A 56607-nucleotide genomic window follows, 5' to 3' on the forward strand; every position below is an offset into this window, starting at 1 on the left:
TTCGCCAACCAGACGCTCGCGCAGATCGAACTGTTCGTGCGCGGCGAGCAGTACGAGAACAAGGTCTACGTGCTGCCCAAGCATCTCGACGAGAAGGTCGCGCGCCTGCACCTGGCCCGCATCGGTGCCAACCTGACGGTGCTGACGGCCGAGCAGGCCTCGTACATCGGCGTGTCGCAGGACGGTCCGTTCAAGCCGAACCACTACCGTTACTGATCCCGCGCCCCGGCCTCGCGCCGGGCACGGGCGTAGCGCGCCGCGCACCCTCGCGGTTTCGGGGCCGGCGCGCCGCGCATCGCGCCGGCCGCATGCGCGGCCCGACCGGGTCGCGTCGAGCGGCCCGGTTTTTTTGCATTAGGAGCCCTTCACATGACCGTCATCCTGACCTGGATCATCAATGCCCTCGCGCTGCTGATCATCACCTACCTGGTGCCCTCGATCCACATCAAGAGCTTCGGGACGGCGCTCATCATCGCGGTGGTGCTCGGCCTGATCAACACCATCATCCGGCCGGTGCTGATCCTGCTGACCCTGCCGGTGACGATCGTCACGCTCGGCCTGTTCATCCTGGTGGTCAACGCGCTCTGCTTCTGGTTCGCGTCCTCGCTGCTCAAGGGTTTCGAGGTATCGGGATTCTGGTCGGCGTTCTTCGGGTCGATCCTGTACAGCATCGTGTCGTGGCTCCTGTCCGCCCTGATCTTCGGCCAGCGCAACCTGGGCTGACGGGGATCCCTCCCGAATCATGAAACCGATCGAACTCTCCCTGGAATTCTTCCCGCCGAAGACGGCGGAGGGCGCCGACAAGCTGCGTGCCACGCGCGCGCAACTGTTGCCGCTCAAGCCGAAGTTCGTCTCCGTGACCTTCGGCGCCGGCGGCTCGACGCAGCAAGGCACGCTCGACACCGTGCTCGACATGCAGAAGGACGGCCTGTCGGCCGCCCCGCACCTGTCGTGCATCGGCTCGTCGAAGGACAACCTGCGCGCGATCCTGGACCAGTACCGCTCGCACGGCATCCGCCAGATCGTGGCGCTGCGCGGCGACCTGCCCTCGGGCATGGGCGAGGTCGGCGAGCTGCGCTACGCCTGCGACCTGGTGCGTTTCATCCGCGCCGAGCACGGCGACTGGTTCCACCTGGAAGTGGCCGCCTACCCGGAATACCATCCGCAGTCGCGTTCGCCGAAGCAGGACCTCCAGCACTTCGCCGACAAGGTGAAGGCCGGCGCGAACTCGGCGATCACGCAGTACTTCTTCAACGCGGACGCGTATTTCCGTTTCGTCGACGATGCCGCGCGGCTCGGCGTCGAGGTGCCGATCGTGCCCGGCATCATGCCGATCACGAACTACTCGCAGCTGATGCGCTTCTCCGAGATGTGCGGGGCCGAAGTGCCGCGCTGGATCGCGCGCCGGCTGGAGAGCTTCGGCGACGATCGCGAATCGATCCGCGCCTTCGGCGCCGACGTGATCACCGCGATGTGCGACCGGCTGATCAAGCAGGGCGTGCCGGGGCTGCATTTCTACACGCTCAACCTGGCCACGCCCACGCGCGTGGTCTGCGAACGGCTCGGGCTGTCGGGCTGAACGCGGGCGGCGGGCGGCGGGCGGCTCGTTGCCCGGGCTGCCGGCAAACGAAAAACGGACCGTTTCCGGTCCGTTTTTTTTCGTCCGCGCCCCGTCGAAGCATGACGGGAGGCAGGGCTGCCCGCTTACAGGTTCTCGGCGAGGAACTGCAGGGTGCGGCCGTGCGCGAGCGCGGCGGCGCGCTGGTCGTAGGAGGCGCGCACGTTGCAGTTGAAGCCGTGGTCGGCCTCGGGGTAGAGATGCACGGCGGCGTTCGGGCGGCCCGCGAAGGCGGCCTTCACCTGCTCGACGTGCTCGGGCGTGATGCCGTGATCGAGCCCGGCATAGTGGAACAGGATCGGCTGGGTGATGTGGTTGGCCACGTCCAGGTGGTTCTGGATGCCGCCGCCGTAATAGGCCACCGCCACGTCGAATGCGCCGGAGGCGGCCGCCAGGTAGGCGAGCCGGCCGCCGAAGCAGTAGCCGATCCCGGCCACCTTGCCCTCGACCTCGGGACGCGCGCGCAGCGCGGCGGCCGCCGCGGCGATGTCGGCCGCGGCCTGGTGCACGTCGGTCTTCTGCAGCAGTTCGATGCCCTTGTCACGGTCGGCGCCTTCATAACCGAGCTCGACACGCGGCTGGGTGCGCCAGAACACGTCCGGCGCGAGCGCCACGTAGCCGTCGGCCGCGTACTGGTCGGCGACCGAGCGGATATGGCCGTTCACGCCGAAGATCTCCTGAATGATGACCACGGCCGGGCCCTTGCCGCCCTTGGGCAGTGCGAGGTAGCCGCCAAATGATTCCTGGCCGGCGGGGATGTCGATCCATTGCGAACTCATGCTGTTCTCCAGATGGCGGGCGCGCGCGACAATGGCGCGGCCACGGTGAAAAGGGCGGCGTCAGTGTGCCATCGTTCGCGCTTCGCTGCAGTGCGTCAGGCGCTTGTAGGTTTGGGCGCGATGCGGCCGCGCCGCGCGGGCATCCTGCTCTCACTTTTCCGGATAGCAGCGATCACGAGGTTTCATTATCCGGCGCGTTCCGGCTTCGCTAGAGTCGAAGTCGAACCCATCGATCCCGCGCGCCTCGCGTGCCCCGGCCGCGCCTTCCCCGGAGCCCCGCCATGTCCCCTGCCTCGCCGTCCGCCGTTTCCTTCGCCGAACGTTTCGGCCTGCGCCTGCCGCTGGTGCAGGCGCCGATGCTGGGCGCGAGCCCCGCCGCGATGGTGGCCGCGGTCTCGAACGCCGGCGCGCTCGGCAGCCTCGGCGGCGCCGGCCTCGCGCCCGAGCGGCTCGCCGCCGAGATCGAGACGATCCGCGCGGCCACTGCGCGCGCCTTCGCGGTGAACCTGTTCGTGCTCGACGAGGCGCGTCCCGACGAGGCCACGGTGCGTCGCGCGCTGGCGGCGATCGATCCGTTGCGCGCGCGCTTCGGCCTGGCTCCCGGCGCGCCGCTGGCGCGCTACGCGCCCGATGCCGAGGCCCAACTCGAGGTGCTGGTCGCCGCGCGCGTGCCGATCGCGAGCTTCACCTTCGGCGTGTTGGGCGCGGCCCAGGTGCAGCGCCTGCACGCGGCCGGCTGCTACGTGATCGGCACGGCCACCCACGTGGCCGAGGGCATCGCCTGGCGCGATGCCGGCGCCGACGCGATCTGCGCGCAGGGTGCGGAGGCGGGCGGCCATCGCGGTACCTTCATCGGTCGCGCCGAGGACGCGCTGATCGGCACCATGGCGCTGGTGCCGCAGTTGATCGACGCGACCGGGCTGCCGGTGCTGGCCGCGGGCGGCATCATGGACGGACGCGGCATCGCCGCGGCGATCGCCCTGGGCGCGCAGGCCGCTCAACTGGGCACGGCCTTCCTGGCCTGCGCGGAAAGCGGGATCTCGCAGCCGTGGCGCGAGCAGCTGGCCAGTGCCGGCGACACCGCGACGGTCGTCACCGACGCGATCTCGGGCCGTCATGCGCGCGGCATCCGCAATGCGATGATTTCGACGCTGTCCGCGCAGGCGGAAACGATTGCGCCGTATCCGGTGCAGAACGCGCTGACCCAGGAATTGCGGCAGGCGGCCGGCCGCGCGGGCGATGCGGATTACCTGTCGCTGTGGTCGGGCCAGGGCGGCCCGCTGGGTCGGCGGCGCGGCCAGGGCCTGCCCGCGGCGGCGCTGGTCGAGGTGCTCGACGACGAATGGCGCGAAGCGCTCGCGCGCTTAGCGAAGCTGCCTTGAGCCCCGCCAGCATCATTGCGCGGGCTGGCCCGGTGCTGCGCGGCAGTGAATTGTTTTCGGCCGAAGTCATTGATCCACAACATCATCCGGCCATTAATCCCGTGAATAAAACAACCCTTCGTCATCCAGAATGAATTAGCGGAAACCCTTACCCACCAAGGGTTTCCGTAATCCCATACAGGCTGTCGCATGGCCGCGACATCGGTAGTGCTCCCACTATTCCAAAAAGATCCCACAAATTAATTTGATCACCTACACTTGCGCGCAAGTACGACGAGACGCCCGCTACAAGCGGATGCCTCGGGTGCTTGCAGCCACGTGCATGACAGATGCGGCCGGCGAAACTCCAGTGGTGGAAGACACCGGGGATGGAGCGGGGAACCGGCGATGGCATTTTTTGGATCGAAACTGGAGACTTCCATGAATATCAAGATGCAAAAGCTGTTGCCGATCAGCGCGGCGGTGATGGTGTTTGCGGCGTTCGCGACGAACGCATCGGCCGACCAGGTCGTGAAGATCGGCCACGTCGCGCCGTTGACGGGCGGTATCGCCCACCTCGGCAAGGACAATGAAAACGGTGCCCGTCTCGCGGTCGAGGAAATCAACGCGAAGGGCCTGACGATCGGCGGCCAGAAGATCACGCTCCAGCTCGATGCCCAGGACGACGCGGCCGACCCGCGTACCGCCACCCAGGTTGCCCAGAAGCTGGTCGACGACAAGGTCGTCGCCGTGGTGGGCCACCTGAACTCGGGTACCACGATCCCGGCCTCGAAGATCTACAGCGATGCCGGCATCGTCCAGATCTCGCCGTCGGCCACCAACCCGGCCTACACGCAGCAAGGCTTCAAGACCGCCTACCGCGTGGTCGCGACCGATGCGCAGCAAGGCCCGGCACTGGCCAACTACGCGCAGTCGAAGGGCTTCAAGTCGGTGGCGGTGGTCGACGATTCGACCGCTTATGGCCAGGGCCTGGCCAACGAGTTCGAGAAGAAGGCCAAGGCGCTCGGCCTGAAGGTGCTCTCGCACGACGCGACCAACGACAAGGCGGTCGACTTCCGCGCGATCCTGACCAAGATCAAGGGCGAAAACCCGGACGCGATCATGTACGGCGGCATGGACGCCACCGGCGGCCCGTTCGCCAAGCAGGCCAAGCAGCTCGGCCTGCGCGCCAAGGTGCTGGCCGGCGACGGCGTGTGTACCGAGCAGCTGTCGGACCTGGCGGGCGATGCCTCGTCGAACGTGATCTGCTCGCAGGCCGGCGCGGCCCTCGAGAAGATGCCGGGCGGCTCGGAATTCCAGGCCAAGTACCAGAAGCGTTTCGGCCAGCCGATCCAGATCTACTCGCCGTTCACCTATGACGCCGTGTACATCATCGTCGATGCGATGAAGCGCGCGAACTCGGTCGATCCGGCCAAGATCCTGGCGCAAATGCCGAGCACCGACTACAAGGGCGTGATCGGCGAGACCGTGTTCGATTCGAAGGGTGACCTGAAGCACGGCGTGATCTCGCTGTACGACTACAAGGGCGGCAAGAAGACCTTCCTTGACCAGGTTCAGATGTAAGCTGCGGCCGCAGAGGGGGTAAAGGGCGCCCGTCGAGAGACGGGCGCCTTTTCTTTTGGCGCCGCCGCCAGGGCGGCCCGGAACGGTTCAGACCTTCAGCCGCAGCATCACCTTGGGCGCCGCGACGGCGACGATCGCCGCGCACAGCGCGACGATGCCGAGCCCGACCGGCAGCCCCGCGGCCTGCGCGACCGCGCCGATCACCACCGGCCCGAACATCAGCCCGAAGTAGGCGAGGCCCGCCACGTGCGCGAGGCCCTCGGCCGGCGAGATGCCGGCCACCCGCGCGGCCGCCGCGAACAGCAGCGGCATCATGTTGGCCAGGCCCAGGCCCATCATCGTGAAGCCGACCAGGGCCGGCACCGGCTCGGGCAGCAGCAGCGCGCCGAGCATCCCCACGCAGGCGAAGCTGGCGCTGGCGAACACCAGTTGCGGCGCGCCGAAGCGGGCGCGCACGAAGTCGCCGGCGAAGCGGCCGGCGGCCATGCCGCCCGAGAAGGCCGCGTAGGCGGCGCTCGCGAAGGCCGGCGAGGCGGCCACCACGTCGCGCATGTAGACGGTGGCCCAGTCGTACATCGCGCCTTCGGCGATCAGCGAGACCAGCGCGATCGCGCCGAGCATCCACAGCGTCGGCGAGCGCCAGCGGTTGCCCGAGCGGCCGTGCCCGGACTCGGCGTGCGGCACATGCGGCAGCACGGCCGGGCAGGCGATCGCCAGGATCACCGCGCACAGCAGCGAGGCCAGCGCGAGGTGCAGGCTCGGCGCCATGCCGGCCGACAGCGCGATGCCGCCGAGCGCGGCGCCGGCCAGGCCGCCGATGCTGAACATGCCGTGCAGCATCGAGATGATCGGCCGGCCGAAGGCGATCTCGACCGCGCTGGCCTCGGCGTTCATCGCCACGTCGAGGGTGGCCATGCTGAAGCCGAACAGCATCAGCACCACGATCAGCAGCGCGTAGCTCGGTGCCACCAGGATCAGCGCGCCGAACACCGACATGCCGATGCCGCCGGCCAGGCAGGCGGTGCGCGTGCCGACCCGGGCGATCCATTTCGCATTGGTGGTCATCGCCACGATCGAGCCGATCGCCACCGCCAGCAGGGCCAGCGAGAGCAGGGCCGGGCTCAGCGCGAAGCGGTCGCGCACGGTGGGCACGTGCACGCCCCAGGACGCATACATCATGCCGGCGATGAAGAACAGGGCCATGGTCGCCAGGCGCGCGCGCCGGCGATCGCCCGAAGACAGGTCGCGGTGGGCGGCGGGCAGCGGCGGCAACTGGGGGGAATGGTCGGACACGGTGAGCTCGGCAACGCGCGGCGCGGCGGGACGAACCCGCCGCTCGCGCGGATCGGTTTGGAATCGGAGGCGCGCGGCGCCCGCGGCCGGCGGGCCTGGGCGACAATGCGCGCAAGCGCCCGATTCTAACGGAGCGTCGTGCCCGGCGCTCTCGGCCGGGCGTCCCCCGGAGCCAGGAAGGAGCCTGCCTTGCACATCCCTGCCGAATTGCCGATTCACCTGCTGCACCGCCGGCAGGTCGCCACGCTGGCGACGCATGCGCGCGAGCCGGCCGGTTTTCCCTATCCGAGCGCGGTGCCGTACGCGACCGATGCGCGGCACCGGCCGGTGATCCTGGTCAGCGCGCTGGCCGAGCACACGCGCAATCTCGATGCCGATCCGCGCGCGGGTTTCCTGGTCGCCGACGAGGCGCCGCCGGTGGCGACCGCGCCGCTCGCGCCGGCCGATACTTCGGCGCACGAGGCGACGAACGACGTGGCGGCACCGGCCGCGGCGGTGCTCGAGGCGCAGCGCATGACCCTGCTCGGCCGCTTCACGGCGGCCGGGGATGATGCCCATCTCGCCGCCCGCTACCAGCGTTACCACCCCGATGCGGCCCGGTATCTCGCGCTCGGCGATTTCAGCCTGCGCGTGCTCGAGATCGAACGCCTGCGCTTCATCGGCGGTTTCGGCCGCATGGGCTGGGTCGAGTCGGCGGAGCTCGATGCGCTGCCGCCACTGTCCTTCGAGGAGGAACAGGCGCTGTGGGCGTCATATCCCGGTGGCAATCACGAGGCGATTGGCCTGCTCGGCGTCGATCGTTTCGGCGCGGATTGGCGAATCGCGGGACAGTTGCGACGGACGAATTTCGGCGAAGCGGCGCATGACTTCACGGCGCTGGAGTCGGCCTTGCGCGAGATTTCGACGAATTTCGGGCTGCGTCGATAGACAATGCGATCGGCTTTCCGATATCGTCGATCGAATACTTGCACTTTTTCGGTGCATTAGGATTTGTCCGAAATCGGGTCGAAGTTGTCGCAGGATGAAAACTTTCAAATGTCCGGGATGCCGGCCGTTGCGCATCCTGAGAGCATGAATATATGAACAAATTGTGCCTAATCGATTGCGTCAATCATTTAAGCGGTAATTGAATTGCCGTTCAAGCTTCAGATTCCTTGATGATTAATCACAATCCGGAACATTTATTTGCGTTGCGGACGATTCCCCAGATTGTTTTTTGTGCTAATCTCTGCCTCCATAATCCGAGGCATCGTTACGTGAAAATGGTTCAGCCGGCACAGACCGGTTCCGTTTAGTCAGAGAAAAGGGAATATATGTCTTCTTACAAGGACCTTCTCGCACAGCGGGAAAAGCTGGAGAAGCAAATCGAGGAAGCCAAGGCGAGTGAATATGCCGCGGTCCTCAACGACGTGAAACAGAAGATCTCCGATTACGGCTTCTCGCTGGCCGAACTCGGTCTGAAGGGTGCCAAGGCGGCCAAGGCCGGCCGTGCCCGCGCCGGTGTCGCCGCGAAGTACCGCGATCCGGAATCGGGCGCGACGTGGTCGGGTCGCGGCAAGCCGCCGCGCTGGATTGCCGGCAAGAATCGCGAGCAATTCGCGATCTGAATCCCGAAGGCGGCTTAAACCCGAGCCGTCTCCCGGAAAAATGAAGGCCATTCATCTCGTCGGCGAGATGGGTGGCCTTTTGTTTAGTTATCTAGACAACCGGGGCCGTATCGCGCCGAGCCTAATCGGTCTCGTTGCCGCCATGGTCGCCCGGCCTCATCCATAAGCACCTGATTTGCCGTGTTTTTTCAGGCATCGCCAAGGGGCCGGCCGGCTGCCTTGATAGAATCTCAGAATTGCGGCTTCCAGCGGTAATCCATGTCCACATTTACCGTCGACGTTCCCGATCACGAAAAACATGCCGTGGCGCGCAAGACCACGGGTGTGAGCATTGCACTGAATGTGGTGCTGGCCACATTACAGATGGCTATCGGCTCTATTGCGCATTCGCAGGCATTGATTGCCGATGGCGTCCATTCCTTATCCGATCTGGTTTCCGATTTCATCGTATTGATTGCCAATCGGCATAGTGGCGCGCAGCCGGATACCGATCACAATTACGGCCATAGCCGATACGAAACGGTCGCTTCGCTGCTGCTCGGCGCGATCCTGATCACGGTCGGGATCGGCATGTTGTGGCGCGCCGGCGACCGGCTGGTCGACCTCGACGCGATCCCGGCGGTGCACGCGATCGCGCTGCCGGTGGCGGTGCTGGTGGTGATCTCGAAGGAGGCGCTGTTCCGCTACATGCTGCGCGAGGCGCGCCGCGTGCGCTCGGCCCTGCTGGTGGCGAACGCCTGGCATGCGCGCTCCGACGCGGCTTCCTCGCTGGTGGTGGCGATCGGCATCGTCGGCAGCCTGGTGGGGATCAAGCTGCTGGATCCGATCGCGGCCGCGATCGTCGGCTTCATGGTCGCGCGCATGGGCTGGAGTTTCGGCTGGAACGCCCTGCAGGACCTGTCCGATCGCGCGCTCGACGCGCGCGCGGCCGACGAAATCCGCGCGCGGCTGGCCGCCACGCCCGGCGTGCGCGAGGTGCACGAGCTGCGCACCCGCAAGATGGGCGATGCCGCGGTGGTCGACGCGCACATCCTGGTCGATCCGATGATCTCGGTCTCGGAAGGGCACTTCATCGCGGAAACGGCGCGCGCCCGCGTGCTCGAGGACCCGCGCGTGGTGGATGCGCTGATCCATGTCGATCCCGAGCACGACGCGCTCTGGCGCCGTTGCGCGCTGGCGCTGCCGCCGCGCGACGAGATCGTGGCCAGGCTCGACGCGGCGCTGGCCGAACTCGGCCTGCGCGCGGCGGCCGTGCGGCTGCACTACCTGAGCGGCGGGCTCGAGGTCGATATCACGCTGGCCGCGCCGGGATCGGCGCCGGGGCAGGCGGTCGATGCGGCCGCGTTGCGGGAGCGGCTGGGGGTGAAGCGCGTCGGTATCGAGTGGGCGGCGCCCGGCGAAGCGGCAGAGTCGGGCGGGGCGACCGGGATGGAGCGGCCGCCGGCGGCGTGAGCGCCGTGAAAGCGGCGCCGGCGCCGATGGCCGCCGCCGGTCGCCTCACAGCGGCAGTTGCGTGTCGAACTTGATTTCGCGCAGCACCACGCTGGTCCTCACTTGCGAGACAGCCGGGATCTTGAAGATCCGCTCGTGCAGGAACACGTCATAGGCCTTGATGTCGGGCGCCACGATCTTGAGGATGTAGTCGGCCTCGCCGGTGGTGCTGTAGCACTCGGTCACCTCGGGGCAGGTCGCGATCTCGCGCTCGAACTGCTCGACGCCGCCCTCGTTGTGGCGCGTCAGGTGCACGTGGGCCAGCGCGCAGACGTGCAGGCCGAGCTTCTCGCGATCGAGCAGCGCGGTGTAGCGCTGGATCACGCCCGATTGCTCCATGTCCTTGATGCGCCGCCAGCAGGGCGTGCTCGACAGGCCGACCTGGTCGGAGATCTCCTGCACCGAGCGGCGCGCGTCGAGCTGCAGCAGGCGCAGGATCTTTTGCGAGAAGGAATCGAGTATCACCGGCATCTCCGGGAGGGCGGCTGGAACGCCCACATGTTAGAGGTGCGGAAAAAGTCCTGCAATGATGCCGGCTAAATGAGGCGGATTCGCTAGGCGTGGCAGGCGGCGCGGGAATTTTCTGCTGTCTCGTGCCGCGCGACCTGACCGGCGCGTCAGCTTGCTCCTGCCGCAGCGGCGTCGCCGGACGCCGCTGCGCGGCCGCCTGCCGCCTCGAAGGCGGCTTGCCGCTGGCGCAGCTCGGCCAGCATGTTGCAGAACAGCGCGCCCTGCTCGATCGCGTCGTCGAGCGCGACATGCGTGTGCGGATGATCGTCGAACCAGTGCTTCGGGAAGCGCGGCTTGATCGCCTTGCGGTAGGGCAGGCCGGTCAGCGCGAAGGCCAGCGTCTTGATGTCGAGCGCGGACCACGAGAACGGGCAGCGTCCCGCGAAACGCATCATGTACCAGAACATGAAGGTGAAATCGAAGCCGGCCGGCATCGCCACGAACACCGGCTTGCCGGGCAGCGCCTCGACCCAGTCCACGTAGGCCACCAGCGCCGCCTCGGGCGCCTGCAGGTCCTGGCGGCAGGCCGCCCAGGCCTCGGGCTGGGTCTTCCACCAGGCTTCCTGCACCGGGTGCGCGGCCGCGCCGGGCAGCGTCTCCAGGTTGGCCGAGAAGGTCGCGATCAGTTGCTTGTCCTCGGTATAGGCGGCCGAGGCGAAGCTGAGCATCGAGTGCGGGCCGGGGATCGGGCCGTCGGCCTCGACGTCGGTGCTGACGTAGATCTCGCCGCTCATCCGAACCTCCGGTCCGCCACGAAGGGATTGCTCTCGCGCTCGTCGCCGAAGGTCGACACCGGGCCGTGGCCCGGCACGAAGGTGACGTCGTCGCCGAGCGGCCAGAGTTTCTCGCGGATCGAGCGCAGCAGGTCCTCGTGGTTGCCGCGCGGGAAGTCGGTGCGGCCGATCGAGCCCGCGAACAGCACATCGCCGACGATCGCCAGCCGGTGCTCGCGGCTGAAGAACACCACGTGGCCCGGCGTGTGGCCCGGGCAGTGATAGACCTCCAACGTTTCCTCGCCGACCGTGACGGTGTCGCCGTCGCCGAGCCAGCGCGCCGGCTCGAAGGCCTCGGCCGTGCCGCCGAAGCCGAAGCGCTGGCTCTGCGCCGGCAACTGGTCGATCCAGAAGCGTTCCTCCTCGTGCGGCCCCTCGATCGGCACGCCGTAGTGCTCGGCCAAGGCCTTGGCGCCGGCGCAGTGGTCGAGGTGGCCGTGCGTGATCAGCACCTTCTCGACCTTGGCCTGCTGCCGCTCGACCTCGCCGCGGATCAGCTCGAGATCGCCGCCCGGATCGACGACGGCGGCGCGCCCCGTCTGTTCGCAGACGATCAGCGAACAATTCTGCTGGAACGGGGTGACGGGTATCAGCGTGACTTTCATGGCGGCGGGGAGGCGGCTCGGCTGGGAGTAAAGGCTCGATTGTACTGGCTCGTCCGCCCGCGCGTGCCTCGGGGCGAGCCGGCCGGACGGCCGCCGCGCGGGGCCGCCGCCACGCCCGCCGGGCGCCCCGCAGCGACCGTACCCGAGATTGCATCATAGGGAGAATCAATCAAGGGGACAGGCCGTTTTGCGAGACACCATTTTCATTTCTGTATAATGCGGCCCATTGTGCGTGGTTCCACCACGCGTTCTAGCAGGCGCAAAGGCACCGCAAAAGCGGGCCGACACGCCGTCAATGCACTAGCCGCCGGCCTACCGGCGGCGCATCCAGTGCCGATTCATCGGTACTCACGTCTTGTCCGGCCGGGCGCCACGCGCACCCGCCGCGGCCATGCTGTCGCATGCCGGATGAGGCCTATGTCGCCGTTCCTGCGTCCCGCCGATCGGCAGGGCGCGCGAACCGGTCAGCCGGTTCGATGGCGACATTTGGGGTCTGGTCAGGCTGCCGGGGACAGGTTGCGCCAGACGTGAAAGCTAATCAGGACGGTCGCGGCAAGTACGACAGCCGCACCAGTGCAAGCCATCTGCTCGCAAAGAGCGGATGCGTGCGCGCATATCCGTCCGGGCCGCATTTTCAGCAACCGCGGCCCGCACCCATAGGCGACACGTCGATGAAATTTCGATTGCCGAGGCAACTCGGCCCAGTAGTGATGATGGCCGCGCTCACCGGATGCGCGATGCCGCCCAATGCCGCCAACGACCAGGCGGCCAACCAGTCCGATCCGGCCAGGGACGCGCTGCGCACGTCCGCCGCGAACGCCGCCGACGATGGCGATGGCAAGCAGTTCGACTCGGCGCTGGCGACCATGCCGACCACCGACTCGCAGGACGCCAAGCGCGCCTCGCTGGCCGATGCGAAGCCGATCGACGCGGCCGACGTGTCCGATTTCCGCCAGAGCGGCAAGGCCTCGTGGTACGGCCGCGCCTTCCATGGCCGGCGTACCGCCAACGGCGAACGCTTCGACATGAACGAGCTGACCGCCGCGCATCGCACCCTGCCGCTGTCGTCCTACGTGAAGGTGATCAACCAGAGCAACGGCAAGTCGGTGGTGGTGAAGATCAACGACCGCGGCCCGTTCAAGCGCGGCCGCGTGCTCGATCTCTCGTATGCGGCGGCCAAGATCATCGGCCTGGTCCATGCGGGCACCGGCAGCGTCAAGATCGTCGGGCTGTCGCCCGAGCAGGCGAAGGTCGCGCGCGACGAGATGGTCGCCTCGGCTTCGCAGACGCACTGAGCTTCATTGGCGCGGCATCCGGCTGGCCAGCCGGACCAACCGCCGTGCGGCGACACGAGCGGCGTGACGGGTTCACGCCGCTTGCGGCTTTCCGGGCGGCGTCGCCAGCGGCCGGCCGCCGGCCCCGCCGCATCAGTCTCCTTCCGCCTCTTCCTTCAGTTCGAGCGCGCGCGCATACAGCGTGTTGCGCGACGCGCCCGTCAGCGCCGCGGCCAGCTTCGCCGCCCCCTTCACCGGCACCTCCGACAGCAGCAGCCTGAGCAGCGCATCGTGCGCGGCCGGATCGTCCTCGCCTTGCGGCGCGCTCGCGCCTTCCACCACGATCGCGAACTCGCCGCGCTGGCGGTTGCTGTCGCCGGCCAGCCAGGCCGGCCCTTCGGCCAGGGTGCCGACGAACACGTCCTCGTGTAATTTCGTCAGTTCGCGGCCGATCAGCAGGCGCCGCTCGCCGCCGAAGGCCTGGGCGAGCGCCTCGACGGTCTCGACGATGCGATGCGGCGCCTCGTAGAACACCAGCGCGTAGGGATGGGCCTTGAGCGGCTCGAGCGCGGCGGCGCGCTGCTTGGGCTTGGGCGGCAGGAAGCCCGCGAAGGTGAAGGGGCCGGCCCAGTCGCCGGCGATGCTCACGGCGGTGGCGGCCGCGTTCGCGCCGGGCAGCGGCACCACCGGCAGCGCGGCGGCGCGCACCGCGTCCACCAGCTTGGCGCCGGGGTCCGAGATGCCGGGCGTGCCCGCGTCGGAAACATAGGCGATCCGCTCGCCGGCCAGCAGCAGCTCGACGATGCGCCCCGCCGCCTCGCGCTCGTTGTGCTCGTGCACGGCCAACAGCGGCTTGGAGATGCCGTAGCGCGACAGCAGCTGGCCGGTGTTGCGCGTGTCCTCGGCGGCGATGCGGTCGGCCAGCGCGAGCACGTGCAGCGCGCGCAGCGTGATGTCGGCCGCGTTGCCGATCGGCGTCGCGACCACGTAGAGCGTGCCGGCGGGATAGTGCTGCGATTGCGCGAGATCGGGGAGGACAGTCATGACGGAGAGGGCGCGACGGCGCGCGGCGGGCGGAACAAGGCCCGCATTGTGCCATGCGGGTGACACGGCCTCGCGCGGCGCGGCGGGCGATGACGCTGGTGAAGCGGTGCGCGAAGGGGCCGCCGATGGCGAGGCCGACAACTTTTCGGCGCGGGGCGGGTCGAAACGCGTCGGCGAGCGCTTCGAGCAGCAGGCGCGGCGCTTCCTGGAGCGGCAGGGGCTGGCCTTCGTGGCGGCCAACCTGGTGGTGCGCGGCGGCGAACTCGACCTGCTGATGCGCGAGCGCGACGGCAGCCTGGTGTTCGTCGAGGTGCGCGCGCGCCGGCAGGCGCGTCACGGCGGCGCGCTGGCGAGCATCGGCCTGCACAAGCGGCGCCGCCTGGTGCAGGCCGCGCGCCTGGTGTGGGCGCGCTTCGGCGGCCATTGCGCGTGCCGCTTCGACGTGATCGCCTTCGAGGCCGGGCGGCTGGTCTGGCTGCGCGACGCGTTCCGCGCCGACGACATCTAGCGCGTGCCGCGGGCGCGCTTGTTGTGTCGAGATGTAAGGGACCCGGCGGTGATGGCCGCGGAGTACGGTAAACTCGCCGCACCCACGCTACCGCGCGGCGCTCGATGCGCGTTTCACGCCAGGCTCCGCTCCGGGTTTCAACTCGATAGGAATCGATGTCAGTCGAACGTATTCAGCAACATATCCGCGACAACGCCACGCTTGCGCTCGAGGTGCTCGACGCGCTGTCGTTGCCGATCGCGGCCGCCGTCGACGCGATGTTCATGGCGCTCGCGAACGGCAACAAGATTCTCGCCTGCGGCGACGGCCCCTCGGCCGCCACGGCCGAACGGCTCGCCAATGCGCTGGTCGGCGGTTTCGAGCGCGAGCGGCCGAGCCTGCCGGGCCTCGCGCTGGCCACCGACGCGAGCCGTGCCGGCCCGCTGGCGGGCGGCGAGGCGGCCGACCAGATCTTCGCGCAGCAACTGCGCGCGCTCGGCCAGACCGGCGACGTGCTGGTGGTGATCGATCCCGCCGGCGACACGCCGCGCGCGCTGGCCGCGGCCGCCGAGGCACGCGAGCGCGAGATCACCGTGATCGCGCTGACAGGCAAGGGCGGCGAGCTGGCCGCCGCGCTGTCCGATACCGATATCCATATCGGCGTGCCGTCCGACCGGGCGTTGCGCATCCAGGAAGTCCATCTGCTGACCATCCATTGCCTCTGCGACGGCATCGACGCGATGCTGCTGGGCGAGGACTGATTCCAAGGAGAGCTTGTCGATGACACCGAGCCGCGTCGGACAGACGCTTGTGAGAACCACCCTGATGATCGCCTTGTCGGCCGGCCTGGCCGCCAGCCTGCAGGGCTGCGTGCTGGCCTTCGCCGGTGCGGCCGCCGGCGGCGGCGCGCTGATCGCCACCGATCGCCGCACGCTGGGCGCGCAGACCGAGGATCGCGAGATCCAGATCAAGGCGGCCTCGCAGATCAAGAGCGGCCTGCCGGACGAGGCGCACGTCAACGTGACGGTGTTCAACCGGCGCGTGCTGCTGACCGGCGAGGTGCCGAACGACGCCTCGAAGCAGCGTGCCGAGGAGATCGTGCGCGCCATCAACAACGTCAACGCGATCGTCAACGAACTGGCGATCCAGCCGGCCGCCACGCTGTCCGACCGCACCAACGATTCCTATCTCGAAGGCCGCGTGAAGACCGCGCTGATCGCCGAGAAGGGTATTTCGGCGAACGACTTCAAGGTGGTCTGCGAGCGCGGCAACGTCTATCTGCTGGGCCTGGTGACGGTCGACGAGGGCAGCCGCGGCGCCGATGTCGCGAGCCGCGTGCCGGGCGTGGTGCAGGTGGTGAAGGTGTTCCAGTACATCAAGCCGGCCGACGCGCCGGGTCTGTCCAACGCCAGCGTGCCTGCGAGCGACGCCGGCGTGTCGCAGCCGGCGCCGGCCGTCGACGTCGGCCCGACGGTGGGCGCGGTGCCCGATTCGAGCGTGACCGCCACGCCGCTGCAGTCGCCGGCGCCGGTTTCGGCCTCGCCGAACGTGCATCCGGGCAATCCGAAGGCGGGGTCGCAATGAGCGGTGGTGTTACGATCCGCCGCGCCGCGGCCTTCGCCGCGACGGCGATGCTGCTGGGCGCGGGCCTGGCGGCGGCGCCTGCCGCGCGCGCGGCCGACGACGGCCTGCGCGTGGCGCGCGCCAACGCCTGCATGGGCTGCCATGCGGTCGACCGCAAGTTGGTGGGCCCCTCGTTCAAGGACGTGGCCGCGCGCTACAAGAACGATCCGGGCGCGGCCGCCAAGCTCGAGAAGAAGGTCCGCGACGGCGGTTCGGGCGTGTGGGGCGTGATTCCGATGCCGGCCCATCCCGGCATGAGCGACGCCGACGTGAAGGCCGTCGTCAAATGGGTGCTGGCCGGCTCGCCGTCCTGAACGGCGGGCGGCGAGGGGTGAACAAATCCCCTCGACAGACCGCCCGAGTCGCCCGCGAAAAACTTTTTGGGGGGCGGCTTGCCATCCTCGTCGCGGCTTGTGTATGATCGACGGATGTTGGGGGGGTAGCTCAGCTGGGAGAGCGTCGCGTTCGCAATGCGAAGGTCGGGAGTTCGATCCTCCTCCTCTCCACCAACGAATCACCAGAAAGCCGGCCTTGTTGAGACAGGAAGGATAATTTTGCACTGGGTGCAAAGTTATGCTTCCGTTGACAAAGTGCAGCCTTATGCTTCGCAGACAAAGCCGGCCTAGAGCCGGCTTTTTGTTTGCTCATGGCCCGTCCCAAATTAGTGCGATTCTTCTCCAAGAGATAGGGGAAGCAGAGCGAGTCAAGGCAGCGTAGTTTGACTACAGCGTGGCTTTCGGGTGGGCCGTAGCAGAACGGGTTGGTGCGTTTACCTGCCTCTTTCAGTGACGGCGTTGTTGCTGCTATCACTCGGAAAATTTCACGGTAGCTCCATGTCTGCGGGGCGTCGGTTTGGGTTTACGACAAGGACCAAGCCAGGCAGCGGCAACGTCAAGGACTCGGGCTGTACGGTACGCTTGATTTCGGTTACGTCCTCTACAAGATTGTCGAACATCTCGCGAACCGTTGCTGACGGATGCAACGTTCGCTCGCGCTCAAAGTGCCCCCAGTTGCTCCAAGCTGCGCATAAGTCGGCGTTCGCGTGTCCGGAGAAATGCGCGCCGTAGCGTCCGAGGACGAATAGCGACGAGTCAGTCAACTCATCGCGAGGAATGCCTAGGCGTTGTGCGAGTACTGGCAACCCTTCCTCGGCTAACCACTCGGAGACTGCTGCAATCCACTTGTTGCATTCGCTCACCAGGTTGCTGGCATTGTTTCGACGGGTCTTCTCGTCGCCTGCAGAAGGCTGTTGCCACTTCAACTGAAAAAGGGCAGCCGTGCGCGATGCTGAATCGTAGGCGACGAAGTCGATGTCGGTGACGACCTTACCTCTTCGCCTTATCTTGACACCGTCTACGCAGCGCCAGCGCGGAGCTGGAAACAACAGACGGAGTTCGGTAATCCAACGGGATTCTCGAGCGTTGGCAGCTTCAAACCAGTCCGACTTGTAATGTTCGCGCAGTTCTGTTGCCAGGAAGATGAACGGGTTCATGTCAAGTCCATAGCAGGGTAGCGCGCAGAAGTTGGCGCTTGTTTGGACGATGGGTGCCCAAGCTGGCGTGCCTCGATCTAGGTGCGATGAGCTGTTGAATGGAGACAGGGTGAGGTGGGTAAGTAGGTGTTTGACCTCCCCCATCTCGGCATCTAGGAAACTGGCCACTACCTCAATAAGTTCATCCGCGAACGTCCCTCCGGTAAGAAGGTTCCGCATATCCAGGTGAGGTCGTTCGGAGTGGAGGATGGTCGCCGTGCACAGCCGGGTTTCGTTCAAGGTTGATAGCGCAGTCAGCACTTGAACATAATCAGAGTAGGGGCGCCCACCGATGCGATCGTCATCCGACAAGAGATCTCGATAGGGCATGCGGGACAAGTAGACTTGCGCACATTCGTGGAAATGTCGGTCCGCCTCGGGGAATAGCCCCTCGCCATCGTGGGCGCCGGATAGTATGCGTTGCGTCATTTGTGGGAGCATCGCCTCGCGGACGCAGCGAAGCTCCTCTTCCTTGGGCCGCCCCAGCTGAAGCGCTCGATCACTCAGCCAATCGACGCCAGCGTAGCCAACTTGCTCGTAATACAGCGTTTCGTCTGAGGCAGTGAGTACGAGGATTTTCATGCCTTGCACTTGACGCCGAGAGTCAAGATGTCCCTGCAAGAAACCCGCTCGCAATTGCGTGAAGAGATGACTGGCCAACCACAGTAGACCAGAATCGAATAGGAACTCGTCAGCCTGTTCTTGGGTAAAGCTCGACGAAGCAAATATGCGAGGGCGCGTGTAAGCGAGCTCCTTCGGCAGCACTCTCGATAGTGCTCCGTTAACTCCGCGTTGCAGTATGAACTGGTGCCGTCGTTCTGAGACGTTCAGCTCAGGAAGGTGCGGTATCAGTTCGCGACAGAATGCATAGTCGAGCGCACGCACAGTCTCGAATGTGAGAGCTTCCGACGGAACTTCATAGCCGCGCATACGCTCTTGCTGGTTCGCGATAGCTTGCGAGAGCAGCGATTCAGAAATTAGTTGGGTCAAGGTTGTCGCCTAAAGTTGTGGTTTCTCTATGGCGAAGTCATGCTGTCCCGACAACGTGTCCAAGTTTGCGAGTTTATGGCGTCGCTGACGTGTCTTGTGATGACCATCTCGATGGCTACCAACAAATCATGAGCGGCTTGCTATGCCCATATGCTGCGCCTCTGTTGCGCTTGGCTAGGCGCTGGGGCTACGATCTGAACCAATATCATCGCTGTTTCGAAAACCGCTCTGCGACTATATGATAGCGTGACGAAAAGAACTGACGGACGGCGAGCAACAGCAACGTTGACGCAAGAAGCGGTGGCAACTATAGAGACCTAAATGTATGCGAGCGTCGTTCGCAAGTAAGTCAGGCGATGCGATCGCCTGCCCCCTGGCAGGACTGATTGGCGTGGCACCGGTGCAGAATTCTTCACATGTTTGACAAAGGTGTCTAATGCCAATCCAGAAGCAGGAGTTCTATGAAGGTGCGGCTATTCATCGACTTATTCGCGGATCGAACGGTGCGAGCGTTACCTATACCCCACCGTTGTTCGTATTGAACGAGCGATTGCAGATCCACTTAAAATACTCGACGGCGAAACGCAGTCCGTGGAGCTTTACGTTTGTGCCCGACGAGCAGTCTCTTCTCCAAGCACGAGCAGAGGTAATGCCGCTCGTGATAGGTTTGATTTGCGGGGCGGACGGCGTTGCTGCGCTACCGTATAGTGACTTTATTTGCGTTGCGTCGACACGGAATGCAGCACTGCATGTATCTTGCCGACGTAAGCACCGAGAGCATTTCGAGATCAGCGGCCCCAATGGCACTTTGCCGGGAAAGATCGCACCAGCTGACTGGGCCAACCTTTTAAGTACACGGGGAAACAAGGCACGATGAGACATATCGACGAGATCCTCAATCTGCTTCGTCAGCAGGTGAGTAACGATAACGAAGTCGACGACATCGCACGCACGGCGAGCGAAGTTGTCGGTAAGTGGGTCAACCCGTTGAGCGGAGGCAAGGAGCAGACGAACGGGCTCATCTATGGTCTTGTGCAAAGTGGCAAAACTGGCGTCCTGACCGTGACTGGTGCGATGGGTGCGGATGAGGGATATCGGACACTCATTGTTCTCACGTCCGACATTGACCCCCTGTATGAGCAAACGCGGGGGCGAATTCAAGAAGCGTTTCCGGGCATGGACATCCTAGGGAAAGCGGATCTTCGTGATAAAGACGCCTTTTTACAGCGCATCAAGCGCGGTACCTGTGCCATTGTGGTAACGAAGAACGGCAGCATCCTCAACACTTTGATTGAGAACTTCAAGGGGGCAGGTGTTCGGGGACTTCCATGCCTGATTATTGATGACGAGGCTGATCAGGCGAGCTTGAATACCAAGGCTCGCAAGAACGACGGTTCGCGCAGCAAGATAAATGGTCAGATTGAAGAACTGCGTGGGTTCTTCGATAAAAATACTTATTTGCAGGTAACCGCCACTCCTGGAGCACTATTCCTCCAAGAAGGCAAGCATGCCTTTCGGCCGAAGTTTACGGTGCTAAGTCACCCTGGCGGTGACTACGTCGGGGGGGACGACTTTTTCGACAAACGCAGCGCCGACCTCGTTCGTGAGTTTCCCTTAGCGGACCTCGTGACTTTGTCCGCTGGATCCCAACCCACACCGGGCAGTCAGATGCCCGCCTCGTTGTTGTCTGCGCTGGATACTTTCATGATCGGTGCGACATTCAAGCGAGAAGCGAGTCCCGATCAAAAATGTGCGTTTCTGTGCCACGTGAGTACACGGACAAGCGACCATAAGCACATCGTCGACCTGCTGCGCATGTATAAGGCTGACTTGGCATCTGGCCTGAAGGCGAAGAACGCCAAACTCATTGCTCGGCTCCGGAAGGCCTTCGACGATCTCGCAGGTACACACAAACAGTTGGCAAAGGCAAACTTCGATCGTTTGCTCGAGAAAATCGAGTTTCTTTCCCCGGGCATCACGGTCAAACTCGTGAACGGGGAGACCGACGAAGACGTGGCTTTGCATGCGCCCTACAACCTCTTCGTCGGTGGGAACAAACTCGGACGCGGCGTAACCATCAAGAACTTGCTTGTGAGTTACTACGGGCGCCATCCACGTACGCCGCAGGCCGATACGGTGCTTCAGCATGCGCGCATGTACGGATATCGACGTCAAGATATAGGATTGCTACGACTTTGGCTCCCGCCCGAGCTGCACGTGGTTTTTCGCGCTATCAACGAGATGGAGCGGAGTCTACGGAAACTTATTGCCGAAAATTCTGGCGAAGAGTTTCGCGGTATCTACCTGGAGAATGGTCTCCAGGCGACGCGACGTAACGTCTTGGTTCCTGGCGCTATCGGTGTCTATACCGGCGGAGGCACTTACAACCCGGCTCAAGTGTTAAGGGACGATGTAGGCTCTAAGCACACGCCGAAGCTGGATAAGCTGCTTTCCGGCATTGCAGATAAGTGTCATGAATCGTTCTCAATCGCAGATGTCAAGGAACTCATCAAGCTGACCGTTCCAGATCCGGAAAGCTCGGAGCGGGTATGGAATCCCCTCGCCGTTGCGGAGTCGCTGGAGCAATGTGCGGAAATTTTGAAGCACGGCATGGCTTACGTTTATGTTGATCGGGGGCGTGATCTGCGTGAGAGCCGGCGAGAGACGCAGGGTGTATTGACCGGAGGTGAAGCTCTGTCCGTGCCGAACGATCGCATAACTGTGTTTATGATCCGAACGAAAGCTTACGGCAAGCATCAGTCTGTCTGGTGGCCCCAAATCCGATTCCCATCAGGTCGATACGCATTGGCCTTCGCCATCTAACAGTGCTTTGACAATGCTGAAACTTAACGACGAAATCTTGCGCGTTGAAGAAAATCGCAACAAATATGAGATGGTTTTCCCCGGCTACATCTCGCACATTCGCTTCCCGCGCTACAAGAACATTGCAGACGGTACACGCATTGACTTCACATTCCCCGTTACGGCGTTGGTCGGATCAAACGGTTCTGGCAAAACGTCAGTTTTGAATGCGCTGTACGGCGCTCCTGCACGTAAGTCGACCGGGCAGTATTGGTTCAGCACGAAAGTTGACCCAATTGAGGAGGGGGATGGTAGCCCAAGCCGGTTCATTTACGGGCACTACAATTCTGCACTGAAGGGTATCGTCGAGACGCGTAAGGCGCGTGTGCGAAAGGTCCGCGGCGACAAGCTCGATCCGAACTACTGGGAGCCGACAAAGGAAAGTCCGGGCGACGACATGGCGGAGCCAACTCTTAAGCCGGGTAAAACGTACACGGGGCGAAGCAAGGATCGGTGGAGCCCCGTAACTCGCGACGTGCTTTATATAAATTTTCGCAAGGAATTGAGCGCGTTCGACAAGTATTTCTACTTTGGCAAGGACCCGGCTAATCGGATGTCGGTAGCAAGGCGACCCGCGACACTGGCGGCAGTTAAGGGGGCGGCTGGAGTTGCAAAGAAGCCCTTTTCACGTCGCATCACGAGCAAGATGGATCAGGTTCGATACGATGCTGAATGGCTAGCACGCGTGATTGAAGCGAACGATACATCTGTAGAGTATCGTAACCGGAAGGTCGCGACGGAGAATCGGCTACTCGCTCAGGCTGAGTTGGAAATGGTGAGTTTTGTTCTGGGTAGAGAATATGAGGAGGCACGCTGGATTCGACATCGCCTCTTCAAGGGTGACGGCGGACTCAGCATCGTTTTTAAGACAAAGCACGGGCGGTATTCGGAAGCGTTCGCAGGCAGCGGTGAGGTTGCCGTAACGAGCTGTGTGGTACAGATTCTGAAAGCTGCAAGGGGAACCTTGGTCTTGCTTGACGAGCCGGAGGTGTCCCTACATCCAGGGGCGCAAGAGCGGTTGCTTGCGTTCCTCGTAAAGATGGCGCGTGTCCGGCAGCTGCAGGTCGTGTTTTCAACTCACTCGCCTCATATGACCGCGGGGCTACCGGACGATGCGATCAAGACGTTTCATCAGCTGGAAGACGGGCGTTTTGCGGCGATTGCGTCGACGCACCCGTATGCCGCTTTTCGTCGCCTTGGCGCAATGAGCGGTGGGCGGATCCGAGTTTTAGTCGAGGATCGATTGGCGAAGATGGTAGTGGAGCAGGCACTCCTGACTATAGCGGATGCCGCGACGCGAGAGGTCTTTGCGGTCGAGTTCCCAAGTGGTGGGGCCGATGCTATTTTGAAGTATCACGTGCCTGTACTCATGGCGGCGCCCGGGCATACTTTAGTGCTCCTGGACGGCGACAAGCGGCTCGTCCCTGAGTTCGTTGATCCGGACACAATTGGTGTGGCGCAAAATGACACGCTCGCTGCGAAGATCAAGGAGCAGACGGGCGTGGATCCAGAGCTGACAGTGGATGGCGGGGCCGGTGGCGGGAATTTGGCGCAACGTGTACAAATTCAGCGAAAATACTTGGCGTGGCTGCGAAGGAACGTTGCCTTCATCCCAACCTTATGCCCTGAGGAATTGATACTCCGAGCCGTGGGACAGGCCGATCCTGCAGCACAAAAGTCACAGGATCACAAGGACCGGTTGAGGGAACTGGCTGCTGGCCTGTATGGGCCGAACGTTTCAAACGAGCGCACTGACTCGCACGGCGAGACACTCATTGCGGGCGCTAGAGGTGGCTCGGCAGAGTTGGCGCAGTTGGTCGATCAACTGACCAGCTACTTAGCATCTGTGCACCCGTAGTACCTAACGTCAATCCGGAGCTCCGATACGGAAGACTACACGGACTCTCAAGTTTAAGCTGATGATTCGCAAAGAGAACACCAACGCAAAGCCGCTGCACGCCATAGATCTGTTTAGTGGGTGCGGAGGCCTGAGTTTAGGCCTCAAGAAGGCAGGGTTCGTCGTGGCCGCGGCCGTTGAAATCGACCGCAAGGCCCAGGAAACCTATCGGCTAAACCACCCGAAGGTTCGTCTTTACGCACAAGATATTCGCGGATTAGACCCGGCAGAGGTGCTGCGTGGAGCGGGGCTGAAGCCTGGCGAGCTCGACCTTCTTGCCGGGTGCCCGCCGTGTCAGGGGTTTTCGCGGCTGCGGACCAAGAACCAACGAACGTCGGTCAAGGACGAGCGTAATGATCTTGTTGCTGATTTCTTGCGCTTCGTTGAGATCATGCAGCCAAAGACAATAATGCTTGAAAACGTGCCGGCCTTGGCCAAGGACGCTCGATTTCTCAAAATGCGCTGTGAACTCGAGACATTGGGTTACGAGACAGTGGTGCATGTGCTGGACGCGGCGGACTACGCGGTGCCGCAGAGACGTAAGCGTCTCATAATGCTGGCCTCAAATATCCACACACCTGTGCTGGCGGATAAGGCGAGCAAGCGAGTAACCGTCCGTGAAGCTCTTGGTGGTCTCGATAACCCGAAGAACGCAAAGGATGATCTGCATGCGTTGGGAGAAAACCGATCGAAAGAAGTGCGTGAACTCATCGCGCTAATACCTAAAAATGGCGGTAGTCGCGTTGACCTGCCTGAAAAATATCAGCTCGAGTGCCACAAGCGCAGCAACGGATTCCGGGACGTCTACGGACGTATGGCTTGGGATCAGGTTGCGCCAACAATAACGAGCGGCTGTCACAATCCGTCGAAGGGTCGCTTTTTGCATCCGAGCCAAAATAGGACGATCACCCTGAGGGAAGCGGCGATCCTCCAGGGGTTTCCACGGAAGTACAAGTTCAATGTAGCTCACGGCAAGGAGTCGATTGCACTGATGATCGGTAACGCCTTGCCGCCTCCCTTCATCACGGCACACGCTAACGCTCTAAGAAAGGGGCTGGAAGAGGCTCGCGAAGGCTAAGCGGTCGGACGGTGCAATTGAATTCACGGACCCTTCACCGCGATCAATGACTGACAGCGTATCCAGAGCGCAGCGCAGCCGTAACATGGCAGCGGTTCGTTCGTCGAATACAAAACCAGAGAAAGTAGTGCGTTCCATCCTGCACAGGTTGGGACTACGATTCCGGTTGCACCAAAAGACGCTCCCCGGAACGCCTGACATCGTGCTTAGGCGTCACGCCACGGTCGTACTTGTACATGGCTGCTTCTGGCATGGACATGATTGTCCGCGAGGGAAGTTACCGGAGACGCGTCGTGAGTTTTGGATCCCAAAGCTACAGCGCAACCGCGAGCGTGATCTTGATAACGAGAGGCGCTTGCTAGAGCAGGGGTGGCGCGTGCTGATTGTTTGGGAGTGCGAGCTCCGCAAGCCTGACCAATTGAGAGGACGGCTCGCCGAGGCATTCAGCGTCCCGGAGTGATTGGCCATCGGAGTTCGCAGAACCCGAGTTCCAACGCTACATGACTATCGACCGGCTCAATCTGTACGTCGGCTTGGCCGGATTTCGGTGAAATTCGCAGTAAATTTGGAACGCCCTCGTTCGTATACATCTGCGGTGCGTTCGTAGCTACTCGCGCTTCCGTTCCTCGTTGCTTGGAAACCCCCTTCACACCGCCGAGACGGTGTGAAGGGGCCGCCGAGGGTGTCTAACTTGATGGCGACCTGACAGTGCAGCGTCTAGGCTTTGTGTCCGAAGGAGCTAGCCCTTGTGTCATCAGAAGAAAGGACGGTAGCGATGGCTGCACGTCTCGGTAACGCCATTGGCTGATGACCCTCTTTGTGAATCCAAGCGCTCTCTCGACGTTCGCGACGGTGCCACCGAAGTGGCGATCAGCGGTCTCGGCAATCCGAGTCTGCAGATGCTGAGCTGTTAGCAATTTGCTAATTTCCGGCCCATGGAGAATCATCTCTCCGATGGCATCGATGTTGTACCGCTGACGCGGGCTGATTCGGCTTGCTTTGACGATTCCTCTGAGCTCCTTGTGGTTCGCCGCGAGCCAACTGCCGCACCGAGAACAAAAGTCTACATGCGCGTGGCGTGGCACAAATGGCTGAACCCGTCGGCACGAAGGGCATTCATGTTGCAGCGCCATGCTGTGAACTGGGCACACCAAAATCGGGGCTGCTTGCGAGATCAATGCAAGATAGGGTTCGTGTCCGGCATCACGCCATTCAAGGAAGCACATCGGGCACCACCTTGGATGTGTGTATAGGAGCCCGAGTGCTCGTGGGTCGAGGATACCAGACCAGAGCATGAAAGAGCATTCGCTAAGCTTCTGTTGGCTGGTCAAGTCTTCCAGCTTTCGGGTGAACTCGGCAGCGTACTTGCCCACGCCGTTCATGGTCTTCAGGTGAGACTCCGTGAAGCTCGAACTGTGTTTGGTATGTCGAACCCTTGTCTCCGGAACGATCTCGCGCCTCATCAGTACAAGGGGGCTGACGGTATGAGCCAGAGCGAGGCGAATCAACACGCTATGCAAAGCTTCCCGCATGATCGAATCGTTGCCAAGCGGAGCGATCCGATACAGGCGGCTTCGTTCCGGCATCTGCCAATTCGACGTTTGCCACAGATCGTCATCAGAAGTCATTGGAGGCTCCTCCGACGGGATCTCGCCCCGGCTTTCTTGTTCCCGGTCGGCGCTTCTTAACAGGGCGACGTGACTCTGCGGAGGTGGCTTGCTTCCGAGATGGAATAGTCGGGATGTAGTCGAATCCGAGTTCGTGTGCGAGATCGTCTTCCTTGATGTCTTTCAGAAGGGCCTCTCCTGCTATCGCCTCCTTCAGCATCGCCATCAGCTTATAGTTCGAGAAGGCCGTTGCCTCGAGTAGGGTGCTATCTACCGGGATACCGTGGGTCAAGGCCCGTTCAAGCGCGCGTTGCAACCACGTTTTGAGGATACCGACGCATCCCACGGATCGCATGAGGAAATGCGTCCTCTTGCGTGCAAGGATTTGCTCCCTGTCTCATTGTGCCGGCTTTCTTCATTTCCGGCGCGGTTTCATCCGCCCACCGCCCCCTCCAGCAAAAAGAACACCACGAAGCCGACGAAGAACGCCGCTGTCGCCAGCGGCGTGTCGGGCACCTCATGCGCCTCGGTGAGCAGTTCCTCGGTGACCAGGTACAGCAGCGCGACCGTGCCGAGCCCGAGCAGGGCCGCGTAAGGCGTGGGCGGCAGCCCCGAGAACACGGCATTGCCGACCACGGCCGCCAGGCTCAGCAGCGCCGACATCGCCATCGGGATCGCGATCGCCAGCATGCGCCCGATGCCGGCCGCGGCGAGCGCCGCGCTGACCGAGAGCGCGAGGAACAGCACTTCCAGCGTCAGCGCTACGGTCAGGATCAGCCCGGTCTGGTCGCCGGCCGAGAAGGCGATGCCGAGCACCAGGCCGTCGATCAGCAGGTCGATGGCGGTGACGATGATCAGGCTGACCGGCAGGCGCGCCGTCTCGAGCCGGGTCTCGACCACCCGCGACAGCGCACGGATCGCCAGCATCAGGCCGAGCCCCAGCGCGAAGCCGACCACCACGGGCAGGCTGGCGTAGGTGCGGTCCTTGGGCAGCAGTTCGAGCGCGGCGGCCGAGAACACGATGCCGGCGGTGAAGTGCTGGATCAGGCTCGAGGTGGCCGGGCGGGGCGGCCGCAGCGCGGCGACCAGCGCGCCGAGGCAGGCCGCCACGATGGGCGGCAGCGTCAGCAGGGCGAGTTTGGCGGCGGGGGTCATGGCGCGCTCAGGCGGCGGGCGCCGCGCATTGCGGGCAGAACCGCGCGCCGGCCGGCAGCGTATTCCGGCATTGCGAGCAGGCCGCCGCCGGCAGGGCCGCCGCGCATTGGCTGCAGAACCGCGCGCCACGCGGGCTGGGCGCGCGGCATCGCGGGCAGGCCACGGAATCGGCCGCCGAAGGTAGCGAGGACGGCGCCGGCGAAGCGGCGGGCGAAGGTGGCTGCCGCTCGCCGCGATGATGCCCCGACCCCGTCGATGACGCATGACCCTGTCCGCCGCCGTGATGGCCGCCGTGCCGCTTGTTTCCCCAGAAGCTCATTCCGTACTCCTTGATAAAGAGCGCGATGGCGCGAGAGGCGCGCCCTTCGGGCGGGCCCGCGGCAGGGTAGCCGTTGCCGTGCCGCGGATCGCAGGAACGTAGTTAACACCCTGAAGCCACTTCAGGGTCAACCGCGCGGAGCGCGACCCGCCGCGCGGCCCGGGATCACCTAGTTCGGCAGCTTGACCGGCACCGACCGCGTCAGCAGGTCGACGTAGTAGTCGAAGAAGCGCGCGTTGTCGAAGCGCTTCACGATGCGCATCTTCTGCAGGCCCGGCGGCGGATTGCTGGCATACCCGGTCGACTTGCCGTCGTTCGCGCCGAAGCTGGTGTCCACGTCCACCCATTCGTCGACGGTCTGGGTCGCGAAGCTCGGGTCCATCAGGTAGGCGATGGTCAGGGTGTCCCAGATGTTGGTGGTGTAGTTGGGATTGGTCTCGAAGCCGTTCTTGCCGTCGAAGCCATAACCGTTCAACTGCTTGAAGATTTGCGTGACGACGGTCTGCCTGGCGGGATCGCGCGTGATGCGGTCATAGACGCTCTTGTCCATGCGCACCGTGTCGGTCACGTCGAGCGGCACGACCACCTGCTTGATCGGCAGGCGCAGCACCTCGCGCGCGGCCTCGGGATCGAACCACCAGTTGAACTCGGCCTTCGGCGTGGTGTTGCCGGGCACGTCGATGGCCCCGCCCATGTAGATGATCTGCTTGATCATCGGCACGATCTCGGGATGCTGGCGCGTGGCGAGCGCGATATTGGTGAGCGGCCCGATCGCGAGGATCGTCACCTGGCGCGGGTTCTGTTTGACGCTGTCGACGATGAAGTCGACGGCGCTTTTGGCCTGCACCCTGGTATGCGTGGCGAAGCCGTCGGGCGGCGCGACCAGGTCGGCATCCGATTTCGGCTCGGGCGTGTTCCAGGCGCCCAGGTAGCCGTCGCCGCCCGGGGACTGCGCGAGTTCGCGCTGGATGGTGGCGTAGTCGTGCGACAGCGCGTAGTTGGCGCCAGCATACACGCCGATCCGGTCGCCCACGCCGAGCCGCTCGACCGACTTCAGCGCATCCGCCACGCCTTGCCTGAGCCATTGATTGCCGGACACCACCGAGATGCCGAGTACCTCGATGCGGCCTTGCGCCTGGAGTTGGGCAGCCATCACGCCGAGCTGGCCGTCGTCGCTCATGGTGTTGTAGTCGCTGTCGATGATGACCTTGGGCGCCGCGCCTTGGGGCTGCAGCGTGTCGGCGCCGCCGCAGCCGGCCAGGGCAGCGCCCAGTCCCGCGATGCCGGCCGTCAGTGCCAGCTTGAGAATCCAGTGCTTCATGCATACCTCCGATGTTGTGATGGGTAGCCCGCGCCGTTCGGCATGTCCCCTCGGACCGGCACGGTGCAAGCATTCTGTATGAACAAGCGGGTCCGGATCAATCTCCGGCGTGGCATCGCGCGTCGCGCCTGCCTTGCCCGGCAAGGATTCCGGCTGCGATGTCCTAACTTACTAATGCAAATAGTAATGATTCGCGTTTACGATACAATCGCCCGCGGCAGTCTCCTGGAATATGGGTTGGGGCCGCCGATCGAGAACCACTCAAAACGGGGAGTAGCAGATGCAGTTCAAACGTCGTTTCGTCAGGATCGTCGTGCCGGCCGTGCTCGCGAAGACTTGCGCCGTGGCGATGGCCGAGCCCAATCCGGTGGAGACGGCTCGGCCGTCGCGTCAGGCAGAGGGTGGCGCATCCTCGTCGCCGCTGCGCCGCGAGGAGACGCTCAAGGCGATCTCGGTGACCGCGAATCGGGTGGGGACCACCCAGCTGAGCCGCACCGCCGCTTCGGTATCGGTGATCACCAGCGACGACATCGACGACGACAACGCACGCGACATCAAGGACGCGCTGAAGTACGAGCCGGGCGTCGAGGTGCGCCGCCAGGCCTATCGGCCGAGCGGCGTCACGGGCTCGTCGGGACGCGCCGGCAACGAGGGCATCAATATCCGCGGTCTGGAGGGCAATCGCGTGCTGATGCTCGAGGACGGCATGCCGCTGCCGCAGTCGTTCGCCTTCGGCTCGGGCGCGGCGGGCCGCGGCGACTATCTCAACACCGATCTCTACGAGCGTATCGAGGTGCTGCGCGGGCCGACCTCGGTGCTGTACGGCAGCGACGGCCTGACCGGCGCCGTCAACTTCGTCACCAAGGACCCGAAGGCGCTGCTGGCGATCTACCGCAAGCCGACCTATTTCTCGCTCAAGGGCGGCTACGATTCGACCGACCGCAGCTGGGGCTCGACGGCGAGCGCCGCGTTCGGCGGCGAGCGCGTGCAGGGCATGCTGGTGCTGAGCGGCCGCCACGGCCACGAGACCGACAACCAGGGCGAGGTGGGCGGGCTCGGCGCGAACCGCTCGAAGCCGGACCCGCTGACCTACAACAATCGCAACGCGCTGGGCAAGATCGTGTTCCGGCTCAGCAGCCAGGACACGCTGAAGCTGACCGCCGAGACGCTCGACAACACCAATTCCAGCGATGGCCTGTCCCAGCTCGGCGGCGCTTATCAATGGGGTGGGCGCAGTTCGCGCGACTACACGGCGAACCGCTACGTGACCGGCAACGAGGTGCAGAGCAATCGCGCCAAGCTCGACTACGATCACCGCGACGACAGCAACCCGTATTTCCAGCAGCTGCACGCTTCGGTCTACTACCGGAATGCCCAGACGCACCAGACGCTCGACATCGGCGGCCTGAGCGCGACGGGCGTCGCGGCCAGCCGCTCGCGCGTGAACGACTATCGCGACAACATCCTGGGCGGCAACCTGGTGGCCGACAGCCGCTTCGCCACCGGCGCCTGGCGGCACCAGCTCACCTATGGCTTCGACGTCAGCGTCTCGCACTACAGCACCTCGAGCTCGGCGGCGGGCGAGTGGGTGCCGGGCGGCGACGGTTATCCGGAAGTATTCCCGAAGACCACCCAGACCAACTTCGGCGCCTACCTGCAGGACGAGGCGCGCTGGGATCGCCTGAGCATCGTGCCGGGCGTGCGCTTCGACTGGTTCCGCATGACGCCGCACGCGGACGCGACCTACAACACCGCCGCGGCCACCTCGACCAAGCCGACCACCGGCCTCACCGACAACGCGGTGTCGCCGCGCCTGGCGCTGCTCTACGAGGTGACGCCGGCCCTGGTGCCCTATGTGCAATACGCACGCGGCTTCCGCGCGCCCTCGGCCTACCAGGTCAACAGCTACTACAACCCGGCCGGCTCCTATGGCCTGTTCTACCAGCAGGTCGGCAACCCGAACCTGCGGCCGGAAACCAGCAACACCTTCGAGCTCGGCACGCGCGGCAAGTTCGGCGTCGGCGCGGGCCACGTGAACTACAGCCTGGCCGGCTTCGCGGGACGCTACAACGACTTCATCGACACCAAGGTGGTGGGCGGCAACGTGCGCTCGCCGAACGATCCGTACACGGTGCAGTACGTGAATTTCTCGAAGGCCTCGATTCACGGCCTTGAAGCCAAGGCCGACTGGCTGGTCGACGACAGCCTGGAAGTGAAGGGCGGCCTGGCCTGGATCCGCGGCACCGAAACCAAGGACGGCGTGACCACCGGGCTGGATACGGTGCCGCCGCTCGCGGTGGTCCTGGGGCTGCGCTACACCGGCGGCGAGCGCTGGTTCGCGGGCGTCGACCTGACCTACAACTCGCGCAAGAGCAAGTCCGACATGTCGGATCCGAGCTTCTATTCCACGCCCTCGTTCACCATCGTCGACCTGCACGCGGGCTATCGCTTCTCGCGCCACGTCAGCCTGACGGCCGGCATCAACAACCTGTTCGACCGCAAGTACTGGGTCTGGAACGACGTGCGCGGCCTGAAGGACAGCGACGGCGCCGCCACCATCGCGGCCCTTACCGCCCCGGGCCGCAATTTCAACGTCGGCATGAAGATCGATTTCTGATCGGCCGGCCAGGACTTCCCGCTTTTTCATGACCGAGGACACCGCATCATGACCACTGCCTCCGCCACCGGCGCCCAGGCCGCCACTCATTCGTATACCCAGGACGCGGCCTCGCTGGCCGCGCTGCGGCGCGATTTCACCACGCTGCGCACCGAGCGCAAGCTGCGCCACCGCGATGCCGCCGCCACGCTCGGCGTGAGCGAGGGCGAGGCGCTGGCCGCCTTCGTCGGCGAGCACGTGGTGCGCCTCGATGCGCGCTTCGTCGAGCTCTACGAGGCGATCCCGCTGCTCGGCACGGTGATGACGCTGACCCGCAACGAGGCGGCCGTGCACGAGAAGATCGGCCAGTTCGAGAAGATGAGCCATGACGGGCAAGTCGGGCTCGCGCTCGGCAGCGCGATCGACCTGCGCATCTTCTACGGCAAATGGGCCTCCGCCTTCGCGGTGCGCGAGGCGAGCGAGCAGGGCGGCGAGCGCAAGAGCCTGCAGTTCTTCGACGCGCAGGGCACCGCCATCACCAAGCTCTACCTGCGTGCCGACAGCGATCACGCGGCCTTCGATGCGCTGGTGACGCGCCACGCGGCGGTGCCGCAGGCCGCGGGCCTGACGGTCGTGCCGATGCCTGCGCCGGCAGTCGGCCGCGAGGACGACGAAATCGACGTGGCCGATTTCCGGGCCGCCTGGGACGCGATGCAGGACACCCACGAGTTCTTCGGCATGCTGCGCAAGTTCGGCGCGGGCCGCCTGCAGGCGCTGCGGCTGGCCGGTGAGTCGCGCGCGCGGCGGCTGGAGGATGGCGCGCTGCGTGCTCTGTTCGACGACGTGGCCGCGAGCGGCCTGCCGATCATGGTGTTCGTCGGCAATACCGGGATGATCCAGATCCATACCGGGCCGGTGGCGAACCTGGTGCCGATGGGGCCCTGGCTCAACGTGATGGATCCCGACTTCAACCTGCACCTGCGCACCGACCTGGTCGACAGCGCCTGGCTGGTGCGCAAGTCGACCAGCGACGGCGTGGTCAGCTCGGTCGAGTTGTTCGACGAGCGCGGCGAGACCATCGCCATGCTGTTCGGCGCGCGCAAGCCGGGCGCGCCGGAGCTGGCGGGCTGGCGCGAGGCGCTGGCGCGGCTCGCGCCGGCGGCCGATCGCGACGAGGTGCAGGCATGAGCGCGCGGCACGACGCGGGGCGTCGCCGCTGGCTGCTCGGCGCGGGCGCGAGCGCGTTCGCGCTGGGCGCGAGCGGCCTGGCCGCCGCCAGCGCCGGGGCTGCGGTTGCCGCGGCCACAAGCGGCGCGACCGGAGCCGCGACCGGAGCCACGGCTGGCGCCGCGGCCGCCGGCGTGGCCGCGCCGAGCGAGCCGCATCGCGTGGTCGTGATCGGCGGGGCGCTGGCCGAGATCGTCTACGCGCTCGGCCGTGCCGACCGGCTGGTCGGCACCGACACCACCTGCACCTTCCCGGCGCCGGCGCGCGCGCTGCCCAAGATCGGCTACCAGCGCTCGCTGTCGGCCGAGAGCCTGCTCGCGCTGCGTCCCGACCTGGTGCTGGCCTCGGCCGAGGCGGGGCCGACCTCGGCGCTGGACCAGGTGCGTCGCACCGGCATCGACGTCGACCTGTTCGCCGAGCATCACGACGTGGGCTCGGTGCGCGACAAGATCGACGGCATCGCGCGCGCGCTCGGCGCCGAGGCGGCGGGCCGCGAGCAACTGGCGCGCTTCGATCGCGACTGGGCGCAGGCGATCTCGGGCGCCAAGCCGGCGCCGCGCCGCGTGCTGTTCGTGATGGACCCGGCCGGGCGCCAGCCGATGGTGGCCGGGCAGCGCACCGCCGCCGCCGCGATGCTGCGTTATGCCGGCTTCACGAATGCGATCGAGGGCGTGGAGGGCTACAAGATGCTGAGCTCGGAGGCGCTGGTGGCGGCGCAGCCCGAGGTGGTGCTGACCACCGACGACACGCTGCGCGCGGCGGGCGGCGCGCAGGCACTGCTGTCATCGGCGGGTTTTTCGCTGACGCCGGCGGGCCGCGCCTCGCGCGTGGTCGCGCTCGATGCGCTGTTCCTGCTCGGCTTCGGGCCGCGCCTGCCGCAGGCGGTGACGGCCTTGCGCCGGAAATTGGTCGCGGCCTGAGCGATTCGACCGGCGGGCTTGGCGAGCCGGCCGTGTCAGGGGGCTCGACGGGAAGGGCCGATGCGGCGCGGCGAAACCGGATGTGATCGAAGGAGAGGCGATCGCAGCCGGGCGCCTCGGCGGCCCGGCCGCGACCGGATTCAGGCGTCGGCCGCGATCACGGCGCGATTGCGACCGCCGCGCTTGGCCTGGTAGAGCGCCGCGTCGGCGGTCTCGATCAGCGAGGTGGTCGAGCCTTCGGGCGAGGCGATCACGCAGGCCCCGCCGATGCTGACGGTGACCACGCCGCCCTCGATGCCGCCCGCGTGCGGCACCTGCAGGGCGGCCACCTCGAGGCGGATCTTCTCGGCGACCAGCCGGGCGCCGCCCGCCGGCGTGCCCGGCAGCACCACGCCGAACTCCTCGCCGCCGAAACGCGCGGCCAGGTCGCCCGGGCGGCTCATGCAGCGCTGCAGCGCGGCGCCCACCTGGCGCAGCACGTCGTCGCCGGCGACATGGCCGTAGGTGTCGTTGTATTGCTTGAAGCGATCGACGTCGATCATCAGCATCGACAGCTCGGATTGCTCGCGCTGGCTCTTGCGCCATTCGCCGTCGAGGTAGGCGTCGAGATAGCGCCGGTTCGGCAGCGCGGTGAGCCCGTCCGACTGCGAGAGCCGCTCGAGTTCGCGATTGGCGGCCAGCAGCTCGTGCTGCGACTGCCGCAGCGCGCGGTAGGCGGTGTTCAGCTGCAGCAGGTTCACGTAGGCGCGCGAGTGATAGCGGATCCGCGCCACCAGCTCGACGTGGTCGGGCAGCTTGATCAGGTAGTCGTTGGCGCCGGCCTCGAAGGCGGCCTGCTTGATGCGCGGCTCCTCCTTGGTCGACAGCACGATGATCGGCACGTCGCGCAGCTCGGGCGTGCGCCGGTAGTGCTGGACCAGGGTCAGCCCGTCGATGTCGGGCATCACCAGGTCCTGCAGGATCAGCGTCGGATGCGTGTCGCGGGCGATCTCCAGCGCCTGCGTGGCGTGCTGGCAGTAGCGCAGCTCGATGCCGTCCTCGCCGGCCAGGGCCTGGCGCACCGCCTCGCGCACGATCGGCTGGTCGTCCACCAGCAGCACCACGGCCGTGCCGGAGGCGCCGGCAGCCGTGGGCAGCGCCAGCCGAGCTGCCTCGAGCGCGGCATCGGCGCCTTGCTGGGCGGTTTCCGGTGGGGCGGGCCGCGGGTTCGGCGCGCCGGCCGGGTCGAATTCCATGCGTGGTTCCTTCTGAAAGCGGGAAGTCCGCCGGCTCCAGCGGCGGGCGTGTCGGCGGGGCGGCCTCGCCTGCCGCGTGCCGGCCGCTCCTGGCACGGAGGCGGGCGGGACGGGCGAGGCGAGACAAGCGGCCGATAAGCCGTGGATCGATTCTGGATAAGGTGCCGGGTGCCGCGCCGACCACGAGACTTGTCCTCGTTCACGGCCGATCATCCCCAGACACGCCACGCGCTTGTTCGATCCCTGGCGCGTTGATCCGGCTGCGGAAATCGGGCTTGTCCACTGCCGGGTCGGGTCATTGTCAACCAACCCTATTTACCTGTAAGGGTTTTCCTCACAACCGGGAATGAATTGTAGGCCGGCGGGAAAAAGCGCGCACCGTTTTCGCGGCGTCCGCCGCGTGCTCAGACGGCGCAGCGCGCGAGGTGATAGCGCAGGGTGGTTTCATCGGGTTCGCCCTCGCCGCTGCTGGGCGGATAGACGGCGATGGTGGTGCCGGCCGCCGCGTTCTGCTCGAGTGTGATGCGCCAGTCCTCGTCGGTCGAGCGCGGGCCCACCAGTAGCGTCGCGGCGCTGCCCTGCTGCTGAACGCGCGTGCCGGACATGCGCCCCGACAGGCAGCGCTCGATCTGCGGGGCCGTCAGGCCGGACGAGACGTAGATCATCGCGCCGGGCGGCGCACCGATCGCGGCGGCCTGCGACTGGGCCAGCGGGCGCGGGCCGTTGCTGCTGCCGCAGCCGGCGATGGTGGCCACGGCGGCGCCCGCGAGCAGCAGGCGGGCGATCAGGGAATTCGGTGCATTCATCGATTCGGGGTTCTCGGATACGGGTTCGATCACGGCATCGCCCGGCGGCGCCGGCGAGGGTCGAAGCTGGCGATCGATCCGGCGGCGAGGCGAAACATGTCGGGGCAGGCTAACAAGCGTGCCGGGTCGAGGATGTTAAAAATTGTTTTTCGGGCCGCTCTCGCGTAGGATGCGCGGCTTTGTTGGCCGGCCGTAAGACGGCCGGTGCACCGGCTCGGTCCGGTGCGGCGCGGGACGGCGGGGAAATCCGTCCCGGTGCGTTTCACCTGCGTTGACGAATCATTCACATCGTTTACGGCTTGGCATTCCCTTATGCGCGCGTATCTCATATTGCGAATGCATTTCGGCATGCCTATCGTTCGAGGATGGCAAGGCCGGAGTCGGGGGAAATCATTCGGGACAACCGACTATATGAACCGGCTTTTCCTGTGGCGTGACAGATTCGGCGCGGGTACCCGCGCGGGCCACAACAAGATTTGCAACGGAGACGAACCATCATGAGCAGTGTCATCGAGCCCGCAAGCCGCGCGGGCAATCCGTCCTTCCTGTCCAAGGAAGCGACGATCGCCCGTCCGGGTTTCTCGCGCTGGATGGTGCCGCCGGCGGCACTCGCCGTGCACCTCTGTATCGGCCAGGCCTACGCGTTTTCCGTGTTCAACGGCCCGCTGACCAAAGTGATCGGCATCAGCGCCTCGGCGCCCGGCGACTGGTCGCTGACCACGCTCGGCTGGATCTTCTCGCTGGCGATCGTGTTCCTGGGCCTGTCGGCGGCGTTCGCCGGCAAGTGGCTGGAACGCGTCGGCCCGCGCCGCACCATGCTGACGGCGGCCTGCTGCTTCGGCGGCGGTTTCATCGTTTCGGCGATCGGCGTGTGGACCCACCAGATCTGGCTGCTCTACCTCGGTTACGGCGTGATCGGCGGGATCGGCCTGGGCCTGGGCTACGTGTCGCCGGTCTCGACCCTGATCCGCTGGTTCCCGGACCGCCGCGGCATGGCCACCGGCATGGCGATCATGGGCTTCGGCGGCGGCGCAATGATCGCCGCGCCGTTGTCGGTGGCGCTGATGAACCACTTCAAGAGCGCCACCAGCATCGGCGTGGCCGAGACCTTCGTGGTGCTCGGCATCGCCTACTTCATCTCGATGACGATCGGCGCCTTCGCGATCCGCGTGCCGGCGCCGGGCTGGAAGCCGGCCGGCTGGGAGCCGCCCGCGCGGTCGACCAACAAGATGATCACCTCGCGCCACGTGCACATCGACCAGGCCCTGAAGACGCCGCAGTTCTACCTGATCTGGCTGGTGCTGTTCCTCAACGTGACGGCCGGCATCGGCATTCTCGGCCAGGCCTCGGTGATGATCCAGGAGAGCTTCAAGGACACCGTGACGGCCGCGGCCGCCGCCGGCTTCGTGGGCCTGCTGTCGCTGTTCAACATGGGCGGGCGCTTCGTGTGGGCCTCGGCCTCGGACTGGGTCGGCCGCAAGAACACCTACTTCATCTTCTTCGTGCTCGGCGCGGTGCTCTACTACTGCGTGCCGCGTTTCGCGGCGAGCGGCAACATCGCCCTGTTCGTGCTGGCCTACGGCGTGATCCTGTCGATGTACGGCGGCGGCTTCTCGACCGTGCCGGCCTATCTGGCCGACATGTTCGGCACCGCCTTCGTCGGCGGCATCCACGGCCGGCTGCTGACGGCCTGGGCCGCGGCGGGCGTGGCCGGCCCGGTGCTGGTCAACTACATCCGCGCCTACCAGGTCGGCCACGGCGTGGCCAAGGCCGATGCCTACACCATGACGGTGCACCTGATGGCGGTGCTGCTGGTGGTCGGTTTCTTCTGCAACCTGCTGGTGCGACGCGTCGCCGACCACCACTACATGAGCGACGCGCAGCTCGCGTCCGCCAAATAACGGAGACCCGTGATGACCGATCTCTCGACCCGCGACGCGGCCGACGCGCACCCGACCAACAAGGGCCTGCTGCTGGTGTTCTGGCTCTATGTGCTGATTCCGCTGGTCTGGGGCGTGTTCAACACGCTCGCGCAGGCGCTCAAGCTGTTCCATTGAGTGTTCGCGCAGGCATGCCGGCGGCCACGCCGGCATGCCGGAAACGGTGCCCATATCAGGGTTTTCGGCAGTCAACGCGATGTAAGCCGGGCGCGTTGAATCGACAGCGACGCCGGATTTTCCCGGGCGCGCCGGTGCGATGAAGCGCATCGCGGGTTTCCCGATCGACCGTTTCCACTTTCCAACGCAGGGGTAGAACAATGAACAAGCTTCTCGTTTCGCTGGCCGCCGTGACGCTCGCCTTCGCATCGGCATCGGTGTTCGCGCAGGACGCCTCGGCGCCGGCCGCCAAGCACGACAAGAGCGCACCGAAGCACAAGCTCAAGAAGCACGGCTCGACCAAGGGCAATGCCAAGGCTGCCGCCGCTTCGGCCGCCGGCACCAACGACAAGGGCGCGCAGCAGTAAGCGCCTACCGCGGCGGCGCGATCCGCCGCCTCGCGGGAGCGCCTCCGAACGGAGCGCTGCCGCCATCGAGTCCTGTCCGGTTTTCGGGCAGGACTTTTTTCATGGCGCGGCCGTGCATCGCGAACCGGCAAAGATCACGCAGCTGTGCTTTACTTCGGCGCTTGAGCAAACGAGGAGCAAAGCATGGATATCGGTTTTGTCGGGCTGGGGGAAATGGGCGGCGCGATCGCCGCGAACCTGCTGAAGGCGGGGCATCGCGTGCGGGTCTGGAATCGTTCGCCGGAGAAGCTCGCGCCGCTGGTCGAGCAGGGCGCGGAGCAGGCTGCCTCGATCGATGCCGCCTTCGCCGGCGACGCGGTGTTCTCGATGCTGGCCGACGATGCCGCGGTGCGCGGCGTGTTCGACGCGGGCCTGCTCGAGCAGGCGCCGCGCGGGCTGGTGCACGTCAACATGGCGACCATCTCGGTGGCGCTGGCCGAGACGCTGGCGCACGCGCACGCCGAGCGCGGCCTGCATTACGTGGCCGCGCCCGTGCTGGGCCGCCCGAACGTGGCCGCGCAGGGCCAGTTGACGATCGTCGCGGCCGGCCCGGCCGAGGCCATCGACCTGGTGCAGCCGGCGCTGGACGTGATCGGCCGCAAGACCTGGCGGCTCGGCTCGCTGCCGCAGCATGCCAATGCCGTGAAGCTGGCCGCGAACTTCTCGATCGCCTCGGCCATCGAGACCATGGGCGAGGCGGCGGCGATGCTGTCGGCGCACGGCGTGGCGGTCAGCGACTATGTCGACGTGATCACCAGCAGCATCCTGCCGGGCCCGGTCTACCAGGGTTACGGCGCGATGATCGCCGAGCGCAGCTACGAGCCGGCGCTGTTCAAGGCTCGGCTCGGCCTGAAGGACGTGCGGCTGGCGCTGGAGGCGGCCGACGCGGTGTCGGTGCCGATGCCGGTCGGCAGCGTGCTGCGCGACAACCTGCTCGACGCGATCGCGCACGGCGACGGCGAACGCGATTTCGCGGTGCTGGGCGAGGTGGCGGCGCGGCGCGCGGCGCGCTGAGCGGCGTTGGGCGGGCGGTGGCGATCGGCAGTGAGCCGCGCGCCGGCCGCGTGCATCGGGCGGTTCGCCGTGAGTCGCCTCGCGTGAACGATTCGCGCCGGTATCGGCCGGTTCGCGCGGGGGGCGGCGCAGCGCGGGCGACTGCCGGCATGATGGCTGTTCCGACAATCTTCCGAATCGAGACCTTGATGAGTTTGCATACCTGGGAGCTGTTCCTCGCGACGATGTTCGTGGTGTCGGCGATTCCCGGCCCGAACATGCTGCTGGTGATGTCGCACGGCGCGCGCTACGGCATGCGCCGCAGCACGGCGACCATGGCCGGCGCGCTGCTGGCGCTGGTGCTGATGTTCCTGGTGTCGGCGGCGGGGCTCGGCGTGTTCCTGGCGGCCTGGCCGCGCATGTTCGACGCGCTGCGCCTGGCCGGCGCGGCCTACCTGATCTGGCTCGGCATCAAGGCCTGGCGCGCGCGCGTGGAGGATGCCGGCGCCGAGGCGGCGCCCGTCACCCTGGGCATGCTGAGCTCGCCCGGCGCGCTGTTCCGCAACGGCTTCCTGGTTTCGGGCAGCAACCCGAAGGCCTTGCTGTTCGCGGTCGCGCTGACCCCGCAGTTCATCGACCCGGCCACGCCGAAGCTGCCGCAGTTCGCCTCGCTGGTGGTGACGCTGGCGATCTGCGAAGTCGGCTGGTACATCGTCTACTGCGCGTTCGGCACGCGTATCGGTGCCTCGCTGCGCAGCGCGCGCGTGATGCGGATCTTCAACCGGCTGACCGGCGGCGTGTTCGTCGGCTTCGGCACGGCGATGGCGCTGGTGCGTCACTGAGCCGGCACGCCGGGCGGCCCGGGATGGTCGGGCCGCGACCGTCTGACGCAGGCTGGCGCGATATCGACGCCGGAAAAACCAAACCCGATTTCGAAGGATCGGGTTTTTTCCTGGAAAGCCGCGCTGGACGGGTATTCAGCGCGCAGCGGGAGCGAGGAGGGGGGCGTCGCGACCTGGCAACAACCCGCAAGGGAAAATCCTTATTTTCCGTGCGGAAATGTTGCGGCGCGACATCGGCTCGGGTATAGTTGGAACTGTCTCCTCCATGTCTCCTCTGATATGGATTCAGCCCGCCTCTTCAGGCGGGCTTTTTTTCGTCCTGACGATTCCACATACCCGATCCGGTATCGCGTCCTCCGCCGTTTCCTTCCCTCAGAACTTGTACGACACCGCCAGGTAACTGATGATCGGGTTCGCCTTCAGCTCGCTCTTCGATTCCGCCAGCGTCGAGCCGTCGGCCGCCTTGATCGTCACGGTCGAGGTGGTGCGCAGCGGGATGTAGGTGACCGAGGCGATCAAGCCCCAATGATCGGTCAGCGCGTAGGTCAGGCCCGCGTTGAACACCGGCTGCCACGACGAGGACGCCTTGGCCGAGACCGAGGTGGTGCCCGGCTTGCCGGCGCCGGCCGCGAGGATCGAGCCGAGATTGTCCTGGGTCTGCTTGATGAAGTTGTTGCTCAGCTGCAGGTCGCTGAACCAGTTGTACGACACGCCGATGCCGAGGAAGGGGCGCAGCTTCGAGTCGGCCTTGGCGAAGTAGTACTGCAGGATCACTGCCGGGCTCCACTGCCGCACGCTCTTGACGATCGGATTCACCGCGCCGAGCCCGATGTTCTGCGTGCCGAGCGCGCCGGCCGGCCCTGGCGGCACGATGGTGCCCTGCCCGCTCACCTTGAACACCGGCGGCACGCCGGCCACCGAGGTCACCGCGATGTGGTCGGTGAGGAAGTGGCTGATGGTCAGGCCGACCGTGTCGGCCGTGCTGGTGCGCAGCCCGGTGCCCGGCGAATCGAAGGTGGGCGGCAGGCGCAGCGGCGTGTTGATCGGCGTGGGCGCCACGTTGGTGGTCAGCGGGGTGCTGCTCTGCACCGGCTGCACGTGGAACCAGCCGAGGCCGATCACGTTGCTGCCGGCGCTTTGGGCGTTGGCCGCGCCCGATCCGAGCGCGGCGGCCAGCGCCGCCGCGCAGAGAATGGTCTTGTTCACGGGGTGTCCCCTCGGTTTGTTATTGGACGAAGGCGCCGATCGTGAAATACGGCGAAGTCGCGTTGCTGTTGTCGAGGTAGCCGAACACGCCGCCGGTGAAGATGAACTTGCCGGTCGGGGTGGTGCTCGAGGCACCCACGTGGGTCGAGGTCACCGTGCCGGGCACCGCCTGCGTGTAGTCGAGGTTCAGCGCGGTCGCCAGCGACGCCTGCGAGGCGTTGAACGGATCGAGCAGGGTGGCCTGGGTGTTGATCAGGGCCGTGGTGCGATAGTCGAACTGGCTGTCCACGCCGATGTACTCGCCGTTCTGCGAGCCGGCCGCGACGCTCGACTGCGGCGACATGATCGAGATGCCCGATTCGTCGTCTGCGGTCAGGCCCGGGATGCCGTTCGCGTCGGGCAGCGGGTTCGGGTTGGCCACGCCGGTGCGGATCATGATCGGCACCAGCTGGTTGCGCAGCTTGCCGACGATGATGTAGCCCTTCGCCTGCGGCGTGGTGGCGAGCGTCGGCTTGACCTGGCTCTGGTAGTTGTTGGTCACGAAGGCGCCGCTGCCGTCGGGTGACTGCGTCAGGTTCGAGCCCGGCTGCGAGCAGGTGCCGGCATGCACGCCGGTGGTGTCGCAGCGCTGCCAGGTGCCGTCGGCGTTGATGGTGACCTTGCCGTCGATGGTGGTCGGCGAGAAGTTCTGCGAGGGCACCTGGCCGTAGCCGAGCTGGCTGTAGGTACCGGCCACGTTGGCGAGGTTGGTCTCGATCGACGAGAAGCCGATGAACGGGTAGTACGGGAAGGTCGTGTCGGGCACCGCACCCACGCCGATCACGCCCGAGAACTGGATGCGCGCGCCCGGAATCGTGCCGCCCGCCACGCCGAAGCCGACGAACACGCGCGCCGGGCGCGACGGGTCGAGGCTCGCGCCGTTCAGGCGCCATGCGCAGTTGTTGAGCTTCTGGGTCGGCAGGCCGGTTTCCTGGGTCAGCGTGCCGGTCGCGACGGTGCCGGCGCGGGTCGGCACCACGGTGCCGGTGGTGGCCGGGATCGGCGATTCGATATAGCTGATCTGCCAGGTCATCTTGGTCGTATCGAGCTGCAGCTTCACGAGCTCGCCGTCGCCGCCGCCGCCGGTATAGACCGTGCTGTAGTCCAGCGAGCTCGGGCAGAGGCCCGGTTCGGTCGCGGCCAGGGCCGCGGGCGGTTGGTCGTCCCCGCCCCCGCAGGCCGACACCAGCGGCACGGCACAGACCGCAGCCAGTACGAGATTGCGCTTCATCTTGCTCCTCCAGGATTGTCTCTTGTTTGCGGCGGCCAGCTCCCTGTCGGCCGCTTCATTTGGTTACCCGCGCGTATCGCCGGCGGCTGGCTGCCGATTGCGTCGCCGGTTCCCTGCTCCGGAACCGGCGACACCCTCGTCACGGCATTGGCCGCCCGCACCGCACCCCCCGTTGATCCCGTGTATCGCGTCGGGCACGGCCGCCGCGATCGCCTGATGCCTGGCCGCCGTGATGCCGGCGGTCGTCTCGCCGGTGTCGCGCGATGATGCGCACACCTGAATATGATTCGTCGACGTGCTGGAGAAGCGCTGGAGTCCTGCATGATGCCGCCGGCCGTGGCGCGTCGCGATCCGGGACGCGGGCCTGCCGCAAGGGGACGAGTGGACGCCTTGGCGCGTCGCGCGGGTGTCGCGCACGCATCGCGTGCCGACGCCCGGGCTCGGGCGCCGCACGTGGGCCGCGGCCGCCGAGCGCATGCGCGTCGGGCCGGCAGCGACCGCCGCAGGGGCGGGCGCGCTGGCCACGGCCGACCCCATCCACAAGGCGTATGACATGCCTCCGTCTCCGGTGTAATTGTGCGATGTAATTTCGCTGCGGGGCCTGCCGCTGTCAATTGATGGAACCGTCTAAAAAAGACGATTGAAACGGGACAGCTTGGAAACAAGCCCGTGAAATCGGGCCTGGCGGGAAGAATTAAAACGAAAATCGCGTTTGAAATTACCCTGCAAACGCGCGCTCCGGCGCCGCCGACGGTGCGCGTGCTGCGGTGCTCAGGCCCGCCCTGCAAGGCTTGCGGCCGACATCTCGGGTGTATCCCTATTCGGGATATTCATGATTGGGCGGGCACGGGAAATGAGCCGGATTGGCTGCGTTTCGAAAGACTGTGGATTCTCGTGAATGTCGGCGTTCAAATACCGGGAACCAAGGCGGCGATATTTTTATTGATGGATACGCCGGTGAATTCGCGAATCGCGCGGACCAGAAAAAACCGGCCGCGAAGGCCGGTTTTCAGCGATGCGCGAGCCGCGCGGCTTCAGCGCTTCAGGCCGCTGTCCTCGTCGGCGCCGATGTTCAGGTTCATGCACTGGATCGCCGCGCCCGAGGCGCCCTTGCCGAGGTTGTCCAGGCGCGCGACCGTGACGAAGCGCTCCTCGTTGCCGAATACGAACAGGTCGACGCGATTGGTGTCGTTGTTGGCCTGCACGTCGAAGAAGCCCTCGTCGAGATTCTCGGCCGCGTCGTACGGCGCGACCTTCACGAAGGCTTCGCCGGCATAGTACTCGGCGAGGATCTGCTGCACGTCCTGCGGCTTGGCGCGGCGCGCCAGCTGGCCCGGCGTGAAGTAGGTGGTGACGGCCAGGCCCTTGTAGAACGGGCCGACGATCGGCGTGAAGATCGGCGCGCCGGCCAGGCCCGTGTGCGCGGCCATCTCCGGCAGGTGCTTGTGGGCGAGGCCGAGCGCGTAGGCGCGCGGGCTGGCCAGGCGTTCGTTGCCGCCGGCCTCGTAGTCGGCAATCATCTTCTTGCCGCCGCCGCTGTAGCCGGTGATCGAATAGCTGTGGGCCGCGAAGTCGGTGGCGACCACGCCGGCATCGACCAGCGGGCGCATTGCCAGCACGAAGGCCGAGGCGTGGCAGCCCGGCACGGCGATGCGCTTGGCGCCGCGGATCCGCTCGCGCTGCGCGCGGGTCAGCTCGGGCAGGCCATAGGCCCAGTCGGCGCTGGTGCGAAAGGCGGTGCTGGCGTCGATCAGCGTGGTGCGATCGTTCTCGACCAGCGAGGCCGATTCGCGCGAGGCCACGTCGGGCAGGCACAGGAAGGTGATGTCCGAGGCGTTGATCAGGCGCCGGCGTTCCTCCACGTCCTTGCGCCTGGCATCGTCGATGCGAAGGATGTCGATGTCGCCGCGCGCGGACAGGTATTCGAAGATCTTCAGGCCGGTCGTGCCTTCCTGGCCGTCGACAAAAACTTTCGTGCTCATCTTGCTCTCACGGAATGGGGCGGCCGGCGCGAACGCCGGAAAGCCGACATTTTAAGACTTCACGGACAGGGCCGTAACCGATCGCGCCGAAAAAAGCGGCGGCGCGCGGTTTCATCCTGCACGGCCGGCATGACGAATTCTTGAAGCGCGGCGCATCGCGGCGATCCGGCAGCCGGCTGGCGCTCCGGCCCTCGTCGGGGCGATGCGTCGCCGCGCGGCGCGAAGCGACAGCGCTGAAGCAGGACGGGCGCCTAGCGTTCGTCGGTGACGATGAGGCGCGCATAGGCGAGCGCGGAGACGCTGATCTCGTGGTCGAACAACTGAGCGGGCCGGCCTTGCGCGCTGCGCAGGCGGTCGGAGTCGAGCGCGTAGACGGTGATCACGTAGCGATGCGGCTTGCCGGGCGGCGGGCAGGCGCCGCCATAGCCGTCGGTGCCGAAGTCGTTGCGCGCCTCGCTGGCGCCGAGCCGGCGCAGCACCCCGGAGGCGCTGGCATTGGCCGGCAGGCTGGTGACCTCGGCGGGGATGCCGGTCACCGCCCAGTGCCACCAGCCGCGGCCGGGCGCGTCGGGATCGAACATGGTGATCGCGTAGGCTCGGGTGCCGCGCGGCGCATGCTGCCAGCTCAGTTGGGGCGAGCGGTTGGCGCCGCCGCAGCCGTTGCGCGAATAGCGCTGGGCCACGTCGAGCCGGCCGCCCTCGCGCAGGTCGGCGCTCGACAGCGTGAACGGCGCCTGCGCGCCGGGCCGCGCGGTGCTGAGCAGCGCGGCGGCCACCACCGCGAGCAGGCGCAGCGCATTCCTGCCGCGGTGCCTGCCGCCTTGCCGCTCCTCCCGATCCTCACCTTCATGCATGGCGCGAGCCTCCCGTCACCTCGGCCGGCGCGTTCGACGACGGCGTTTCGGCACGTATTCGTGTTGCGACCCTGTGGACGACGGCAGCCAGTCTAGCACCGGGCAAGCGGCGGTGACGCAAGCATCGCGCGATGCCGGGCGGCGCGGGGAGGGTTCGCTCCGCCCGAAAAGAAAACGCCCGTGCACGGCAACCGTGACGGGCGTTGATCACGCGGCGCGCCGGAACCGGCGCGCGCAGGCGCTTACTCTTTCGGCGCGGTGGCGCCGCCGTGCGCGGCCGACCATTCGGCCGGCGCGTGCAGGAATTTCTCGACCTCGTCGAGCGTCTTGGTCTCGAAGTAGCCCGAGGCCTTGGCCACGCGCAGCACGTCCCACCAGGTAGCCAGCGCGTGCAGGTCGACGTCGATGTCCTTCAGGACCGAGACGCTTTCCTTGAAGATGTTGTAGTGGAACAGCACGAAGCAGTGGTTCACCTCGGCGCCGGCGGTGCGCAGCGCGTTGATGAAGTTGATCTTGCTGCGGCTGTCGGTGGTCAGGTCCTCCACCAGCAGCACGCGCGAGCCTTCTTCCAGGTGACCCTCGATCTGCGCGTTGCGGCCGAAACCCTTCGGCTTCTTGCGCACGTACTGCATCGGCAACATCATGCGATCGGCGATCCAGGCCGCGAACGGAATGCCGGCGGTTTCGCCGCCCGCCACCGCGTCGATCTGCTCGAAACCGACATCGCGCAGGATCGTCGCTTCCGCCATCTCCATCAGGCCCCGGCGCACGCGCGGATACGAGATCAGCTTGCGGCAGTCGATGTAGACCGGGCTCGCCCAGCCGGAGGTGAAGATGAACGGCTTTTCGGCGTTGAAGTGCACCGCCTGCACTTCGAGCAGGATTTTGGCGGTGGTGTCGGAGATCGTTTGACGATCGAAGCCTGTCATGGGCATTCCTTGGGTGATGAGCGGGAGGCCGGGCGCGAGGCGCCGTGGCGCGGCGACGGATTCCGGCCGGAGAACGGCGAACCGGCGCGGATGGCCGGCGGCGGAACTTCGCTGCGCGCGTGGGCCCGCATTTTACCCGAATCGGCGGGCGGCCGGACGTCGCGGGCGGCCGCTCGCGGCAGCTTTCGTCGCGGCTCGCCGGGCGTGTTCCGGCGCGGTTTTCCCGGCCGCCCCGAAGCCGGCGCCGGGCGGGCTTTCCAGCGCGCGCGAGGGGGCGATGATGGGCGCGCCGAGGGGGCGCCGTGACGCCCGTGGCCCCTGCCGCGACGGCCTTGCGCGGCAATTCCCGGTATCTGGCGGTGCAGCAACGCGCGCTTCGGTCGAGGTGTACACTTGTCGGCCCCTAGAATCCGCCCGGCACTTTGGTCTCCTTGCCCATCCCGCAGACAGGTTCGACGTCGCGCCGACCCGGCGCGCGACGCATGCCGTCCTCGACCATCCCCTCGATCGCCATGTTCCGGCACCTGCCGGACGCCGAATGCCAGGCTTCCAACACCGCCTTTCTCGCAGATCAGACCCACCATGGATGAACAACTGAAGCAAAGCGCGCTCGCGTATCACCAGAATCCGAAGCCCGGCAAGATCTCGGTCACGCCGACCAAGCCGCTGTCGAACCAGTACGACCTCTCGCTGGCCTATTCGCCGGGCGTGGCGGCCGCCTGCGAGGCGATCCACGCCGATCCGCTCGATGCGCAGAAGTACACCTCGCGCGGCAACCTGGTGGGCGTGGTGACCAACGGCACGGCCGTGCTGGGCCTGGGCAACATCGGCCCGCTGGCCGCCAAGCCGGTGATGGAGGGCAAGGGCTGCCTGTTCAAGAAGTTCGCCGGCATCGACGTGTTCGATATCGAGCTGGCCGAGACCGATCCCGACAAGCTGGTCGAGGCGATCGCGATGCTCGAGCCCACCCTGGGCGGCATCAACCTCGAGGACATCAAGGCGCCCGAGTGCTTCTACATCGAGCAGAAGCTGCGCGAGCGCATGAAGATCCCGGTCTTCCACGACGACCAGCACGGCACCGCGATCATCGCCTCGGCGGCGATCCTCAACGGGCTGAAGGTGGTCGGCAAGTCGCTCGGCGAGATCAAGCTGGTCTGCTCGGGCGCGGGCGCCGCGGCGATCGCCTGCCTGGACCTGCTGGTCAACCTGGGCCTGAACAAGGCCAATGTGCTGGTGACCGATTCGAAGGGCGTGATCCACGAGGGCCGCGGCCAGCTCGATCCGTCCAAGCAGCGCTACGCCGCCAATACCGAGGCGCGCACGCTGGCCGACGCGATCAACGGCGCCGACGTGTTCCTCGGCTGCTCCAGCGCCGGCGTGCTCAAGCCCGAGATGGTGCAGACCATGGGCAGCCAGCCGCTGATCCTCGCGCTGGCCAACCCGGAGCCGGAAATCCGCCCGGAAGCGGCCAAGGCGGTTCGCCCCGACGCGATCGTCGCGACCGGCCGTTCGGACTACCCGAACCAGGTCAACAACGTGCTGTGCTTCCCCTTCATCTTCCGCGGCGCGCTCGATGTCGGCGCAACCACCATCACCGAGGAGATGAAGCTCGCCTGCGTGCGCGCGATCGCCGAGCTGGCGCAGGAAACCGACCAGAGCGAGGAGGTCGCCAAGGCCTACGAGGGCCATTCGCTCGAATTCGGCCCGGACTACCTGATCCCGAAGCCCTTCGACCCGCGCCTGATCATCAAGATCGCGCCAGCGGTGGCGCAGGCCGCGATGGATTCGGGTGTGGCCACGCGCCCGATCGCCGACATGGACGCCTATCGCGAGCAGCTCGGCGCGACCGTCTATCGCACCGGCATGGTGATGCGCCCGGTGTTCACCGCGGCCAAGGCCAAGGAGGCGCGCATCGTGTTCGCCGAGGGCGAGGACGAGCGCGTGCTGCGCGCCGCGCAGTTCGTGCTGCAGGAGAAGATCGCCAAGCCGATCATCATCGGCCGCCCTGCGGTGGTCGAGATGCGCCTGAAGAAGATCGGCTCGAAGCTGCGCGCCGGCACCGACTTCGAGATCGTCGATCCCGAGGACGATCCGCGCTACCAGCAGTGCTGGCAGGCCTACCACGAGCTCGGCGCGCGCGACGGGGTCACGCCCGAGGTGGCCAAGGCCGCGCTGCGCAAGGCCAATACGCTGATCGGCGCGATCCTGGTCCACCTCGGCGATGCCGACGGCATGATCTGCGGCATGATCGACACCTATCACAGCCATCTCAAGTACGTGGAGCAGGTGCTGGGCCGCGCGCCGGGCGCCGAGCATCTCGCGGCGATGAACCTGCTGATGCTGCCGGGCCGCAACCTGTTCGTCTGCGACACCTACGTCAACGAGCTGCCGAGCGCCGAGCAGCTCGCCGACATGACGATCCAGGCCGCGGCCGAGATCGAGCGCTTCGGCATCACCCCGAAGGCTGCGCTGCTGTCGAACTCGAACTTCGGCAGCGCGCCCTCGGCGTCCTCGCGCCGCATGGCCGAGGCCCGCAAGCTGATCGCGCAGCGCGCGCCGCAGCTCGAGGTGGACGGCGAGATGCACGGCGACGCGGCGCTCTCGGAGGTGGTCCGCAAGGCCGCCTTCCCCGGCACCACGCTGTCGGGCGAGGCGAACCTGCTGATCATGCCGAACGTCGAGGCGGCCAATATCGCCTACAACCTGCTGAAGATGGTCGGCGGCGACGGCGTGACGGTCGGCCCGTTCCTGCTCGGCGCGGCCAAGCCGGTGCACATCCTGACGCCGGCGGCGACGGTGCGCCGCATCGTCAACATGACGGCGGTGGCGGCGGCCAACGTCAACAGCGCGGCGCGCTGAGACGGCTCGACGGCGAGGGCGGGCGCGGTGCCTGCCTCGCCTGAATGAAAAAAGCCACGGACCCGATCGGGCCGTGGCTTTTTCATGTGCCGCGCCGGCGTGGCGGCGGCAGCCTCAGGCGACGTGGCGCGTGAGCGCCTGCGGCCCGTTCCACTGCGCGAGCAGCGCCTCCCACTTGGTGCGCACCGCGCGCAGGTTGTTCTCCTTCACGTGGCCATAGCCGCGAATCCCGTCCGGCAGCTTCGCGAGCTCGAGCGCGAGCGGCAGCCGCTCCGGCGTGAGCCCGGCGAGGATCGTCTCGACCAGGGCCACGTATTCGCCGATCAGCGCGCGCTCGGTACGCCGTTCCTCGGTGCGGCCGAAGGGATCGAAGGCGGTGCCGCGCAGCCCCTTGAGGCGGGCCAGCAGACGGAACGCCGTCAGCATCCACGGACCATAGGCCTTCTTCACCAGATGGCCCTGCGCGTCGCGCTTGGCCAGGATCGGCGGCGCGAGGTGGTAGCGCAGCTTCAGCTCGCCCTCGAACTGCTCGGCCAGCCTGGCCAGGAAGGCCGGGTCCGACTGCAGCCGCGCGACCTCGTACTCGTCCTTGTAGGCCATCAGCTTGTAGAGGTTGCGCGCGACCGCCTCGGTCAGCGGCTCCTGCGCCGCCTCGCCGTCGAGGCGGGCCTCGGCGGCGCGCACGCGCTCGATCACGGCCGAGAAACGTGCCGCGTAGGCGGCGTTCTGGTAGGCGCCCAGTTGCTCGACACGCTTGGCGATCAGCGTATCGACCGCCTTTTTCGTGTGCAGCGCGATCACCGTGGCGCCGCTGGGCACCACCTGCCTGCCGGCCGCGGCCTGGCGCACGCTGGCCAGGTCATGGGCGGCGCGGCGGCCCCAGTCGAAGGCCGCCAGGTTCTTCTCGACCTGCACGCCGTTCAGCTCGATCGCGCGCGTCAGCGAAGCCAGCGTGAGCGGCAGGCCGCCGCGCTGCCAGGCATAGCCGAGCACGAAGGGATTGGTGTAGATCGTGTCGCCGAGCAGGGCGGCCGCGAACTGGTCCGCGTCGACCAGGTCGACGAACTCGCCCGCCGCGATCCGGATGTCCTGTTCGGCGCTCGCGCCGGGGAAGGCCCATTGCGGGTTCTTGATGAACTCGGCGGTCGGCGTCCTGGCGCTGTTGACCACCACTCGCGTCGAGCCGTGGCGCATGCGCGAGGTGCATTCGTCGCTGGCCGTCACCAGCGCGTCGCCGCCGATCACGAGATCCGCCTCGCCCATCGCGATGCGCGTGGCGTGGATGTCGGCGGGCGCATGCGCGATCTGCACATGGCTCATCACGGCGCCGCCCTTCTGCGCGAGACCGGTCACGTCGAGCACGGTGACGCCCTTGTTCTCCAGGTGCGCGGCCATGCCGATCAGCGCGCCGATGGTCACCACGCCGGTGCCGCCGACGCCGGTGACCAGCACGCCCCAGGCGCGGCCGATCGCGGGCAGCTCGGGTTCGGGCAGCGGCGGCAGCGCGCCGGCGTCCACCGCGACCGCCTTCGGCTTCTTCAACTGGGCGCCCTCGACGCTCACGAAGCTCGGGCAGAAACCCTTGGCGCAGGAGAAATCCTTGTTGCAGGTCGACTGGTTGATCTGCCGCTTGGTGCCGAACTCGGTCTCGAGCGGCTCGACCGACAGGCAGTTCGACTGCACCGAGCAGTCGCCGCAGCCTTCGCAGACCGCCTCGTTGATCACCACGCGTTTGGCCGGATCCGGGTAGGCGCCGCGCTTGCGGCGGCGGCGCTTCTCGGTGGCGCAGGTCTGGTCGTAGATCAGGATGCTGGTGCCGGCGATCTCGCGCAGCTCGCGCTGCACGGCGTCGAGCGTGTCGCGATGGTGGATCGTCACGCCCGGCGCGAGCAGGTCGGTCTTGCCCTGGTACTTCTCCGGCTCGTCGCTGACGATCACGATCCGCGCGGCGCCCTCGGCCGCCACCTGGTGGGTGATCTGCGGCACGGTCAGGGTGCCGTCCACGGGCTGGCCGCCCGTCATCGCCACTGCGTCGTTGTAGAGGATCTTGTAGGTGATGTTGGCCTTCGAGGCGATCGCCGCGCGCACCGCCAGCAGGCCCGAGTGGAAGTAGGTGCCGTCGCCGAGGTTGGCGAACACGTGCTTTTCCTCGGTGAAGGGCGCCTGGCCGATCCAGGGCACGCCTTCGCCGCCCATCTGGCTGAAGGTGCTGGTATTGCGGTCCATCCACACCGTCATGTAGTGGCAGCCGATCCCGGCGATCGCGCGCGAGCCTTCGGGTACCACCGTCGAGGTGTTGTGCGGGCAGCCCGAGCAGAACCAGGGCTTGCGCTCGGCGGTGACGTGCGGCCGGGCCAGCGCGGCCTCCTTGGCCTGGATCACGGCGATGCGCGCGGCGATGCGCGCGCGCACCTCGGCGGGCAGCTCGAACTTCTCGAGCCGCGTCGCGATCGCCTTGGCGATGATGGCGGGCGAGAGCTCGTAGTGCGCCGGCAGCAGCCAGTTGCCCATCGGCACCGACCATTCGCCGCCCGCGCCGTCCTTCTCGTCGAACTTGCCGAAGATGCGCGGGCGCTGGCCGTCGGGCCAGTTGTACAGTTCTTCCTTGATCGCGTATTCGAGGATCTGGCGTTTTTCCTCCACCACCAGGATCTCGTCGAGGCCGCGCGCGAACTGCTGCGCGCCCTGTGCCTCGAGCGGCCAGACGCAGCCGACCTTGTAGAGCCGGATGCCGATCCGCGCGCAGGTCTGGTCATCGAGGCCGAGGTCGGTGAGGGCCTGGCGCACGTCCAGGTAGGCCTTGCCGGCCGTCATGATGCCGAAGCGCGCCTGCGGCGAATCGATCTCGATGCGGTCGAGCCGGTTGGCGCGCACGTAGGCGAGCGCCGCGTACCACTTGTGGTCGATCATCCGCGCTTCCTGCACCAGCGGCGGATCGGGCCAGCGGATGTTGAGCCCGCCCTCGGGCATCAGGAAGTCCTCGGGCAGGACGATGTTGGCGCGATGCGGGTCGATGTCGACCGAGGCCGAGGATTCGACCACGTCGGTGACGCACTTGAGCGAGACCCACAGCCCCGAATAGCGGCTCATGGCCCAGCCGTGCAGGCCGAAGTCGAGGTATTCCTGGACGTTCGAGGGATACAGCACCGGCAGGCCGCAGGCCTTCAGCAGGTGCTCGGACTGGTGCGCGAGGGTCGAGGACTTGGCGGCGTGGTCGTCGCCGGCCAGCACCAGCACCCCGCCGTGCGGCGAGCTGCCGGCCGAGTTGGCATGCTTGAGCACGTCGCCCGAGCGGTCGACGCCGGGGCCCTTGCCGTACCACATGCCGAACACGCCGTCGTATTTCGCGCCGGGGTAGAGGTTGACCTGCTGCGTGCCCCATACGGCGGTCGCGGCGAGGTCCTCGTTGAGGCCGGGCTGGAACACGATGCGGTGCGCGGCCAGATGCTTCTGGGCTTTCCAGAGCGACTGGTCGAGGCCGCCGAGCGGCGAGCCGCGATAGCCGGAAATGAAACCAGCGGTATTGAGGCCGGCGGCACGGTCGCGTTCCTGCTGCAGCATCGGCAGCCGGACCAGCGCCTGCACGCCGCTCATGTAGGCACGGCCGCGCTCGAGCGTGTATTTGTCGTCGAGCGTGACCGATTGAAGCGCGGCTTCCAGCGTCGCGCGCTGGCCGGCGTCTAGCGGGGCATTCATTACTACGTCTCCTCCACCCGTTTGGGATCACCAAAACTGTCGGCATCGGCGTCTTGTGGACACACATTGGCCGGGGCGCCATATTGGCGGGTTTCGGAAAATGGTATCACTGGTGGAAACCCGCCGTTTGTTGTGTTTTTTGTAGTGAATCCTTGCGATCTGCCTGCAATTTTCTGCGTTACATCATGTAAAAGCATGTAAAGCCCCGGGCCGCGCCGGGGGTTTCCGTTTAGTCTATTGCGCTGCCGGCAATGGTCGGGCCCCAACGATGGCCCTGGAATGGAGAGAGCCAGCCGGCTGATACAACGGAGGTTCCATGAATACGCGTCATATCCAGAATTTCTTGATGGTGTCGACCGCGTTCTTCGCGATGACCGGCCCGCTGCGCTCGCAAGGCGCGAGCGCCCTGGCCGCGGCGAGCGCACCGATGCTGCAGATCACCCCCGCGGGCGACGCGATCGCGCCGGCCGGCGTGACGGCGACCACGCAGGTGAGCGGAGCGCCGAAAGCCTGAGATCGAGCCGGCGCCGCGCGGCGTCGTTTTTCCTCATAACGAGAAGGGTGGAAATCTTGCGATTTCCGCCCTTTTTCATTGCCGGTCGCGCGCCCGGCGGCGCCTTGGCATCAGGCCGTCAGACCTTGTCCTGCACCACGCCGCGCCGGATCTGGTCCAGCTCGATCGATTCGAACAAGGCCTTGAAGTTGCCCTCGCCGAAACCCTGGTTGCCCTTGCGCTGGATGATCTCGAAGAAGATCGGCCCGATCTGGTTCTCGGTGAAGATCTGCAGCAGCAGGTCGTCGTGCGCGCCGTCGATCAGGATCTTGCGCTTGCGCAGCTCGGCCAGCGGCTCGCCGTGGTTGGGCACGCGCCGGTCGACCAACTCGTAGTAGGTGTCGATGGTGTCGAGCAGGCTGACCTCGCTGCCGCGCAGCCCGTCGACGGTGCGATAGATGTCGTCGCTGCCCAGCGCGATGTGCTGGATCCCCTCGCCGTGATAGGCGTCGAGATATTCCTGGATCTGGCCCGGCGTGTCCGAGCCTTCCTCGTTGATCGGGATGCGGATCTTGCCGCAGGGCGAGGTCATCGCCTTCGACTTCACGCCCGTCACCTTGCCCTCGATATCGAAGTAGCGCACCTCGCGGAAGTTGAACAGGCGCTCGTAGAACTCGGCCCATTCGGCCATCCGGCCGCGGTGGACGTTGTGGGTGAGGTGGTCGATATAGGTCAGGCCGTGGCCGACGGGGGCCGGATCGGCGCCCGGGATCGGCTCGAAATCGACGTCGTAGATGCCGATGTCGCCGATGCTGCCGGCCTGCGCGCCGTTCTTGCCGCGCCAGCGGTCGACGAAATAGATCAGCGAGTCGCCGACGCCCTTGATGGCGGGAATGTTCAGCTCCATCGGCCCGGTCTTGTTGTCGAAACCCCAGGCGCCGAGTTCTAGCGCGCGGCGATAGGCCTGCGCGGCATCCTGCACGCGGAACGCGATTGCGCAGATCGAGGGGCCGTGCAGGCGCGCGAAGCGCTGCGCGAAGGAATCGGGCTCGGCGTTGATGATGAAGTTGATCTCGCCCTGGCGGTACAGCGTGACGTCCTTGTGGCGGTGGCGCGCGACCGCGCGGAAGCCCATGCGCTCGAACAGCTGGCCGAGTGCCTTCGGGTCCGGCGCGGTGTATTCGATGAATTCGAAGCCGTCGGTGCCGACGGGATTGTCCCAGGTGGGAACTTGCATGCTGTCTCCTGATGGTCGGATCGATCGTGGGGGCGGCAAGCCGCCGCATGCAGAACAGTGTAGGCGGGCGATGCGGGCAATTACTTGCGAAATTAATCGCACCCCGATACGATTGCGCAACTTTCAACCAATAAAAATCGAACTAGGGGAGGAAAATGGCGCGTGTCGAATTGGACGCCATCGATCGGCGGATCCTGGCGATCCTGCAGGAGAACGGCCGGCTGTCGAACCAGGAGATCGCCGAGCGCGTGAACCTGTCGCCCAGCCCCTGCCTGCGCCGGATCCGGCGTCTCGAGGAAATGGGCGTGATCACCAACTACGTGGCCTTGCTCGACCCGAAGCGACTCGGGCTCGACCTGTTGGCCTATGTCAGCGTGCGGCTCGAGAAGCGCGGCGGCGTGGCCGCCGGCGAGGGCGGCGCCACCCATTCGGAGCGCTTTCGCGCGGCCGTGCAGGCCTGGCCCGAGGTGGTGGCCTGCCACGCGATGACGGGCGACATGGATTACCTGCTGCGCGTGCAGGTCGAGGACATGGCGCATTTCTCGCGATTCGTGCAGGAGCAGTTGCTGCACCATCCCTCGGTGATCGACGTGAAGACCAGTTTCGCGCTGGAGAGCTTCAAGGAAACCACGGCGCTGCCGATCCGCTGATTTCCTCGGCGCGGGCGGAGCATGGCGGCGGTAAACGAAACGGGCGACCCGCTTGCGGGCCGCCCGTTCTGGATTCTGGATTTTGGTGCGGCAAGACCGCCGGGCCGGGGCGGCCCGGACGATTCGGACCTCAGGCGGCCAGCCCCGCCGGCAGCATCGATTCGAACATCTGCGTGGCGCGGCGCGCCTGGCGCTTCATCGCGTAGTCGAACACGGCAGCCTGCTCCTGCAGCATCTCGGCGATGATCGTCGAGTGGTCGGCGGGCGGCAGCGACAGGTAGGCATCGGCCTCGCCACAGGCGTATTCGATCCGCATGCCCGACTTCTTCGCGATATGCATCATGGTCGCGTTGCGCGACAGGCAGTGCATGTAGAGCGTCGAGACGTGGGTGTTGCGGCTGCGGATCGCCGCGCGCTCGAACAGCCGCGTGCCGACCCCCTGGCCGCGCGCCGATTCGAGCACCGAGACGCCGAATTCGGCGGTGCGCTTGTCGCCCTCGTCGGGCAGGTAGGCCAGGTGGCCGACGCCGACCAGCTCGAGCGCGGCGTCGAACACGCCGAACACGGTGTCGCGGCCGAAATCGATGGTGCGCACGTAATTCTCGATTACGTGGTTCGGCACGATCTGGCCGAAGCGCAGCAGGCGATCTTCATCGTCGAGCGCCATGAAATGCGTGAGCATCTGCTCACGGTCGGTGGAAGCCAGTTCCCTGACGAGAACCGGCGCCTGCCCGACCTTGCCGATCGGGTCGGCGGGGCGGAGAGGGAGCGTGTTCATCGTGGGTTCCTCAGAGACCGTACAGCCGGGTTGTGCAATGCAGCAGCATTCTAACCGAACGGTACACGTCGGATCAGGGAAAACCCGGATTCGTGTGGAGGAGGTCTTCTAAAGATATGCAACGATCGCCGGAAGTTTTTGATTTCTTGGCGATAATCGTTTCATCGGATGATATATGTGGCGATGTGCCACATGTGCCTCGGGCGCAACGCTCGCGGCACGTCTGCTGCTCCGCAGTATTTGTCCCTCGTTTTCTCGCCTTCCGGCCCCCTGCGGCGGCCCGGGATTCGCTCAGGCCTCGCCGCCGAGCCCTCGCTCGATCAGCTCGATCACCTGCTCGGCGAAATCGCGGTAACCGAGGCGGCCGCCCGGTTTCAGCCAGGTGAAGGTCCAGTTGATCATGCCGAACACCATCATGGTGACCGAGGTCTGGTTCTGCTTCGAGACGCGGCCCGGGTAGGCGCGCTCGATCTGGCGCGTGAAGGCGGCGACGATATCGCGCTGGCGATCGAGGATCACCTGCCGCTGCGTGTTCTCGAGGTATTTGACGTCGTTGAGCAGCGCCACGTGGCGGCTGTGCGAGGTTTCGTATTCGACCAGGAAGGCGCGGATCAGCTCGGCGAAGGCCTCGCGCTCGCTGAGCCCGCGGCGCTGGCTGGCCCCCTCGACCTCGGCGATGATCAGCATCAGCCGCGTGGTGTAGCGGTCGAGCAGGTCGAACA

The 56607-nt window shown here is 66.0% G+C and carries 53 protein-coding genes and 1 tRNA gene (2 of these 54 only partly in view); 31 read left to right on the forward strand and 23 right to left on the reverse strand.

Annotated elements, in window-relative coordinates; translation table 11 throughout:
- The 3 genes from ahcY to metF all read left to right on the forward strand — a co-directional run.
- Positions 1-216, forward strand: partial view of an adenosylhomocysteinase gene (gene ahcY / locus FB600_RS20155; protein WP_096749898.1) — the 3' end only. 1203 nt of this gene lie to the left of the window's left edge; the window shows 216 of its 1419 coding nt (coding positions 1204-1419); its start codon lies beyond the left edge, outside the window; the stop codon is at positions 214-216.
- Between the two features lie 153 nt (positions 217-369).
- The gene (locus tag FB600_RS20160) at positions 370-723 is read left to right on the forward strand and encodes a phage holin family protein (RefSeq protein WP_013696293.1); all 354 of its coding nucleotides are present in this window, start codon (positions 370-372) and stop codon (positions 721-723) included.
- Between the two features lie 19 nt (positions 724-742).
- Complete coding sequence (gene metF, locus FB600_RS20165) at positions 743-1579, forward strand: methylenetetrahydrofolate reductase [NAD(P)H] (RefSeq protein ID WP_013696294.1); 837 nt, start codon at positions 743-745, stop codon at positions 1577-1579.
- A gap of 125 nt (positions 1580-1704) precedes the next feature.
- On the opposite strand, the gene FB600_RS20170 is transcribed toward metF, so the two are convergent.
- Positions 1705-2397: a dienelactone hydrolase family protein gene (locus tag FB600_RS20170; protein ID WP_036048569.1), complete on the reverse strand. Its 693-nt coding sequence runs from the start codon at positions 2395-2397 to the stop codon at positions 1705-1707.
- A 281-nt stretch (positions 2398-2678) separates the two neighbouring features.
- Between FB600_RS20170 and FB600_RS20175 the strand changes: the two genes are divergently transcribed.
- The 3 genes from FB600_RS20175 to FB600_RS20180 all read left to right on the forward strand — a co-directional run bounded on the left by FB600_RS20175 (position 2679) and on the right by FB600_RS20180 (position 5342).
- Positions 2679-3779, forward strand: a complete 1101-nt coding sequence (locus FB600_RS20175; RefSeq protein ID WP_145757241.1) for an NAD(P)H-dependent flavin oxidoreductase — start codon at positions 2679-2681, stop codon at positions 3777-3779.
- On the forward strand, positions 3776-3913 hold the full coding sequence (locus FB600_RS37285) for a hypothetical protein (protein ID WP_186188426.1): 138 nt from the start codon (positions 3776-3778) through the stop codon (positions 3911-3913). Before FB600_RS20175 ends, FB600_RS37285 begins: the two co-directional genes overlap by 4 nt.
- Before the next feature lie 286 nt (positions 3914-4199).
- Positions 4200-5342: a branched-chain amino acid ABC transporter substrate-binding protein gene (locus tag FB600_RS20180; protein ID WP_036038260.1), complete on the forward strand. Its 1143-nt coding sequence runs from the start codon at positions 4200-4202 to the stop codon at positions 5340-5342.
- Between the two features lie 87 nt (positions 5343-5429).
- Here the strand turns inward: FB600_RS20180 and FB600_RS20185 are convergent, their stop codons facing one another.
- A complete protein-coding gene (locus FB600_RS20185) occupies positions 5430-6635 on the reverse strand; it encodes an MFS transporter (RefSeq protein WP_096749896.1) in 1206 nt (401 codons plus the stop codon).
- Positions 6636-6824: 189 nt separating this feature from the next.
- On the opposite strand from FB600_RS20185, the gene FB600_RS20190 reads away from it, so the two are divergent.
- The 3 genes from FB600_RS20190 to FB600_RS20200 all read left to right on the forward strand — a co-directional run bounded on the left by FB600_RS20190 (position 6825) and on the right by FB600_RS20200 (position 9694).
- Positions 6825-7562 carry a HugZ family protein gene (locus tag FB600_RS20190; RefSeq protein WP_096749895.1) on the forward strand — a complete coding sequence of 246 codons (738 nt, stop codon included), beginning with the start codon at positions 6825-6827 and terminating at the stop codon, positions 7560-7562.
- A gap of 386 nt (positions 7563-7948) precedes the next feature.
- Positions 7949-8242, forward strand: coding sequence for an H-NS histone family protein (locus FB600_RS20195; protein ID WP_025101388.1), 294 nt, complete (start codon positions 7949-7951; stop codon positions 8240-8242).
- A gap of 258 nt (positions 8243-8500) precedes the next feature.
- A complete protein-coding gene (locus FB600_RS20200) occupies positions 8501-9694 on the forward strand; it encodes a cation diffusion facilitator family transporter (RefSeq protein WP_096749894.1) in 1194 nt (397 codons plus the stop codon).
- Positions 9695-9739: 45 nt separating this feature from the next.
- Here the strand turns inward: FB600_RS20200 and FB600_RS20205 are convergent, their stop codons facing one another.
- From FB600_RS20205 to FB600_RS20215, 3 genes are all read right to left on the reverse strand, one after another.
- Complete coding sequence (locus FB600_RS20205; RefSeq protein WP_025101386.1) at positions 9740-10198, reverse strand: Lrp/AsnC family transcriptional regulator; 459 nt, start codon at positions 10196-10198, stop codon at positions 9740-9742.
- Positions 10199-10350: 152 nt separating this feature from the next.
- Complete coding sequence (locus tag FB600_RS20210; protein WP_036048561.1) at positions 10351-10977, reverse strand: exonuclease; 627 nt, start codon at positions 10975-10977, stop codon at positions 10351-10353.
- Entirely contained in the window at positions 10974-11621 is a 648-nt protein-coding gene (locus tag FB600_RS20215) for an MBL fold metallo-hydrolase (protein ID WP_098181390.1), read from the reverse strand. The genes FB600_RS20210 and FB600_RS20215 overlap by 4 nt, the downstream gene beginning before the upstream one ends.
- A 671-nt stretch (positions 11622-12292) precedes the next feature.
- On the opposite strand from FB600_RS20215, the gene FB600_RS20220 reads away from it, so the two are divergent.
- Positions 12293-12916: a septal ring lytic transglycosylase RlpA family protein gene (locus FB600_RS20220; protein ID WP_105819196.1), complete on the forward strand. Its 624-nt coding sequence runs from the start codon at positions 12293-12295 to the stop codon at positions 12914-12916.
- 132 nt (positions 12917-13048) lie between these two features.
- Here the strand turns inward: FB600_RS20220 and rsmI are convergent, their stop codons facing one another.
- Positions 13049-13939: a 16S rRNA (cytidine(1402)-2'-O)-methyltransferase gene (gene rsmI / locus FB600_RS20225; RefSeq protein ID WP_096749890.1), complete on the reverse strand. Its 891-nt coding sequence runs from the start codon at positions 13937-13939 to the stop codon at positions 13049-13051.
- Here rsmI and FB600_RS20230 point away from each other — a divergent pair.
- The 5 genes from FB600_RS20230 to FB600_RS20250 all read left to right on the forward strand — a co-directional run bounded on the left by FB600_RS20230 (position 13938) and on the right by FB600_RS20250 (position 16558).
- Positions 13938-14447, forward strand: a complete 510-nt coding sequence (locus tag FB600_RS20230; protein WP_186126667.1) for a YraN family protein — start codon at positions 13938-13940, stop codon at positions 14445-14447. The two genes, rsmI and FB600_RS20230, sit on opposite strands and share 2 nt — an antisense overlap.
- Before the next feature lie 155 nt (positions 14448-14602).
- On the forward strand, positions 14603-15187 hold the full coding sequence (locus tag FB600_RS20235; RefSeq protein WP_098154646.1) for an SIS domain-containing protein: 585 nt from the start codon (positions 14603-14605) through the stop codon (positions 15185-15187).
- A gap of 19 nt (positions 15188-15206) precedes the next feature.
- Positions 15207-16010, forward strand: coding sequence for a BON domain-containing protein (locus FB600_RS20240; protein WP_096749887.1), 804 nt, complete (start codon positions 15207-15209; stop codon positions 16008-16010).
- A complete protein-coding gene (locus FB600_RS20245) occupies positions 16007-16363 on the forward strand; it encodes a c-type cytochrome (protein ID WP_098181387.1) in 357 nt (118 codons plus the stop codon). The genes FB600_RS20240 and FB600_RS20245 overlap by 4 nt, the downstream gene beginning before the upstream one ends.
- A 119-nt stretch (positions 16364-16482) precedes the next feature.
- Positions 16483-16558: transfer RNA gene (locus FB600_RS20250), tRNA-Ala, on the forward strand.
- 311 nt (positions 16559-16869) lie between these two features.
- Here the strand turns inward: FB600_RS20250 and FB600_RS20255 are convergent.
- Entirely contained in the window at positions 16870-18570 is a 1701-nt protein-coding gene (locus FB600_RS20255; protein WP_145757239.1) for a hypothetical protein, read from the reverse strand.
- Between the two features lie 873 nt (positions 18571-19443).
- On the opposite strand from FB600_RS20255, the gene FB600_RS20260 reads away from it, so the two are divergent.
- The 4 genes from FB600_RS20260 to FB600_RS20275 all read left to right on the forward strand — a co-directional run bounded on the left by FB600_RS20260 (position 19444) and on the right by FB600_RS20275 (position 24867).
- Entirely contained in the window at positions 19444-21393 is a 1950-nt protein-coding gene (locus FB600_RS20260; protein WP_017432252.1) for a Z1 domain-containing protein, read from the forward strand.
- A 13-nt stretch (positions 21394-21406) separates the two neighbouring features.
- The gene (locus FB600_RS20265) at positions 21407-23290 is read left to right on the forward strand and encodes an ATP-dependent nuclease (protein ID WP_145757238.1); all 1884 of its coding nucleotides are present in this window, start codon (positions 21407-21409) and stop codon (positions 23288-23290) included.
- A gap of 61 nt (positions 23291-23351) precedes the next feature.
- A complete protein-coding gene (locus FB600_RS20270) occupies positions 23352-24407 on the forward strand; it encodes a DNA cytosine methyltransferase (protein WP_145757237.1) in 1056 nt (351 codons plus the stop codon).
- 46 nt (positions 24408-24453) lie between these two features.
- Positions 24454-24867 (forward strand): very short patch repair endonuclease, encoded by a 414-nt coding sequence (locus tag FB600_RS20275; protein WP_045678872.1) that lies wholly within the window; start codon positions 24454-24456, stop codon positions 24865-24867.
- Between the two features lie 226 nt (positions 24868-25093).
- Here the strand turns inward: FB600_RS20275 and FB600_RS38185 are convergent, their stop codons facing one another.
- The 5 genes from FB600_RS38185 to FB600_RS20300 form a co-directional block, all read right to left on the reverse strand.
- Positions 25094-26035, reverse strand: coding sequence for a TniQ family protein (locus tag FB600_RS38185; RefSeq protein WP_145757236.1), 942 nt, complete (start codon positions 26033-26035; stop codon positions 25094-25096).
- Complete coding sequence (locus tag FB600_RS20285; RefSeq protein WP_145757235.1) at positions 26025-26306, reverse strand: hypothetical protein; 282 nt, start codon at positions 26304-26306, stop codon at positions 26025-26027. The genes FB600_RS38185 and FB600_RS20285 overlap by 11 nt, the downstream gene beginning before the upstream one ends.
- A gap of 140 nt (positions 26307-26446) precedes the next feature.
- Positions 26447-27169, reverse strand: coding sequence for a ZIP family metal transporter (locus tag FB600_RS20290; protein ID WP_145757234.1), 723 nt, complete (start codon positions 27167-27169; stop codon positions 26447-26449).
- A gap of 7 nt (positions 27170-27176) precedes the next feature.
- Complete coding sequence (locus FB600_RS20295; RefSeq protein WP_080562282.1) at positions 27177-27488, reverse strand: double zinc ribbon domain-containing protein; 312 nt, start codon at positions 27486-27488, stop codon at positions 27177-27179.
- Between the two features lie 169 nt (positions 27489-27657).
- A complete protein-coding gene (locus FB600_RS20300; protein WP_145757233.1) occupies positions 27658-28809 on the reverse strand; it encodes a nucleoside hydrolase in 1152 nt (383 codons plus the stop codon).
- A 280-nt stretch (positions 28810-29089) separates the two neighbouring features.
- Between FB600_RS20300 and FB600_RS20305 the strand changes: the two genes are divergently transcribed.
- From FB600_RS20305 to FB600_RS20315, 3 genes are read left to right on the forward strand one after another with little or no spacing between them, the layout of a single operon-like run.
- Positions 29090-31426 carry a TonB-dependent hemoglobin/transferrin/lactoferrin family receptor gene (locus FB600_RS20305; RefSeq protein ID WP_145757232.1) on the forward strand — a complete coding sequence of 779 codons (2337 nt, stop codon included), beginning with the start codon at positions 29090-29092 and terminating at the stop codon, positions 31424-31426.
- Between the two features lie 45 nt (positions 31427-31471).
- Positions 31472-32593, forward strand: a complete 1122-nt coding sequence (locus FB600_RS20310; RefSeq protein ID WP_409995233.1) for a hemin-degrading factor — start codon at positions 31472-31474, stop codon at positions 32591-32593.
- The gene (locus FB600_RS20315; RefSeq protein WP_145757230.1) at positions 32590-33552 is read left to right on the forward strand and encodes a hemin ABC transporter substrate-binding protein; all 963 of its coding nucleotides are present in this window, start codon (positions 32590-32592) and stop codon (positions 33550-33552) included. The genes FB600_RS20310 and FB600_RS20315 overlap by 4 nt, the downstream gene beginning before the upstream one ends.
- A gap of 140 nt (positions 33553-33692) precedes the next feature.
- On the opposite strand, the gene FB600_RS20320 is transcribed toward FB600_RS20315, so the two are convergent.
- The gene (locus tag FB600_RS20320) at positions 33693-34787 is read right to left on the reverse strand and encodes a diguanylate cyclase domain-containing protein (RefSeq protein ID WP_145757229.1); all 1095 of its coding nucleotides are present in this window, start codon (positions 34785-34787) and stop codon (positions 33693-33695) included.
- 404 nt (positions 34788-35191) lie between these two features.
- Positions 35192-35593, reverse strand: coding sequence for a hypothetical protein (locus FB600_RS20325; RefSeq protein ID WP_145757228.1), 402 nt, complete (start codon positions 35591-35593; stop codon positions 35192-35194).
- A 497-nt stretch (positions 35594-36090) separates the two neighbouring features.
- On the opposite strand from FB600_RS20325, the gene FB600_RS20330 reads away from it, so the two are divergent.
- The 5 genes from FB600_RS20330 to FB600_RS20350 all read left to right on the forward strand — a co-directional run bounded on the left by FB600_RS20330 (position 36091) and on the right by FB600_RS20350 (position 39931).
- Complete coding sequence (locus tag FB600_RS20330; RefSeq protein WP_096749879.1) at positions 36091-37494, forward strand: OFA family MFS transporter; 1404 nt, start codon at positions 36091-36093, stop codon at positions 37492-37494.
- 12 nt (positions 37495-37506) lie between these two features.
- Positions 37507-37650 (forward strand): hypothetical protein, encoded by a 144-nt coding sequence (locus FB600_RS20335; protein WP_013696326.1) that lies wholly within the window; start codon positions 37507-37509, stop codon positions 37648-37650.
- 200 nt (positions 37651-37850) lie between these two features.
- Positions 37851-38057, forward strand: coding sequence for a hypothetical protein (locus FB600_RS20340; protein ID WP_096749878.1), 207 nt, complete (start codon positions 37851-37853; stop codon positions 38055-38057).
- Positions 38058-38240: 183 nt separating this feature from the next.
- Positions 38241-39110 (forward strand): NAD(P)-dependent oxidoreductase, encoded by an 870-nt coding sequence (locus FB600_RS20345; protein ID WP_145757227.1) that lies wholly within the window; start codon positions 38241-38243, stop codon positions 39108-39110.
- Positions 39111-39298: 188 nt separating this feature from the next.
- Positions 39299-39931, forward strand: a complete 633-nt coding sequence (locus FB600_RS20350; RefSeq protein ID WP_145757226.1) for a LysE family translocator — start codon at positions 39299-39301, stop codon at positions 39929-39931.
- A 372-nt stretch (positions 39932-40303) separates the two neighbouring features.
- Here the strand turns inward: FB600_RS20350 and FB600_RS20355 are convergent, their stop codons facing one another.
- From FB600_RS20355 to FB600_RS20375, 5 genes are all read right to left on the reverse strand, one after another.
- Positions 40304-41137: an OmpW/AlkL family protein gene (locus tag FB600_RS20355; protein ID WP_013696330.1), complete on the reverse strand. Its 834-nt coding sequence runs from the start codon at positions 41135-41137 to the stop codon at positions 40304-40306.
- Between the two features lie 19 nt (positions 41138-41156).
- The gene (locus tag FB600_RS20360) at positions 41157-42407 is read right to left on the reverse strand and encodes a DUF2957 domain-containing protein (RefSeq protein ID WP_036048540.1); all 1251 of its coding nucleotides are present in this window, start codon (positions 42405-42407) and stop codon (positions 41157-41159) included.
- A gap of 1034 nt (positions 42408-43441) precedes the next feature.
- Entirely contained in the window at positions 43442-44389 is a 948-nt protein-coding gene (gene argC / locus FB600_RS20365; protein ID WP_096749875.1) for an N-acetyl-gamma-glutamyl-phosphate reductase, read from the reverse strand.
- Between the two features lie 251 nt (positions 44390-44640).
- Complete coding sequence (locus tag FB600_RS20370; protein ID WP_096749874.1) at positions 44641-45243, reverse strand: YbhB/YbcL family Raf kinase inhibitor-like protein; 603 nt, start codon at positions 45241-45243, stop codon at positions 44641-44643.
- A 242-nt stretch (positions 45244-45485) separates the two neighbouring features.
- The gene (locus FB600_RS20375) at positions 45486-46172 is read right to left on the reverse strand and encodes an orotate phosphoribosyltransferase (RefSeq protein ID WP_013696334.1); all 687 of its coding nucleotides are present in this window, start codon (positions 46170-46172) and stop codon (positions 45486-45488) included.
- Between FB600_RS20375 and FB600_RS20380 the strand changes: the two genes are divergently transcribed.
- Positions 46152-46478: a hypothetical protein gene (locus FB600_RS20380; protein ID WP_127841091.1), complete on the forward strand. Its 327-nt coding sequence runs from the start codon at positions 46152-46154 to the stop codon at positions 46476-46478. The two genes, FB600_RS20375 and FB600_RS20380, sit on opposite strands and share 21 nt — an antisense overlap.
- Positions 46479-46754: 276 nt before the next feature.
- Positions 46755-49031 (forward strand): NADP-dependent malic enzyme, encoded by a 2277-nt coding sequence (locus FB600_RS20385; protein WP_145757225.1) that lies wholly within the window; start codon positions 46755-46757, stop codon positions 49029-49031.
- Between the two features lie 114 nt (positions 49032-49145).
- Here FB600_RS20385 and FB600_RS20390 read toward each other — a convergent pair whose 3' ends face one another.
- A complete protein-coding gene (locus tag FB600_RS20390; protein WP_096749872.1) occupies positions 49146-52727 on the reverse strand; it encodes an indolepyruvate ferredoxin oxidoreductase family protein in 3582 nt (1193 codons plus the stop codon).
- A 316-nt stretch (positions 52728-53043) separates the two neighbouring features.
- Between FB600_RS20390 and FB600_RS20395 the strand changes: the two genes are divergently transcribed.
- Complete coding sequence (locus tag FB600_RS20395) at positions 53044-53241, forward strand: hypothetical protein (protein ID WP_025101190.1); 198 nt, start codon at positions 53044-53046, stop codon at positions 53239-53241.
- A gap of 118 nt (positions 53242-53359) precedes the next feature.
- Here the strand turns inward: FB600_RS20395 and hppD are convergent, their stop codons facing one another.
- Positions 53360-54457 (reverse strand): 4-hydroxyphenylpyruvate dioxygenase, encoded by a 1098-nt coding sequence (gene hppD / locus FB600_RS20400; protein ID WP_017919522.1) that lies wholly within the window; start codon positions 54455-54457, stop codon positions 53360-53362.
- 155 nt (positions 54458-54612) lie between these two features.
- On the opposite strand from hppD, the gene FB600_RS20405 reads away from it, so the two are divergent.
- Positions 54613-55107, forward strand: a complete 495-nt coding sequence (locus FB600_RS20405; protein ID WP_017919523.1) for an Lrp/AsnC family transcriptional regulator — start codon at positions 54613-54615, stop codon at positions 55105-55107.
- Positions 55108-55237: 130 nt separating this feature from the next.
- On the opposite strand, the gene FB600_RS20410 is transcribed toward FB600_RS20405, so the two are convergent.
- Together FB600_RS20410 and FB600_RS20415 are read right to left on the reverse strand one after the other, a co-directional pair.
- Complete coding sequence (locus tag FB600_RS20410; RefSeq protein WP_013696340.1) at positions 55238-55885, reverse strand: GNAT family N-acetyltransferase; 648 nt, start codon at positions 55883-55885, stop codon at positions 55238-55240.
- A gap of 291 nt (positions 55886-56176) precedes the next feature.
- Positions 56177-56607, reverse strand: the 3' portion of a protein-coding gene (locus tag FB600_RS20415) for a TetR/AcrR family transcriptional regulator (protein ID WP_013696341.1). It continues 175 nt past the right edge of the window; the window shows 431 of its 606 coding nt (coding positions 176-606); its start codon lies beyond the right edge, outside the window; its stop codon occupies positions 56177-56179.

Source organism: Burkholderia sp. SJZ089, assembly GCF_007828315.1.
Classification (GTDB): Bacteria; Pseudomonadota; Gammaproteobacteria; order Burkholderiales; family Burkholderiaceae; genus Burkholderia; species Burkholderia gladioli.

Coding starts and splice junctions, on each gene's coding strand:
- FB600_RS20230 (WP_186126667.1), top strand. CDS start 13,938: ATGACGGAGAGGGCGCGACGGCGCGCGGCGGGCGGAACAAGGCCCGCA.
- FB600_RS20395 (WP_025101190.1), top strand. CDS start 53,044: ATGAATACGCGTCATATCCAGAATTTCTTGATGGTGTCGACCGCGTTC.
- FB600_RS20385 (WP_145757225.1), top strand. CDS start 46,755: ATGGATGAACAACTGAAGCAAAGCGCGCTCGCGTATCACCAGAATCCG.
- FB600_RS20210 (WP_036048561.1), bottom strand. CDS start 10,977: ATGAGCGGCGAGATCTACGTCAGCACCGACGTCGAGGCCGACGGCCCG.
- FB600_RS20305 (WP_145757232.1), top strand. CDS start 29,090: ATGCAGTTCAAACGTCGTTTCGTCAGGATCGTCGTGCCGGCCGTGCTC.
- FB600_RS20375 (WP_013696334.1), bottom strand. CDS start 46,172: ATGACAGGCTTCGATCGTCAAACGATCTCCGACACCACCGCCAAAATC.
- FB600_RS20370 (WP_096749874.1), bottom strand. CDS start 45,243: ATGCATGAAGGTGAGGATCGGGAGGAGCGGCAAGGCGGCAGGCACCGC.
- rsmI (WP_096749890.1), bottom strand. CDS start 13,939: ATGACTGTCCTCCCCGATCTCGCGCAATCGCAGCACTATCCCGCCGGC.
- FB600_RS20340 (WP_096749878.1), top strand. CDS start 37,851: ATGAACAAGCTTCTCGTTTCGCTGGCCGCCGTGACGCTCGCCTTCGCA.
- FB600_RS20265 (WP_145757238.1), top strand. CDS start 21,407: ATGCTGAAACTTAACGACGAAATCTTGCGCGTTGAAGAAAATCGCAAC.
- FB600_RS20345 (WP_145757227.1), top strand. CDS start 38,241: ATGGATATCGGTTTTGTCGGGCTGGGGGAAATGGGCGGCGCGATCGCC.
- FB600_RS20260 (WP_017432252.1), top strand. CDS start 19,444: ATGAGACATATCGACGAGATCCTCAATCTGCTTCGTCAGCAGGTGAGT.
- FB600_RS20390 (WP_096749872.1), bottom strand. CDS start 52,727: ATGAATGCCCCGCTAGACGCCGGCCAGCGCGCGACGCTGGAAGCCGCG.
- argC (WP_096749875.1), bottom strand. CDS start 44,389: ATGAGCACGAAAGTTTTTGTCGACGGCCAGGAAGGCACGACCGGCCTG.
- FB600_RS20325 (WP_145757228.1), bottom strand. CDS start 35,593: ATGAATGCACCGAATTCCCTGATCGCCCGCCTGCTGCTCGCGGGCGCC.
- FB600_RS20405 (WP_017919523.1), top strand. CDS start 54,613: ATGGCGCGTGTCGAATTGGACGCCATCGATCGGCGGATCCTGGCGATC.
- FB600_RS20330 (WP_096749879.1), top strand. CDS start 36,091: ATGAGCAGTGTCATCGAGCCCGCAAGCCGCGCGGGCAATCCGTCCTTC.
- FB600_RS20300 (WP_145757233.1), bottom strand. CDS start 28,809: ATGAAGCACTGGATTCTCAAGCTGGCACTGACGGCCGGCATCGCGGGA.
- FB600_RS20270 (WP_145757237.1), top strand. CDS start 23,352: ATGATTCGCAAAGAGAACACCAACGCAAAGCCGCTGCACGCCATAGAT.
- FB600_RS20275 (WP_045678872.1), top strand. CDS start 24,454: ATGACTGACAGCGTATCCAGAGCGCAGCGCAGCCGTAACATGGCAGCG.
- FB600_RS20200 (WP_096749894.1), top strand. CDS start 8,501: ATGTCCACATTTACCGTCGACGTTCCCGATCACGAAAAACATGCCGTG.
- FB600_RS20320 (WP_145757229.1), bottom strand. CDS start 34,787: ATGGAATTCGACCCGGCCGGCGCGCCGAACCCGCGGCCCGCCCCACCG.
- FB600_RS20160 (WP_013696293.1), top strand. CDS start 370: ATGACCGTCATCCTGACCTGGATCATCAATGCCCTCGCGCTGCTGATC.
- FB600_RS20180 (WP_036038260.1), top strand. CDS start 4,200: ATGAATATCAAGATGCAAAAGCTGTTGCCGATCAGCGCGGCGGTGATG.
- FB600_RS38185 (WP_145757236.1), bottom strand. CDS start 26,035: ATGACTTCTGATGACGATCTGTGGCAAACGTCGAATTGGCAGATGCCG.
- FB600_RS20295 (WP_080562282.1), bottom strand. CDS start 27,488: ATGAGCTTCTGGGGAAACAAGCGGCACGGCGGCCATCACGGCGGCGGA.
- FB600_RS20335 (WP_013696326.1), top strand. CDS start 37,507: ATGACCGATCTCTCGACCCGCGACGCGGCCGACGCGCACCCGACCAAC.
- FB600_RS20195 (WP_025101388.1), top strand. CDS start 7,949: ATGTCTTCTTACAAGGACCTTCTCGCACAGCGGGAAAAGCTGGAGAAG.
- FB600_RS20235 (WP_098154646.1), top strand. CDS start 14,603: ATGTCAGTCGAACGTATTCAGCAACATATCCGCGACAACGCCACGCTT.
- metF (WP_013696294.1), top strand. CDS start 743: ATGAAACCGATCGAACTCTCCCTGGAATTCTTCCCGCCGAAGACGGCG.
- FB600_RS20170 (WP_036048569.1), bottom strand. CDS start 2,397: ATGAGTTCGCAATGGATCGACATCCCCGCCGGCCAGGAATCATTTGGC.
- FB600_RS20350 (WP_145757226.1), top strand. CDS start 39,299: ATGAGTTTGCATACCTGGGAGCTGTTCCTCGCGACGATGTTCGTGGTG.
- FB600_RS20175 (WP_145757241.1), top strand. CDS start 2,679: ATGTCCCCTGCCTCGCCGTCCGCCGTTTCCTTCGCCGAACGTTTCGGC.
- FB600_RS20290 (WP_145757234.1), bottom strand. CDS start 27,169: ATGACCCCCGCCGCCAAACTCGCCCTGCTGACGCTGCCGCCCATCGTG.
- FB600_RS20360 (WP_036048540.1), bottom strand. CDS start 42,407: ATGAAGCGCAATCTCGTACTGGCTGCGGTCTGTGCCGTGCCGCTGGTG.
- FB600_RS20240 (WP_096749887.1), top strand. CDS start 15,207: ATGACACCGAGCCGCGTCGGACAGACGCTTGTGAGAACCACCCTGATG.
- FB600_RS20215 (WP_098181390.1), bottom strand. CDS start 11,621: ATGAAAGTCACGCTGATACCCGTCACCCCGTTCCAGCAGAATTGTTCG.
- hppD (WP_017919522.1), bottom strand. CDS start 54,457: ATGCAAGTTCCCACCTGGGACAATCCCGTCGGCACCGACGGCTTCGAA.
- FB600_RS20410 (WP_013696340.1), bottom strand. CDS start 55,885: ATGAACACGCTCCCTCTCCGCCCCGCCGACCCGATCGGCAAGGTCGGG.
- FB600_RS20245 (WP_098181387.1), top strand. CDS start 16,007: ATGAGCGGTGGTGTTACGATCCGCCGCGCCGCGGCCTTCGCCGCGACG.
- FB600_RS20220 (WP_105819196.1), top strand. CDS start 12,293: ATGAAATTTCGATTGCCGAGGCAACTCGGCCCAGTAGTGATGATGGCC.
- FB600_RS20315 (WP_145757230.1), top strand. CDS start 32,590: ATGAGCGCGCGGCACGACGCGGGGCGTCGCCGCTGGCTGCTCGGCGCG.